This window comes from Pseudomonas gregormendelii (assembly GCF_017114825.1).
GTDB lineage: Bacteria > Pseudomonadota > Gammaproteobacteria > Pseudomonadales > Pseudomonadaceae > Aquipseudomonas > Aquipseudomonas gregormendelii.
On sequence record NZ_JADEVO010000039.1, the window covers coordinates 1 to 48,450 of the forward strand.

Consider the following 48,450-nt stretch of genomic DNA (forward strand, 5'->3'; position numbering starts at 1 on the left):
GCGTTTCTTCATGTACTACAACCGCACCAGGCTCCACAGCTACAACAACTACCTGTCGCCAATAGCTATGGAGCAAAAAGCGGCATAAGCACCGTAAACGGTGTCCGGGATTGCTTGACCAGTTCAGTGGCGTGCGCCTTCAGATCGTTTTTACTTTCAGCACCGCCATCGCGAGCAGGCTCGCTCCCACAGGGGATTGGTGGTGGACGCAGCAGTTGTGTACGGCGGACATCCCTGTGGGAGCCGGGCTTGCCCGCGATGGCGTCGGTGAGTACACCGCCAAAACCGACCATCATTCCCATCGATAACCACCATCGCCGCGAATGCCTTCCGCAAAAATTTCGTCAGCGTAGGATCAATCCCATCAAGCCATCACCCCAATCCGGAGGGGCCCATCATGTTGATTCATCTCCTGACCTGCCTGGCCCTGACGGCCGTCACGCTGAGCATTTTTTCCTGGCTCATCTTGTCCGAGGAGCAACCGTCATGATCCACTCCGTCACCCTCTCCGTGAGCTTTCCGGTGTTTGGCAATAACTACTATTCCCAGCAAGTGGCATCGCGCAAAGTGTTCGCGCTGGTGTTCGACAAACAGTTTGAAGACCTGCTGATGCCGGCCGCCGCCAATCACTTCAGTAACGAAGTGGTCGGCCTGAACGACCAGTTCCGCTTTCTCAACGACGTGCTGGCCGATCATCTGCTCAACCGCGCTACCACCGCGCAAGCGGCACGGCCTTCGCAGCAGGCGCAGCGGATAGTGGGCTGATCGTTCAGGGTCGGCCCGGTGTAGCCCGATCGACGCGCTGATGCGCGCCTGGGTGCTCAGATCGTGCTCAGATTCATCCTGCGGCCCTTTCCCGGAACCCCTTCATGCAATGCTGACTGGATCACCGAATACACTCTATTGGCCTCTGCGGTGGTGATCGACCTCGAACAATTGCGCAACACCACACGCAGCAGCACGCTCTCCTGGCCCGGCAGTATGCCCAGCCGTTCAATTGCATGAGGTGGCAACTGGGTATATTTCCAGCGATTCTTGAGCTGTACCTCCTCAATCCAGCCAGAGCACTTGCCGGCAGCCAGGCAAATGCGTTCGGTCAACACCTCCTCACTCAGCCCTGGCGTGACCCCCAGCGAAACATCCCGGGCAATCGCCGGCGAACGTGACACGGCGACCCACGGCTTGAGGTCGTGCATCTGCGCCTGCACTTGCTCGTTCTGGTCGCGCAACAGGCGAATATCCGCGATGCCCTTGCGCAACATGGTCAGGCGATCCAGGCCCATGCCTGCAGCCAATCCGCTGTGGCGCAGCGGATCGATATCCAGTCGCTGCATTAACGATTTGGCAATGAGACCGCACTCCAGAACCTCGACCGGAATGCGCTCATTCAACACGCTTACTTCGATTCCACCCTCGGTGTAATGATGCCGACTGTCGGTGAAGATCCAGGATTTTTCCGGTACCGCCGATTGCATGACATCGTCGACCAGGCGCAGCAGATGTTCTCGAGTCGACAACGACGGATCGCCCAACACCCAGATGTCCATCTGGTGCGGCTGCGCACAATGCCAGCGATCGCGACTGTCGCGCCGGAACGTGATCCCCGGTGCGGCCAGCAGGATGGTTTCCCCCGGTTGGCGCAATGCCGCCACTCGCTGCAGCGCGGTAGGAATCTGGCTGGTGGTTTGCGTGCGCAGCAGCGAGAACTCATCCACCCAGCAGGTGTGCGCACTGCCGAGCCTGACTTCTGCGGGCTCGTAACCGAGCAGACCGTAATTATCTTCGGCAGAGACAATCCTCGGACCGGTCAACTCCTGCGCCACGGGCCAGCCCTTCGCCGCCAGCCCCCCGAGGACCTCGTCGACCAGCAGTCGCACGGCGTGGTCGGGGCTACCTTTTTCGGTCAGATCGACCTGGGTCAGGGCTTGGTGGACGGCGGCATACGCCAGGAATTTCTTGGGTGCTTGCACTAGGTGATCCTCTATCGACAGTTGTCCCCGGCCTCCTCTGAACAATGAAGCCTGCGGGTTAACGTAACGACACGAGGTGACCTGTCACAACCGAAAAAAGCGCAAAAAAGCATTTTCAGAATGGCGCTACAGACGCGTCCTACCGACGAGGTCCTGCTGACCGCCCCCCCTGGAGCGGGCTTGCTCCGGGCGGCGTTCCGACGAAGAGGCCGGCACATCCAACATCAACATCGCCTGCCCCACCACTCATCACATCACCTGATTGCGCCCATTATGCTTGGCCCGGTACAGCGCATCGTCAGCACGGACCAACAGGCTGTCGAGGGTGTCGTCGGGCTGGGCCAAGGCGGTACCGAATGACGCCGTGATGGTGTCCAGCAGCTTGCCATCGCCGCGGGTCTTGATGCGCAGGGACTGGATCTTCAGCCGCAATTGCTCTGCGAAGGCCCGGGCGGTGGCGTGGTCGGGGCACTGTTCCAGCACCACGCAGAACTCTTCGCCGCCATATCGCGCGGCATGGGCATGGGCCGGCAAGGCGTTGCGCAGGGTTTGCGCGACATGCTGCAGCACCCGGTCGCCCAAGGGGTGACCATATTGGTCGTTGAACTGCTTGAAGTGGTCAATATCCAGGATTACCAACGCGAACCCTTGCGATGGCCTGGCCAACGCCTGTTCCAGAACGTGCGTGAGCGCTGCGCGGTTGAGCAGTTCGGTCAGGCCGTCGAGGGTCGCAGCCAGTTGTGCGCGCTGGAGCTTGTCGCGCAGGCTCTTGATCTCGTCCTGGGCGCTGTGCAGCTGGGACAGGAAGCGCTCCTGCTGACTCTGCATCAGCCGGGTACTTTGCTGCAGTTCGCTGAGGATATCCGGCAAGCGCTCGTCGGCGGGCGCCTCGAGCATGTCCAGGCAGTGACCCAGACTGGTCTGGAAACTGCGATTACCCTCCACACTGCGCGACACGTTTCGCGCCATGTCATCGACCAGATTGATGGCCTGCTGTTGACCCGCCCGTGCCACTTCCAGCTCGTCACGGATGATGTAGTCGCGAAACAGCTTCGAGGCAGACTCCGGCGGAAACTGCGGGAAGTCCTCCAGCACCTTGTCCAGCTGGCGGTTGAGCTCCGGCACCTGGCCTTTGCTGTAGGTGTACCAAAGCGCGTAGTGCACCGGGTTAGGCGGGATATTGTGACGAACCATCAGGGGGACGGCCTGCTTGAGCAGCGCCGCAGCTTCGCGGGAGTCTTCCGGGTACAGCGCTAGAACAGTCGCTCGCGTCTCTGATTGGCTCATAACGTCACTGTAGTTATTCATCATTGGCAAATAGAAAACCCCCGGAGCATAACCGTCCGTCCGAAGCACGCATAGCCACTGGCCATAATTCACTGCGAAAAAAAGACGGGTTTACCCTGGCGCCGTACACCCCAACAAGGGCTAGGCTTTTCCAGTGAATCGGATTGCTCAACGGCTGCGCTTTCCCAGCCGCCGCGCACATCAACCATGACAAGCGCGGGCCAGGTCTGCTAAAACGTTTCATCTGCGCATCAGCCAATCCAGACGGGGTAGCGACATGACCACTGCACATATCCTTGACCACCTGTTCCCTGAAGCCGGCAGCATCCCGGAGAAATACCGCCTTGGGGGGCAGACCGAACAACGTGAATACCTGGTCGACGGCGAACTGAAAACCTGGAACGGCCCCCTCGCCCAAGTGCGAAGCCCGGTGTACCTGAGCAGCGATCAGGGCGACCAGCAGGTGATCCTGGGCAGCACGCCGCTGCTGGATGCCGAGACCGCGTTGACCGCCCTCGACGCCGCCGTGCGCGCCTACGACCGGGGCCAGGGTTTGTGGCCGACCATGCGCGTGGCCGAGCGCATCCAGCACGTTGAGACCTTTCTGCGGCACATGCGCGAACAGCGCGAGGCGGTGGTCAAGTTGCTGATGTGGGAAATCGGCAAAAACCTCAAGGACTCGGAAAAAGAGTTCGACCGCACTTGCGACTACATCGTCGATACCATCAATGCGCTCAAGGAGCTCGATCGACGCTCCAGCCGGTTCGAGCTGGAACAGGACACCCTCGGGCAGATCCGGCGTGTACCGCTGGGCGTGGCGTTGTGCATGGGGCCTTACAACTACCCCCTGAACGAAACTTTCACCACGCTGATTCCGGCCCTGATCATGGGCAACACCGTGGTGTTCAAACCGGCCAAGCTTGGCGTGCTGTTGATCCGTCCATTGCTGGAGGCGTTCCGCGACAGCTTCCCGGCCGGGGTGATCAACGTGATCTACGGCAGCGGTCGCGAAACCGTCAGCGCGCTGATGGCCAGCGGCAAGATCGACATCTTCGCGTTTATCGGCACCAACAAGGCCGCCAGTGACCTGAAAAAACTCCACCCCAAACCGCACCGCTTGCGTGCGGCCCTGGGCCTGGATGCAAAGAACCCCGGCATCGTCCTGCCGGAAGTGGATCTGGATAACGCCGTCAACGAAGCCGTGACCGGTTCGCTGTCGTTCAACGGCCAACGCTGCACCGCGCTGAAGATTCTGTTCGTCCATGAAGACGTGGTCGATGCCTTCATCGAGAAGTTCAACGCCAAACTTGCCACCCTTAAACCCGGAATGCCGTGGGAAAACGGCGTGTCCCTCACCCCCCTGCCGGAAGCGAGCAAGGTCGATTACCTGCACGCCCTGGTGGCCGATGCGCAGAGCAAAGGTGCCAGCGTGGTCAATCCCAACGGCGGTGAAACCCGCGCGTCCTTCTTCTACCCGGCGGTGTTGTACCCGGTGACGCCGCAGATGCGTGTCTACCAGGAAGAACAGTTCGGGCCGGTGGTGCCGATCGTGCCGTACCGTCATCTGGATACGGTGATCGACTACGTGCTGGAATCGGATTTCGGCCAGCAGCTGAGCATCTTCGGCACCAACCCGGTGGCGGTGGGCCGGCTGGTCGACACCTTTGCCAACCAGGTCGGCCGGATCAACCTCAATGCCCAGTGCCAGAGGGGACCGGACACCTACCCGTTCAACGGTCGCAAGAATTCTGCAGAAGGCACGTTGTCGGTGCATGATGCCCTGCGGGTGTTTTCGATCCGCACACTGGTGGCGACCAAGTTCCAGGAAAACAACAAGGAACTCATCAGCGAGATCATCAGCGGGCGCAATTCAAGCTTCCTGACGACCGACTACATCTTCTGAGGACAGCCGATCTGACCCTATTCAGAACGCACCGACTGCCACCCCTGCTGCGCCGGTTACTGCGTCCGTTGCTGGACCCGTACCGGCGTTACCAACACGCCAGGCTGATCCATGCGGTGCGGGTTTCGCTCGGGCTGCTGGCGTCGATCCTGCTCACCACCGGCATCAACCTGCCCCATGGCGAGTGGGCGTCGGTGACCATGCTGGTGGTGATCGGGGGCTTGCAGCATCACGGCAACATCGGCAAAAAAGCCGCCGAGCGCGCCGTCGGCACACTGGTCGGTGCCACTATCGGCCTGCTATTGGTGCTGCAGCAGAGCTGGCTGGGAATGCCGTGGCTGACCTATTTCGCGATGTCGGTGGTCTGCGGTTTTTTCTCCTACCACGCCATCGGCAAAGGCGGTTACACCGCACTGCTGGCGGGCATCACTGTATTTATCGTCGCTGGCCATGGGGACAACCCGGTCAGCGATGGCTTGTGGCGCGGGGTCGACATCCTCATCGGGATTGCCCTGGCGCTGGCGTTTTCCTTCGCCCTGCCGCTGTACGCGGTGTTCTCCTGGCGCTACAACCTGGCCGACGCCCTGCGCGACTGCGCGACCCTCTACGGGCGCATCATCAACGGCCAGTCGGTCACGGACGACGAGCACCATCGACTCATGGGCCGGTTGAACAACGTGATGGTGCAACTGCGCTCGCTGATGCCCTCGGTGTCCAAGGAAGTGAAGGTTTCCATGACCGAACTCGACGCCCTGCAGCGCAACCTGCGCATGTGCGTGTCGACCCTGGAAATACTTGCCAACACCCGCCCCGAGGCCAGTGATCCAGCTGCCATGGGCCAGTTGCAAGCCCTGTTGAAAGCCGAGCACCGGCTGATTCGAGTGCAGCTGGTGGGCATGGCCCGGGCACTGAAAACCGGCACATACCAGCGTCTCAACCGGCCTGTAGAGCCGACGCCAGCCCCCAGCCTGGGCGCGCCGGTGTACAGCGCGCTGGACGGTAACCGGTTACTGATTTTGCAGCTGCTGGCCAACGTCGACCAGATGCGCCAACGCCTGGCGAAGACAGCGCCGCGGTGGAGTATCTGACCTACTGCGCCACCCGATGACGCAATACCGGGCCCCACCCCTGCTGCATACCCGCCGCCGCCAGCAGAATCGCGGCGACGCCAATCCACTGCAGCATTTGCAGTTGATGACCAAAGGCAAACCAATCGACAAAGATCGCCGCAATCGGATAGATAAAGGACAACGCCCCGGTCAACGCCGTGGGTAATTTCTGAATCGCCCCATACAGCAACACATACATCACCCCGGTATGAACAATGCCCAGCGTCACCAGGCTGGCCCAGGCACTCGGCGCTTGCGGCAGCGCGGAAAAATGCGCAAACGGCGCCAGCAGCAGAACCCCGGTACAGACCTGGATCAACGCGATCAAATGCGGCGCAGTACCGGTCAGGCGCTTGATGATCAAGGCGGCGATGGCATACAGAAACGCCGCGCCCAACGCCAGCGCGATGCCCACCAGGTAGTCATCGCCACTCTCGCCCTGAGTGCCGTGGGCACTGACAATCGCCAGCATCCCCATGAACGAAATGCCCAGCCAGAACAGTTTCTGCAGGGTAATTTTTTCGTTGAGGAACACCGCCGCCAGCCCCACCAGCATGAACGGCTGGACGTTGTACACCGCCGTACCGATGGCAATCGATGCCCGGGAATAGGACGCAAACAGCAGCACCCAGTTGCCGACAATCGCCACGCCGCTAAGCACCGCCAGCAGGAACGTGGTGCGAGTCAACAGGCCGGGACGCAGGAAACCAAAGGCCGCGCAGATCAGCAGCAAGGTGCCGGCACCAAACACACAACGCCAGAACACCACGTCCAGCACCGGCTGCCCGGACACCAGTACAAACCAGCCGATGGTGCCGGAAATAAGCATGGCGGCGGTCATCTCGAATGACCCGCGACGGATTGATTTGTCCATCATGTGACTCCTGTAATTGAAGCCAGATTATGCCCATCAGCTGCCCGGCGCCTCCATAGAAAAAAGCAGGCTAGAATCCCCATCTACCTTTTTTACAAAGGTGAATCTGGTTATCGACCTAACGGAGGGTTTGCCATGACCGACGACATCGACCAGGTGCTGATCAAGGCCCTCATGGAAGACTCGCGACGCTCGCTCAAGGCCCTGGCAGGTATCAGCGGCCTGTCCTCGCCCAGCGTGGCCGAGCGCTTGCGCCGCCTCGAAGAACGCGGCGTGCTCAAAGGTTACACCGTCGAGATCGACCCCAAGTGCTTCGGTTATCAGCTGCAGGCCATCGTGCGCATCCGTCCGCTGCCAGGGCAATTGCAGGAAGTGGAACGGCAGATCCAGGCGATCCCCGAATTCACCGAGTGCGACAAGGTCACCGGCGACGATTGTTTCATCGCCCGCCTGCATGTGCGCTCGATGGAACAGCTGGACACCCTGCTCGACCGCCTCAACACCCATGCCGAAACCAACACCGCAATCGTGAAAAAGACCCCGGTAAAACGCCGACTGCCGCCGATGGAATGAGTGATATTTTGTTGCGAAACACGTAGATTGGATGTTTTCCAGCTAAGGATTGGCAGCATGAAAATTCAGGTCATGGCATTGGCAGCGCTGATGCTCGGGGGTTGCGGTACGGTCCAGACGGTGGTGCGCGGCGACGAAGTAGCCTCCCGGGTTCTCAAGGAACAGCAGAGCTATTGCGGCGCAGTCCCGCGTATCTACAGCGGCGTGATCTTCGACTTCTGCTACCTCAATGCCCCGCTCGAAAGAGGCCGCGAAGCCAATACGCCTACCACTGCGCCGGCCATCGTCCTGGTCGATGTGTTGCTGTCCGGCGTGATGGACACCCTGGTGCTCCCTTACACGGTCTACCGGCAACAGGCCGACGGCAGCATTATGGTCGCCCGGTAACCGGGATTGCAGGCAATAAAAAACCCGCCGAGGCGGGTTTTTTATTAGAGCCTGCAATCAATCATCGCGGCTCATGATGCCGAACAGCTGCAACAAGCTGACGAACAGGTTGTAGATCGATACATACAGGCTGATGGTAGCCATGATGTAGTTACGCTCGCCGCCGTGAATGATGGCGCTGGTCTGGAACAGAATGCAGACCGAGGAGAACAGCACAAAACCGGCGCTGATCGCCAGCTGCAGGCCGCTGATCTGGAAGAAGAAGCTGGCAACCACCGCGCCCAGCAACACGAAGAAACCGGCAGTGATGAAACCACTGAGGAAACTCATGTCCTTGCGCGAGATCAGCACATAAGCCGACAGGCCGCCGAACACCAGCGCGGTCATTGCGAAGGCCGAGCTGACCACTTCCGCACCGCCCTGCATGCCCAGGTAGCGATTGAGGATCGGGCCGAGCAGGAAACCCATGAAACCGGTCAGGGCAAACGCCGACACCAGGCCCCACGCGGAATCACGGAGTTTGTTGGTCAGGAAGAAAAGGCCGTAGAAACCGATCAACACCACGAAGATGTTCGGGTAGCCGACACGCATCTGCTGGGCGACATAGGCCATCACGCCGCTGAATGCGAGAGTGAGGGCGAGTAGGCCGTAAGTGTTGCGCAGGACGCGGCTAACCTCTAGCTGCTCAGCCTGCACGCTGTTATTAACTGCGTAATCCTGTTCGCGCATGGCGACACTCCTGTTGGTTTGAAACGTTCAGTCGCAAAGATCATAACAGACGCCTTGTAACAAGCTACTCAGAGAGTTTGACAGTGTGTTTCATTCAGGTATTATGGCGCCCGCAACGCAAACGGAGGTGTGGCCGAGTGGTTTAAGGCAACGGTCTTGAAAACCGTCGACTGTAACAGGTCCATGAGTTCGAATCCCATCGCCTCCGCCATATTTGTACCGACAAAGCCCTGATTATTCAGGGCTTTGTCGTTTCTGGGGTTTGGGCTCCATCTGCTGTGCGCGCGCGAATTCTTGCACTTGTTCCCCCAACTCCTCCCCTCCTGCGCTCCCCCCAAATGCGCCCTTCAGTTCCCATCAATTCATCGACCGAAGCCATTCCGACGCATCAAAAAATTTGAACCGCTTTTGTACACGCTCGCCTAATGATCAGCTTGTGAACATTTGCACAGGCAATGTGCCAATACCGGCATACTCCGAGAGGTGGTCAACGTGGCTAAAGACGAGAAAAAAAGCAAAGGTGACGCTTCCAAAGCCAGCAAGGAATTGAAAGACAAAAAGTCATCACCGGCCAAGAAATCAGCGGCGGCTTCGGCGCTTTCGAAATCTTCCGACAAGAAAGACAAGAAAACAGAGGCCGAGCCGAAAAAATCTGCAAAAAAGGCTGATAGCAAGCCAGAGAAGGCCAAGAAAGCTGATAGCAAGCCAGAAAAGGCCAAGAAATCAGAGAAGTCAGACAAGCCGGCAAAAAAGAACAAGTGACATCTGCTGTCAGCTAGGGCGTTACGCCCTAGCCTCCTCAGGCCGCCGGTAACCCGGGGCTCAAGGAAGCCGCTTCACACGGGCTACGCGCTGACCGACACCAAATCGTTGAACGCGTCGACATCCAGCGGTCGACTCAGGTAATACCCCTGTCCTTCATCGCATGACACCGCCTTGAGCAGTTTGAGGTGCTCGGCAGTTTCAATGCCCTCCGCAGTGACCGTCAGCGACAGTGCGCGCCCCAAGCCAACGATCGCGCGGATAATGGCCTTGTCATCCTCACTTTCATCCAGCCGGTTCAAAAAGCTGCGGTCAATTTTGAGGCCGTCGAACGGGAATGCCCGCAGGTAACTCAGCGAGGAGTACCCCGTGCCGAAATCGTCCATGGAAATCCGCACGCCCAGGCGCTTGAGCGTGCGCATCACTTCCAGTGCGCCAGAAGCATCTTCAAGCATCACACTTTCGGTAATTTCCAGTTCTACCCGACCGGGGTCTATGCCGGAATCCTTGAGTGCCTTCTGAATGCGCTCGACCAGATTGCCGCGCTTGAACTCGGTAGACGACAGGTTGACTGATACGAACAAATGCTCCGGCCACAGGACCGCGCAATGGCAGGCGGTGTCGAGCACCCAGTTGCTCAAGGACAGAATCAACCCCGACTCCTCGGCAATGGGAATAAAGACATCCGGGGGTACCAGCCCACGCTCGGGATGCTGCCAGCGCACCAGCGCCTCCGCACCCACCATCTGCCCGTCGGCGATCCGATAGCGTGGTTGAAAATGCAGTTTCAGTTCGCCGTGCTTGATCGCGAACCGCAGATCGTTTTCCAGGCGCCTGCGCTCGATGATCCTGGTGTTCATTTCGCCTGCGTAAAAGCGCCAGGTATTGCGGCCTGCGGCCTTGGCCTCATACAGCGCGATATCGGCATAGCGCAGCAGTTCGGCCGCCTCGCATGCATCGTTTGGCGCCATGGCGATGCCGATGCTGGCACTGACGAACACCTCCTGATCGCCCACCAGCACCGGCCCTTCGATGGATTCGATAAGGCGCTGACAGAGCGCTTCCACTTCGTCCTGGGAACTGACATCGGTGAGAATCAGCACGAACTCGTCACCGCCGACCCGAGCCACCAGGTCCCCGTTGCGTATGCAGTCTGCCAGGCGGGTCGAGACTTCATTAAGCACAAAGTCGCCTGCCGCGTGCCCGAGCAAGTCATTCACCGGTTTGAATCGATCCAGGTCCAGGCTGAGCATCACCAGCGGTTGCTCCGCCGTCGGCACGGCCTTGAGCTTGCCGTCGAGGAACTCTTGCAGGCGTGTCCTGTTAGGTAATCCGGTCAAGGCGTCATGCTGGGAAAGGAATTCGATACGGCGGCGGGCTTCGACCTCCTCGGTGACGTCCGTGGCCGTACCGCGAAAGCCCTGGCCCGCCATATCCCGCGCAGACAGACGGGTGATGCGCTGGCGCCCTTGGCTGTCGACGAAATAGCAGAGGATGCTGATGTCCGGACGGCGATTCGGGATGCTCAGCCACTGAGTCAACGTCCCCAATTCCGTGCTGAGCAGGGCATTGATGGATTCACCGATCCAGGTGCTTCCAGAGAGGCCGGTCACTGCATCAAAGCGATCCGACAAATAGGTGAAACGCCCGCCCCTGTCGATTTCCCACACCCAATCCGAGCTGGCTTCGACCACATCGCGAAACCGTGCTTCGCTGGTGGCGAGCGCATCCTGGCTGCTTTTAAGCGTGGAGAAACTGGCATCCAGCACCCGTGCACCGGCGGTGGTGCGCCGCAGGATGGCCCAGGTCATCAGGCACACCAGCAGCGCCGAGAGGCCGATCAATGGCAACCCTACCGCCAGCAAGCGCGCGCCCGGGGTAGATGGACGCCAGTGCAGGCTGCCCGCCGAACCGTCGTCACCTAACGCAAACACCGATGTCGCTTCGTCCGGTGTGGCGACTCGTAGCTGATTGATGCCGAACTCTTCGCCCATCTTCGCCAGTTTGGCATCGGTAAAAACATCCACGAAGATCAACACCGACGGTGGCCTGCCATCAGGCACCACGGTCGGATCAGTGCCCGGCGTGATGGCTGCTGCCGCCACCAAGGCCGGCACTCCGGCGATATTGACGAATGTCGTCGTAGCTGTTTCCGTCTCCGCGCCCGCTCGGGCCTCGGCAAGAATTCCTGGCAGGGCCTGATGCAACCACTCGCCGGCGGCGACGGACTGCAGTTCACCCTCGATCACTGAATAAACAGTGTGATCCACCGCATCAACGACAAACAAACCCTGGAAACCGAAATCCGAATACAGGGTCGGCCCGACGTTTTGTCGCACGAAGGCCCAGTCCGGATCGACTTTGACATGCAGATGCCGGTAGGCATCGCCCCAGAAGGCGTAGTCCTTCACGGTTGTGCGCAGGGACTTTTCCAGCGCTTGCACAGCCTTGCGGGTGTAGAAGGCACTTTCGACTTCTTCGTTCCGATCCAGGTCACGTGCCAGGTAAATGAGCGAGCAGCTGGCCAGGACGAATACCCCCGCCAGCAAGCCGACAAACTTGAACAGCGAGCCACGGGCCAGCGCTACGCTTGAGCGGTTGGACGATGCGCAGGTGACAGCAGGTAGATTGTTGGGCATAGGTTCACGCTATTCGTTGAGGCAACCTTGCCTTAAAGCAAGTTATCGGCCGCTGTCAAAAAATAGTGAGTACCCGGGTCACTACCGCTCGTCACCGATGAGCGAGCAAGCTCGCTACAAGGGCCGGGGTGTACGCGGGGTTTACAGGCTAAAACCGAAACGCCACCCCGTTGGTCACGTTGATCGCATCCCCCGGATAGAAATTCGCCGAGTCATTGCCCCTGGCGTCATACGCCGTATTCGCCGCCGTGGCATAACGCTCATTGGTCTGGTTGCGCGCGTCGAGAAATTCGCTGGTATTGGTCCCGGTGGTGTAGTCGATTTGCGTCAAAGGTGTAGGTGGTCTTGCTGCCCAGCAGCGTCGAGCCGTCCTTGCGCCAACAGTCAGGCCAGCGCGGCATCCGCCTGCGCACTGAACTGGCGACTCCACAAGCGGAAATACTGCCCGCCCTGACTCAGCAATTCGTCGTGGCTGCCATCCTCGATCACCCGGCCCTTGTCGAACACCAGGATGCGGTCCAGGTGTGCGACGGTCGACAGCCGATGCGCCACCACCAGCACCGTCTTGTCGCCCATGATTTCGTCCAGTTTGTCCTGGATAAAGCGCTCGGTAATCGAGTCGAGGCTCGAGGTTGCTTCGTCCATCACCAGGATCGGCGCGTTCTTGAGCAGCACCCGGGCAATGGCGATGCGCTGGCGCTGGCCCCCGGACAACTTGACGCCCCGCTCGCCCACCAGCGACTCGTAACCGTCTTCCATGCTGTCGATGAATTCGCTGGCACCGGCGCGATGAATCGCCTCGGCCACCTCCTCCATCGAGGCATCCAGGCGCCCGTAATGAATGTTCTCGCGAATGCTGCGGTGGAACAGCCCCGGCTCCTGGGGAATCAGGCCGATTTGCTGGTGCAGGGAATGTTGCGTGGCGTCGCGCACATCGACGCCATCAATCAGCACCGCGCCCTGCTGAACGTCGTAAAGACGCAGCAGCAGGTTGAGCAGCGTGGATTTGCCCGAGCCCGATGAACCCACCAGCCCGACCTTCTGCCCCGCCGGAATGAAAATATTCAGGCGCTGGAAGATCGGCTGGTCAGCACCGTAATTGAAGCCGACATCGCGAAATTCGATATCCCCGCGCTTGACCTGCAACGCCGTTGCACCGGGTCGGTCGATCACTTCATGGGGACGAATCAGCGTGCGCACCCCATTGGCAATGTTGCCAGTGGCCTCGAAGAACTCGAGAAAGCGCCGGGACAGGTTGCCGACGTCGCTGATGATCAGCAGCGACAGGCTGGTGGACATGACAAACGCGGCGATGTCGATGCGCTGGTTGCGCCACAGGTACAGCGCCAGCAGCAACAACCCCAGCTTGAGCACCACGCCGCAACTGGTCTGGAACCAGCGAATCTTTTCCATGTAGCCCAGCGAGCGATAGGCCGCCGCCACTTCCTTGTCGAGAAACCGGCCCAGGTAGCTGTGCTCGAAAGCGTGGCGGGCAAACAGGCGAATGTTGGCCAGGTTGGACACCGCATCCACCACCTTGCCCGAGCTGGTGCTGCGCGCCGCGGAGTACTGTTGCGCCAGTGGATGGCTGCGCCGGGCCAGCAGGTAGCACACGGCGATAAACAGCAGCGACCAGCCGGCCATGAACAGTGCCAGCAGGGGTGAGGCTGTCCACAACAGCACCGTGGCCAGGCTCAGGGTCACCAGCAGCGGGATCAGATCGAACAGCAGGATGCTCAGGGTCTGGTTGACCCCCAGGGCGATTTCGGAAACCCGGTGCGCCAGGGCGCCGGCGAATTCGTTGCTGATGAAACGGTGCGAGTGCTTCTGCAAGTAGGCAAACACCACATGGGTGACTGTGCGCCGCTGCAACGGCAGGACGTGGATATGGCAACCGGCAGCGGCCCGAGTGAACAGCACTTCCAGCACCAGCAGTCCGCCGAACAGTGTCAGCGGCCACTGCAACACTTCGAACGCGCGCTCGGCTTCCAGGCCATTGCTGACGGTGCGGGTAATCTGTCCCAGCCCCCACGGAATCAACAGGGTGCAGATGACCGCAGCGATCTGCAGCAGCAGGATCGCCACGTACCAGCCCTTGAAATTGCCGATGAAAAATCGCACGAAAGCCCCGGGTGTCGCAGGCAAGTGCTGCACGTTCCAGTGAAGTTTTCGGTGATCGGATGGGGGCAGCGATGAAAAGGACCAAGTCATGACCAAGGGCATTCCTGAATAACGCCTGTGGCCGCGCAGCTTTCAGGCAAAAATGGGCACACGCGGTGCCCGGTTCAATGGTGCGAGTCCAGCCCCGCGCTTAAAACAGCCCCGAAGTCGGCGGTGGCGTGCCCTTCAATTGCCAGGCCCCAACGGCCGCGGCTTTCCAGTGCCGCGGGTTGTGATTGGCCACGGTGCGCGCATTGCGCCAATGGCGGTCAAGGTTGTGCGCGCGGCCGGTGGTGGACGCGCCACCAACGTCGAACACCAGTTCTGCGGCCTTGAGCGCCGACTCGGCCGCGATGTATTGCGCCTGGGCGACGGCAATGGCCGCCTGGTCCACGGCCTGGGGATCGAGGTCGCCGGCCCAGGCCCGATCGATCGCCTCGGCTGCGCGCAGCACCACCGCTTCGGCCGTGAACGCACGGGCCGAGATGTCGCCGACACTGAGCTCGACATAAGGATCATCCACCGACCGCGAGGCGCTGCTGTGCTTGATCGGGCGCGCGTGATCGTTGGCAAAGGCCACGGCATCGTTCAGCGCATTGCGCGCGATGCCTGCCTGCACGGCGGCCAGGAACAACTGCAGGAACGGCGTGACGATCGTGCGCTTGCCCTCCTCCACGGTGCGGGTGCGGATTTCATCCGAGCGCACCAGCACATCATGCAGGTGAGTGGTGCCGCTGGCCGTCAGGCGCTGGCCCATCGCGTCGAAGTCATCGAGCAGCTCCAGGCCCTTGCGGTCACGCGGCAGGATGAACGACACCGGCTGCTCGTTCTCATCGAGAGCGACGGCGCTGACCCAGTCGGCATACAACGAACCGGTGCTGTAGTACTTGCTGCCAGTGGCCCGATAGTGCTCGCCGTCGCGCACGATCCGCGCGCTGATTGAACCGTTGGCGCCACCGACTTCCCAACCGGCATTGCCCACCACGGCGCCTTGCAGATAGCGCTCGAACCAGCGTTCGCGCTCGCCCTCAGCGCCCTCGGCACCAGACGCCAGCAAGCCCTCGATAAAGCCGAAACCGGGACGCAATGCCTGGGCGACATTGGAGTCGGCCGAAGCGATGCGAATCAGCAAGCCGATCACATCCCTGACCGAGCCTGCGGCGCCGCCAAAACGGGTCGGGATGCGGGTGGTGAACAGCCCCGCCTTGGCGATCTGTGCCACAGCCTCGTAAGGCAGTTGCCGCTCACGCTCGCGCTGCGCCGCACCGGCGGCAATCAGCGGCAGCAACACGTCCGCCCGGGCATTGAGTTCTTCCACCGAGGCAACCGGGGTCTTGGGTACGGCAGTCAACGTAGTCATGGCAATTCCTTGTTCAAGTCGAGCTTAAATGGCGATTTTCCAAAGCCGGGATTCATCGAACAGCCACCCCGGGTTTTCCGGTTCCAGTGGCGGCACGACCAGGGTCACGCCAGCGCCCGGCAGACGCGGCACCGCGCCGAGCAGACGCTGGGTGTATTCATGCTGCGGGCTGTGAAAGAGCGTCTCGACCGAGGCGCTTTCGACGACCTTGCCGTGGCGCATCACCAGCACTTCATCGCTGACGTGCCGGATCACCCCAAGGTCGTGGGAGATGAACAGATACGCCAGGCCCAGGGAGGCTTGCAGATCTGCCAGCAGGTCGAGCACCTGGGCCTGGACCGACACATCAAGTGCCGAGACCGGCTCGTCGCAGATGATGACTTTAGGGTTACTCGCAATGGCCCGTGCAATGGCCACGCGCTGGCGCTGGCCGCCCGACAGCTGCAAGGGGCGACGCGCGGCCAGCTCCCTGGGTAGGCGCACCTGGGTCAGTAATTCTGCGATCCGAACGGTCTGCTGCGCGCTGGCAATGCCGGCGACATCCAGCGCATCGGCGAGGATTTGCCCGACGCTCCAGCGCGGGTCGAACGAACTCAGCGGGTCCTGGTAGATCACGCTGATGTCCCGTCGGTGCAGACGCCGCTGCCGTTCCTCGACCCGCTGCGTGCCCGCACCGGACCAGGGCTGGCCGAGAAACCGCACCTGGCCGGCATCCGGTTCCAGCAGGCCAAGGACGATGCGGGCCACGGTGGTCTTGCCGGAACCGGACTCGCCGACGATGCCCAGGGTGCGTCCGGCGCGCAGCTCGAAACTCACCCCATCGACCACCTGGCGCGACTGCTGGTCAGGCCCGACGTAACGTTTGCCCAACTGCGTGGCTTGCAACACCACAGGGGCGTCCGTGCCCGGCCGGGGTGGCGCGACCACGGCCGTGCGCTGCGGTGACAGCCGCGTGCCCCGCGCATGCTCGGCCGGCACCGCGTCGAGCAAGGTGCGGGTATAGGGATGGCGCGGGTGGCGCAGCACCTGGTCCATCGGCCCCTGCTCGACCACTTCGCCGTGGCGCAGTACCAGCACCTCATCGGCCAACTGCGCGACCACGGCCAGGTCGTGGCTGATGATCAGCAATGAGTCGCCGCGCGCCTTGATCTCCTGCAGCACTTGCAGAATCTGCGCCTGCACCGTGGCATCCAGCGCCGTGGTCGGCTCGTCGGCGATCACCAGGCCAGGGCTCAGGGCCAGCGCACTGGCGATCAGGGCGCGCTGACGCAGGCCGCCGGACAACTGATCCGGTCGCTGGCGGGCACGCAGCTGCGGTTCGGGTACACCGACTTTTTCCAGCAGTTCGATCACCCGCCCGGCGCGGCTGCGACGGTCACCCCAGTTGTGCGTCTTGAGCACCTCGAGGATTTCCTTGCCCACCGGGCGCAGCGGGTCCAGCGACACCAGCGCGTCCTGCAGGACAAAACCGATGCCTTTGCCGCGCAAGTCGCGCCAGCTGCGTTCGGACAACCCGAGCAGATCCTGCCCGCCGTAACTCAGGGTCCGCGCGCTCACTCGCGCACCGGCTCCCGCCAGGCCGATCAGGCTGCGGGCGGTGACGCTTTTGCCGGAGCCGGACTCGCCCACCAGGGCCAGGGTCTTGCCCGGGGCCAAGGTGAACGACAGATCTCGCACCACCGACTGGCCGGCAAACTCGATGGACAGGCCCTCGACGATCAGATGTTTGTCACTCATGTCAGACGGCCCTCCAGGCGTTGTTGCAGGTAACGGCCAGCGACCGTGGTCGACAGCGTGGTCAGCACGATGAACAGCCCGGGGAAGAACGTCAGCCACCAGGCATTGGCAATGAAATCGCGGCCCATCGACAGCATCGTCCCCCACTCCGGCGCCGGTGGCCGGGCGCCAAGGCCGAGGAAGCTCAAGGCGGACGCCCAGACGATGGCCTGGCCGACGCCCATGGTCAGCGTGACGATCAGCGGGCGCATGGCGTTGGGCAGCAGTTGGCGCGTGATGATCTGCAGGGGTGGATGGCCAAGGGCTTTGGCCGCCTCGATGTACCCGGCATTGCGCACCGCCAGCACCTGGCCGCGGACCATTCGCGCATAGCCCGGCGCCCCGCCCAACCCGGTGGCCACGATCAGCGGGCCAATGCCGCTGCCGAACACCGCCACGAACAGCAGCGCGAGGATCAGGCTGGGGAACGCAAAGAGAATTTCCAGCAACCAGCCGACGCCGCGATCCAGGTAAGCGCCCCCCAGGCCGCCGAACAGACCGAGGACGATGGCAATGCTCATCGCCAGGGCGGTGGCGGCCAGGCCAATGAACAACGACTGTCGGGTGCCGTGGATCACCCGGGAAAAGATGTCGCGCCCGGATTGATCGGTGCCGAACCAGTGCGCCCAACCGGGTGGATGGAAGGCATCGTGCGGCACGATCGCCAACGGATCGCTGTGGGCGAACCACTGCGGCAATAGTGCCGCGATGATCAGGAACGCGAGAAAGCTGAAAGCCAGTAACGGCCCAAGGCGCCACTTGCCTGCACTACGCTGCAGCCGAGTGCCGGGCAGCGCTGCTTCGAGGGTGAGTTCACTCATGCCGACTGCTCCTGTTGGCGCGGGTCGACCCACAGGTACAGCAGGTCGACGAGGATGTTGGCCAGGACGTATCCGGCGGCGACCACCAGGCTGATGCCGATGGTCAGCGGCAGGTCCTGAGCCTGCACTGCCTGGTACAACTGGCGACCCAGGCCCTTGCGGGAAAAGATCACCTCGATGACCACCGCGCCGCTGATCAGGGCGCCAATGGCCCAGCCCGACAACGAGATGCCGGGCAGCACCGCGTGACGCAACGCGTGCCTGAAACGCACTGCCGTGTCGCTCAGGCCGCGGGTGCGGGCGGTGAGCACGAAGGGTTGATCCAGGGTCATTTCCAGCGACTCGCGGGTGACCTGCGCGATAAATCCGGCCAGCGGAATGGCCAGCGCCACCGACGGCAACACCAGCGTGCGCCAGCCATCGCTGCCGGCTGGCGGGAACAGGCGCAGGCCGAAGGCGAACACCGCCAGCAACAGGATCCCCAGCCAGAAATGCGGCAGCGCCGCCGACAGCGTTTCGGCCAGGGAAGCCAGGCTCGACACCCAGCGCCGGCGTCCCGCCGTCAGCACGGTGAGCGCCAGCACCAACACCCAGGCCAGCAACAGCGAAGTGAGGGTCAGTTCCAGCGTCGGCCATGACTGCTCGGCGAGCACCCGGGTGACTGGCAGATGCTGGGAATAGGACACGCCCAGGTCGCCCTGGACCAACCGACCCAGGTACAGCACGTATTGCACCGCCAGGGGCTTGTCCAGGCCATATTCGCGCTTGGCCTCGGCAATGGTTTCTGCGGTTGGATTGCCGCTCGGCCCGCCCAGGATCGCCAGCACCGGGTCCCCCGGCATCAAGCGCAGGGCGAAAAACGTCAGCGTGGCGACCGCCCACAGCACCAGCACGCCTCCCAGCAGGCGCCACAGAGCACGCCGACCCAGACGAACCAGGCGCTCGCGGCGCGGGTTGGGCCGTTCAGTGGCAAGGGTTTCACTCGTCATTTGTTCACCCATGCGTCATAGAGGTAGGTCACTGCCAGGGAAGGCTCCAGGCGCACGCCCTGGGTGGTCTTGTAGATGCCCAGGCGCGAGCTCTGCGGGTAGGTCGTCAGTTGCAAGTACTGACTGGAAGCCAGCTGCTGTGCCCGGTAATACAACGCTCGGCGCTGTTCGGCGTCCTGGGTGGTCAAGGCGCCCTGCACCAGGCCTTCGAACACCGGATCGGTGTAGCCGGCGGTGTTCTGGTGATAGCCACCGACGCCGGCCGGGCTGATGAAATCGGCGCCGAAGATGATCCGTAGCACGTCGGCGGTGTTGGTGTTCCAGTAGCCCAGACGGATGTCGTAATCCCAGTCAGCCTGGCGCTTGGTGCTCTGCACGTCGCTCATCTGCTCGACGATCAGCTCGAAGCCGGCCAGGCGCGTGGTCGCCTGTACCTGCTCCCACAGGGTGTATTCCGAGGGCGGCGTGCGGTTGCCCATGATCACGCGCACCTGCAAGCGCTTGCCGTCACGGGTGCGATAGCCCTCGGCATCGCGCGTGGTCCAGCCGGCTTCGTCCAGCAGCCGTGCGGCCCTGGCCGGTTGGTAATCCTGGGCATGCTGGAAGTCCGGGCTGTAGAAACGCGTGGCCGAACTGAGCGGGCCGCCTGCCCGGGGAAACTCATTGAAGTAAACGCTCTTCAACGCCCCCTCGACATCGGCACTGCGCACAAACGCCTCGCGTACTTTCAGGTCATTGAACGGCGCGCGGGTGATGTTCAGCGTGCCGTTGGTGGGGTTGCCGGGACGCTGGTCGATGATCAGCGCCAGGTCCGGATTACGCCGGGCGGCTTCGTGGGATTCGGGCGGCAGCGCCTCGATCACATCCACCTCGCCGGCTTGCAGCGAAGCAAAACGCACCGATGGCTCCTGAATGAATTTCCACACGATACGCTCGAGCCACGCCGGGCCCTGGTGTTTGGCGGTGGGCGGCGCCCAGTTGTAATCGGCATTGCGTACAAACTCGACCTGGCTCTGGCGATCCCAGCGCACCACCTTGAACGGCCCGCTGCCCACCGGGCTTTCGCAGTTCACATCACGCGGGCGCGCCAGTGCCGTGGGCGACTGGATACCGAGAAACCCTTGGGCCAGCACCTCCAGGAATGCAGCATAGGGTGTGGCGAGGTGCACGACCGCGGTGTGCGCATCCACCACGTCGGTGCTGCGGTACTGGCGGATGTAGCCGCCGGCCGTACTGGACTGGGTCTTCGGGTTGGCCATGTGATCGAGGTTGGCCTTGACCGCTGTCGCATCGAACGGTGTGCCGTCGGTGAAGCGCACGTCATCGCGCAGGTGGAAGGTGTACGCGAGGCCATCGGCGGAAACCTCCCAGCGCTTGGCCAGCCAGGGCCCGATGCGGCCTTCTTCATCCATCGACACCAGGGAGTCGAGGTACTGCTGCGCGACGAACACTTGCGGCATGTCCCCGCCCACATGGGGATCAAGGCAGGTGGGTTCACGGTCAGTGGCGTACACCAGGGTCCCGCCGCTGACCGGCTGATCGCTGCGGACAACAGCGGATTGGTCCTGGTCGCAACCCATCAACAGGCTGCACATCGCAGCGAATCCAAGGAGGGGCAAATGCTTGAGCGACAAGCTGGATCGGCGGTCGCAAGGTCGCAAATGAGGGGCAAGTAATCGCATGGGTCCTGATGCCTATAGTCCGGGAACAGGGCTATTGCACAAGGCATGCCGGGTTTTTTCGGCAGTAAACAGGGGGTTTTCGGCGCGAATCAGGCCTATGAGCAAGGCCAGAAAGAACAATGTGCTTAGCAGGTGTTGATGGGCCAACAGTTGCAGTCAGTTTAGGCAAGCGTACATCCGGGATGATTGGGGCGTGCATCAGTGCGTATCGCAAGCCTCAAATCGCCAGTTGCAGATAGAACGCCACAGGCGCGCGTTCGGCTTCCAGGGTCGGGATCGCGTCGATCAGTGCCCGGGTGTAGGCATGTGCGGGACGGTCGAACACGGTACGCACCGAGCCGGACTCGACCACCACGCCGTCCTTCATCACCAGCACCCGCTCGCTGACGTGATTGATCACCCCCAGGTCATGGGAGATGAACAGGCAGGCCAGTCCCAGGCGCCGCTTGAGGTCGTCGAGCAGCTCGAGAATCTGCGCCTGCACCGACACGTCCAGCGCCGACACCGGTTCATCGCAGATCAGAATCTGCGGTTGCGACGCCAGCGCCCGGGCGATTGCGATGCGCTGGCGCTGTCCGCCGGACAGCTCAATCGGCCGACGTACCAACAGGCTGGCATCGAGGCGAACCAGATCGAGCAACTCCACGGCCCGCTTGCGCCAGTCATGGCGCGGCAGCCCCCCCACCGCCAGCGCCTCGAACAATACCCGCTGCACGGTGTAACGTGGATCGAAGGAGTTCAGCGGGTCCTGGAACACCACCTGCACCGCACGCCGCGCCTGGCGCTTTTGCCTGGCATCGAGTGCCGACCAGCGCTGTCCGTTGATCCAGACATCGCCCGCGTCGGCGCTTTCCAGCCCGAGGATCAGGCGGGTCAAGGTCGTCTTGCCCGAACCCGACTCCCCGACGATGCCCAGGGTCTCGCCGCGACGCAGCTGCAACGACACCTGGTCCAGCACCGTACGCCGACGCTGGTCCGGGCCAATAAAGGATTTGCTCAGGCCGCGAGCTTCAAGCAACACCTCGCCCCGGGGTTCAAGCTCGGGCTCCACCACCGCGAGCAGTCTGCGCGCTGGCTGGAAATGCACCGCCCTGGCGGCCCGCAGCAGGGACTGGGTGTACTCATGCTGCGGATCCTGCAGCACCTGCTCGGCAGTGCCCTGCTCGACGATGACTCCATGGCGCATCACCGCCACCCGATCCGCCAGGCGCGAGACCACGGACAGGTCGTGACTGACCATCAACAGCGCGTTGTCGGCGCCGCGCAGGCTTTCCAGCAGGGCGATAACCTGGGCCTGCACCGTTGCGTCCAGGGCCGTGGTGGGCTCGTCGGCAATGATCAGCCGTGGATTGCAGGCGATGGCCGAGGCAATCAACGCCCGTTGCCGCAAGCCGCCGGACAACTGCCACGGGTATTGGCGGGCGCGCAGCTCCGGCTCGGGTACGCCAACATCGCGCAGCAGCTCCAGCACTCGCAGCCGGCGCGCTTCCAGGCCCAATGCCGTGTGCAGCTGCAGCGGCTCTTCGACCTCGGCACCCACCCGACGCAACGGGTCCAGTGCACCCAGCGCGTCCTGCATGACAAAGCCGATACTCGCCCCGCGCAAGCGCTGCCAGTCGCGCTCGTGCAGCTGCCGCAGGTCGATGCCCTGGAACGCCAGTTTGGCAGCATGTACCTGCGCGCCCCGGCCGGTGAGCCCGGCCAGGGTCCGCGCGGTCACGCTTTTGCCCGAGCCCGATTCGCCCACCAACGCCAGGCATTCACCACGATGCAATTGCAGGCTCACGCCATGCAGCACTGGTTGCGCCTGGCCGAATCGTACGGTCAGGTCGCGGATATCAACCAACGGGCCGAGGGTCTGGATGTTTGCATTCATAGCGGTTTTCCTTCGCTGCGACGCAGCAGTTCGCGGCCGATGGCACTGATGGAAACGACGGTGAGGGTGATGATCAATGCCGGCCAGGCCACCAGCCACGGCGCATTCGCCAGGAAGCTGCGACCGATCGCCATCATCGCGCCCCACTCCGGCGCGGGCGGCGGCGCGCCGAAGCCTAAGAAACTCAAGGCGGCACCGGCGGTAATGGTCCCGCCAATGCCAATGGTGGCGAGGATCAGCACCGGCTTGAACGCATTCGGCAGGATATGCCGCAGCACCACCGCCAGCCGCGACTGCCCGAGGGTCACCGCCGCTTCGACATAACCGGCATGGCGCACATTGAGCGTCTGCGCGCGCACCAGCCGGGCATAACGGGGAACCCCGGCAATGCCCACCGCAAGGATCAGGTTGGCCGTGCCCTGGCCGAAAAACGTGATGATCACCAGGGCCAGCAACAGGTCCGGAAACGCCAGCAGCACATCAATGCCGCGCATCAGCGCCGCGTCCAGCCAGCGCGGCCCAAGCCCCGACGCCAGGCCCAGTACCGCGCCCCAGGCCAGGCCCAGCGCGGTGGCGGCCAGGCCCATGAACAACGACGAGCGCACCCCGTGAATCAACCGGCTGAGGACATCCCGGCCATTTTCATCGGTGCCCAGCCAATGCAGCTCGCTGGGTGGCTGAAACGCCAGCCGCGCCGACGCGTCCAGCGGATCGAACGGCGCCAGCGCCCCCGGAGTCGCGGCAGCCAGCAACAGCAGCAGCACGAACAGCCCGGCCAGCCACAGACCCGGGCGCACCTGGCCGAGCCTGGCCAGGCGCAACGGCCGATAACCGCCCTCGCCCGCTGCCGGTCCCACAATCACCGTCGCAAGTGTCTGCGCCATTCACCTTTCCTTTTGTCGAGCCCAGTCAGTCTGCGTGCGCCTCGGGTCACGGCGCGGGATTGGGAATTCGCTGGTGGATCGCCTGGACCTGCGCCCGCACCTCGTCGCTGAGCGTGACGTCCAGCGCGCCGAGGTTGTCGCGCAATTGCGCCAGGCTGGTTTGCCCGGTCAAGGCACTGGCCACGAACGGCTTGTCGATGACATAGGCCAGCGCCAGTTGCGCAGCGCTCAGGTTGTGCTGTTCGGCGATCTGCACATAACCGGCGATGGCTTCCTGCGCCGAGGCACTGTCATAACGGTTGAAGGTGCGATACACCGAAGACAGCCGCGAACCTTCGGGACGTGCGCCCCCCAGGTACTTGCCGGTGAGCGCACCAAACGCCAGGGGCGAATACGCCAGCAGGCCGACACCCTCGCGATGACTGAACTCCGACAGTCCACCCTCATACAGCCGATTGAGCAGGCTGTAGGGGTTCTGCACGCTGACAATGCGCGGCAGCCCCAGGCGCTCGCTGTGCTTGAGAAATTCGGCCACGCCCCAGGGCGTTTCGTTGGACACCCCAATGTGCCGCACCTTGCCAGCCTTGACCTGCTCGGCCAGCACCGTGAGCGTTTCCTCGATCGCGACGCTCTCAGCATCGTCCTGGTAAGGGTATTCACGCTGGCCGAAAAAGTTGGTCTTGCGATCGGGCCAGTGCAGCTGATACAGGTCCAGGTAGTCGGTGTGCAGGCGCTGGAGACTGCCGTCCAGGGCCTCGACGATGTTGCGCCGATCATGCCGGCTGAGGCCATCGCGAATATGGTTCTGCCCTGCCGGATCCCGCGCGGGACCGGCGATTTTACTCGCCAGCACCACGTCGCCGCGCCGGCCACTGTTGGCCAGCCAGCTGCCGATGTAGCGCTCGGTGGTGCGCCAGGTGTCGGCCTGGGTCGGCGTCGGGTACATCTCGGCGGTGTCGATGAAATTGATGCCTTCGGCCAGGGCCAGCTCGATCTGCTGATGGGCATCGCTTTCGCTGTTCTGGTGGCCCCAGGTCATGGTGCCCAGGCCCAGCACGCTGACTTGCAGATCACTGTTGCCTAATTGACGGTAACGCATGGTTCATCCTTTTGTTTAAACAGAGAAACGCCCAGGCTCAGGCCCGCAGCGCGTATTGATTGCCTGGAAACGGTAAGCCAAGGTGCTCGCGCAAGGTGCTGCCGGTGTATTCGTGACGAAACAGGCCGCGCTTTTGCAGCAGCGGCACCACCTCATTGACGAAGATCTCGACGCCGGAGGGGAACATGTCCGGCATGATGTTGAAGCCGTCTGCGGCGTGCGCCAGGTACCAGTGCGACAAGGTCTCGGCGACCTGCTCGGGGGTGCCCACCAGCAATCGATGGCCTACCAGGATGCGCCGCGACAATTGGCGAATGCTCAGGTTTTCCCGCCGCGCCAGGTTCAACTGTGCCTCGAGAAACCCCTGGGAGCCGCGCTCGAAATCCGCCACCGCGCCAATGCGCTCCCACGGCAGCGGCGCGTCCGGATCCAGCTCGCTGGCGGCAATGCCGACCCGCCCCGCTACCTGTTCCAGCAAGCCGTGTTCGCCGTGCCAGGCATTGAGCTCATCGAACCGCGCATGGGCCTCGGCCTCGGTACTGCCGATCACCGTCGACAGGCCCGGCATGATCTTCAGGTGCTGCGGGTTGCGTCCCCAGCCGCGGGCGCGTTCTTTCATTTCCTGATAGAAAAACTGCCCGTCTTCGAGGGTGGTCTGGGTGGTGAAAATCGCATCGGCGTAACGCGAGCCCAGGGCCTTGCCACCCTCGGACGAACCGGCCTGCACCAGCACCGGCCGGCCTTGGGGCGAGCGCGGGACGTTCAAGGGGCCCTTGACGCTGAAGTGCTTGCCCACGAAATCGATGGTGTGGACTTTTGCCGGGTCGGCAAAACGCCCGGAGCGCGCATCGCCGATGATTGCGTCGTCTTCCCAGCTGTCCCACAGCTTCACCGTGACGTCGATGAATTCGTCGGCGCGGGCGTAGCGATCTACGTGCAAGGGCGCGCCGGCGAGACCGAAGTTCTGCGCGGCGGCGTCACCGGCATTGGTCACCACATTCCACGCCGCGCGCCCACCGCTGATATGGTCCAGCGAAGCGAAGCGCCGGGCGATGTTGAACGGGTCGTTGTAGGTGCTGGACGCCGTGGCGATCACCCCGATGCGCTGGGTGGCGAGTGCCACGGCGGTCAGCAACACCGTCGGCTCCAGGCGCCCGGCGGGCTGGCTGGCGACATCGCCACCCAGCGCCGGACCGTCGGCCAGGAAGATCGCATCCAGGCACCCGCGCTCGGAGATCCGCGCGATGTTGCGGTAGTACTCCACGTCCAGATACGCCGTGGCGGGCACTTCGGCCGCACGCCAGGCGCCCGAGTGCGCGCCGAAGCCGAGGATGTTCATGCCCAGGCTCATCTGTCCTTCACGGGTATTGCTCGATACTTTGCTCATACGGCACTCGCTTCGTCACGGGCGCCGCCGGCCTGCTGCCCGGCATCGGCTGCCTGCAGCTGGCGCCAGGCGGCGTTGGGGCTGATGTGGTTGAGGTAGTAGTTACCCAGCGCACGCTCGCGCAGGATCGCCGGGTTATGCGAGGCCAGCGTGCGGGCATTGCGCCAATGCCGATCAAGACGTCGCGACTCGCTGGTGGCGGAGGCCCCGCCCACTTCAAACAGCAAGGTGGTGGCTTCCAGCACTTGTTCGAGCACGATCTGCTGCGCCTGATAAGCGCGAATTTCCGCCTCGGTGTAATGCTGCTCGCTGGCATACCCGCCCTGCTCGGCGTCATGCACCTCCTGCAGCACCTGCGCCACCGCCAGCACCTGGGTACGGGCGGCATAGGCCAGGCTGGACAAACGTCCGATCACCCGCTGCACCAGCGGATCGTCCTTGGGGCTGGACTGCCCCGGGATGCCAAAGGCGCGGGTCCGGCCCTGGACGAACCCGGTGGCGTCGCGCAGCACCGCATTGGCGATGCCGGCCAGCGTGGCGAGGTGGAACAGCTGATAGAAAGCGGTCAGGTACGATTCGGCGCGTAATTCGTCTTTCTTGAAACGACGGACGATGTGCGCGGCAGGCACCTTCACCCCGTGGAAGCGCGTGGTGCCACTGCCCGTCAGGCGCTGGCCGAAACCGTCCCAGTCGTCCTCGACCGTCACTCCCGGCGCATCGGTGGGCACCGCCACGCTGACAAAATCATCGCCGTCCAGGGCCACCGCCGCAATCCAGTTCGCGTACAGCGTGCCGGTGCAATAGTACTTCTCGCCATCGAGCAGCCAGCCCGCCTGGTCGTTGCCCGGCTCCACGGCGCTCAGAGTCACCGAGTTGCGCGTGGTGTCGCTGCGCTCGGCCATGGCCGCGCCCCACAGTTGCCCATTGACCACCTTGGCGAACCAGTAGTCCTGGGAATCGCGATCGCGGCTGGACAACCGGCCCTCCACGAACCCGAAATGCGCCCGCACGATTTGCGGCAGGTTCGAGTCGGCTTCACCCAGGTCAATCAACAGGCCAAACAACTGCGGCAGGCTGGCCCCCACGCCGCCCTGCGCCACCGGCACGCGCAATGCGCCAAACCCCGCTGCGCGCAGCCAGCCTACCGCCTCATGGGCCAGTTCGCGCTGCTGTTCGCGCACAACGGCAGTCTCGGCAATGCGCGCAAACACGTCGGCAAAACGCTGGCGCAACAGGGCGTCGGTTACTTCAGGAGAAATCGGGGCATTCATGGTTTTTCCTTTTTCGTAGGTACTCACGCTTGATCCGCCCGAGGGTCGATCCAGCGGTTAATCAAATCCACGGCGAGGTTGACCAGCACATACACCGCAGCGGCGAGCAGGGTCACCCCCAGCACCATGGGCACGTCCTTGTTGCTGGTGGCGTCGAGCATCAGGCGACCGATACCCTGGCGGGCAAACAGCAACTCGATCACCACGGCACCGCCCAGCAGGCTGGCAAACACAAAACCGGCCAAGGTCACCAGGGGCACCAGCGCATGCCGCAAGGCATGGCGCAGGCGTACGGCGGTCTCGGACAGCCCACGGGCGCGGGCCATCGCAATAAAGGGTTGTTCGAGAGTGTCTTCCAGAGACTGGCGCAACAGCTGCGTCAGCACCGCCGCCACCGGCAAGGCCAGGGCCACCGATGGCAAGACCAGCGAGCGCCAGCCCACTGAACCGGACGGCGGCAACCAGTGCCAGTGAAACGAGAACACCAGCAACAGCACGATGCCGATCACAAATGAGGGCGCAGACGAAATCACCAGTTCGCTGCCCGACGCAAACGAGCGAACCCTGGGCGCACGGTTGGCGGTGAGGATCGCGCAGACCAGCGCCAGCACCACTGCCATTACCGCAGCGCTGACTGACAGTTGCAGGGTTGCGCCGACCTGCTCGCCAATCGCCTGGGCCACCGGGATGCGCAGGCGATAGGACTCACCCAGGTCGCCGTGAGCCAGGCGCTGCAGGTAATGGCCGTACTGCACGATCAGCGGCTGATCCAGCCCGTACTCGGCCCGCACCCGCGCTAGCAACTCAGGGGTGGGCAAGGCATCCGGACCACCCAGAATCGCCAACGCCGTGTCGCCGCCACTGAAGTTCACCGCCAGAAACGTCAGCGTCGCCGCGCCCCACAGCACGCCGATGCCGGCCAGCAGGCGCAAGGCAACACGCTTGAGCAGGTTCATGGTTGCCCCCGGTCCAGCCAGATGCTGGTGAAAAACGGAACGTTGTGGGACGTGTCGAAAATCACGCCCTTGACCTGCTGCCCGTACGCGGTCAGCACCTGGCTTTCCACCGAAGGCACCGCCGGCACCGTCTCCACCAGGCGTTGCTGCGCATGGCGATACAGCTTCTGCAGCTCCACCGGGTCCCGGGAGCGCCGCGCCGCGCTGAGCAGCCGATCCAGCTCGGCATCACGGAAGCGTCCGGCGTTCTGGCCAATCAGTTTGGCGGTGCTGATCGACTGGCTGTGATACAGCACGAACAAACCGTCGGGCGTGTTGGTGTGCCAGTAACCGGAGGCGATGGCCTGGAATTTCCCGGCATAACGCTTCTCCGTGACGCGGGTCAGCGGGAGCATCTCAATCGGCATGTCGAAGCCGACTTTTTTCAGGTCCGCCTGGATCGCCACCGACACACTGGCCGGAAAGGCCGGGTTGTCGTAGGTCAGCAAAGTGGCCTGCAGGCGCTGCCCGTTTTTGCTGCGATAGCCCTGGGCATCGCGCCCGGTCCAGCCCGCTTCGTCCAGCAGTGCATTGGCAGCGGCGACGTCATAGGCCAGGGCGCTGTTCTCGGGTTGATAGAAGCGGGTATTCGCAGCCAGCAGGTCGGCCTTGCTCAGGAACTCGCCAAACCCGGAGATCCACGCCAAGCCCTCACGATCGATCGCCTTGGCCACCGCGCGCCGAACCCGTACGTCATCAAAGGGCGCCTGCTCGACGTTGAAGGTCATGCTGCGGCTCGGATTGCCCTTGCGAATCCGGCTGCGCATCACCAGCCCGGGATTGGCCCGAATCGCCGCCGCATTCTGCGCGGGCGCATCCAGGGCGAAATCCGATTGGCCAGACTCCAGCGAAGTGAAGCGGATCATCGCTTCGGGCACATAACTGAGTTCGATGCGATCCAGATACGCCGCACCCACATGCCGCGTGACCGCCGGCGCCCAGTGATAACCGGAACGTTTAACAAAAACCGCGCCCTGATCCCGGGTATAGCTTTGCAGCAGGAACGGGCCGCTGCCGACCGGTTGCGTGGCAATGGTCTTCGGCGCTTCGCGAATCTGCCTGGGCGAAATCATCCCCAGCCAGGACTGGGCCAGCACGTCGAGGAAAGGCGTATAGGGTTCACGCAGACGGGCCTCGAAGGTGTATTCATCGACCACCTTGCCGTCCAGATACGGCGCAATATAAGCCGCCGCCAATGGCGACTTGGTCGCCGGATCGCGCATGTGTTCCAGGTTGGTTTGCAGCGCCGCGGCGTTGAATTTCTCGCGATCGCTGAAGGTCACGTCGTCGCGCAGGTGAAAGGTGTAGGTCTTGCCGTCCGGGGAAATCTCCCAGGACCGCGCCAGCCACGGGCTGATATTGCCCTCTTCATCCTGATACACCAGGCAATCAAACAAAATGCGCCCCAGCCACTGGATGTTGCCGTTAGACAAGGCATGGATATCAAAACTGCCGGCATCGGACGCGGCGGACACCTTCAGGGTGCCACCGTTGCGCCCTGGAGCAGGCTCATGAAAGTCCGCCGCCGCATAGGTCACCACCCCATTGCTCATGTTCCCGTCAGCACGCTGCGCGCCGGGCTGGGGGGGCGATGGGGGTGAGCAGGCAGTCAGCACACTATATAGAGCGAAAGTGCCGCAAAGTTTGAAGGCCGTTCTCAATGACGCATCCTTGGAGTGGTGACCCGGGAATGTAATCTTTGAGTGGGTGTATGCACTGAGCATGCCAGTGATTAGGGGATGGTGATCGGATTTAAGTTGGTAACCAGAGATGCCCGTTAATACTGGGCCGCCGCTAATAACGAATGAACAGTATTTAGCATTTACAGACTTATAAGCCCACAAAATTATTATATCGATATGCATTTATCTGCAGATTGATTTGTCGTTAAACTTGCAGTTTGTGCAACTGCTGTTGCGCTGCAAACACTTTACATAACACTCGCCAACCATGAGCGCCTGGCAACACCCCCCCCAAAATCCCTGTAGGAGCCAGCTTGCTGGCGATGGATTCCGAAGGCGCCGCGATCATCCACAAGCCCGCGTTATCGTTGACGTCCATCGCCGGCAAGCCGGCTCCCACAGGGGTTGTGTGTATTCAATAAATGGGCATTATCGTTCACCGCCGCCAGCAGCAGCGCCAGCCTGAAGATGCACACGAACAACCAAGCGCAGCGCGCCGGCTTGGCGCCCTGGTCGGCCCGAAGGCCGCCACGGCGAGCTGTAGATTGCAGGCGCCCCGTTAACCACGCTGGCCGAACGCAGGCATTGCGCAGCGGGGAAACCGGCAAGGATGCCGGTTTAGCCGCGCTGGGCCAGGGATGGCCCATCGCGGCGACCCGCGGAGCAATGCCGGAGTGAGGGCACACCGAGCCTAGGCGAGGTGCCGAGTGGTGGGGCAAGAGCGTTTTGGTTACTTTTGCGCTCTATCAAAAGTGACCCGCCGTAAGGGCGGAACCATAAGCCGCCGTTACCGCAGCAATGGATATGTACACAAAAGCAAGATCAAAAGATCGCAGCCTCGTTTCACTCGACAGCTCCTACAGGAGAAACGGTATGGCCCGCTGTCACGGCAAAAACGGATATGTACACTCAAGTGTTGCCCCACAAACACCAATCCAAATAAAAGAACCCCCAACAGCAAACTTCACAATCAAACACCCACCCAAAGAGCGAAAAGAAGCACTGGCACACTTACTGCTTAGACCCAACCCAAGCATGACTATACGAATAGAAAGCCCAGACAACTCTATCTATTCATTGGGGATTAACTTTGATGCAATCAGTATTCCGGGGAGAGCTACACACGTTAGCGCACGCCATCCGCCAGGCCACCTGGTTAACAACAGTAGGACTAAGCTCCGCCCTGTTGCTCTCAGGCGCCGCCCAGGCAAATGAACAAACCACCACTGGCTCAACCGAACCACAACTGCAAACCGTCACCGTAAAAGGCCAGCAAGCCACACCCGCCGAAACCGCAAAAACCCAGCTCGACCAAGTACCCGGCGGCACCAGCATCGTCGACAGCGAACAAGTGTCCAAAGGCCGCACCGCCACCCTGCAAGACACCCTCGCCTACCAACCCGGCGTATTCGTGCAATCCACCGGCGGCAACGACGCCGCCAAAATTTCCATCCGCGGCTCGGGCGCCAACACCTCGCCCGGCTACTTCCGCGAAGGCATCAAATTCCTCTTCAACGGCCTGCCCATTACCGGCCCCGGCGGCACACCCTACGAATTCCTCAACGGCTCCGGGGTCAACTACACCGAAATCCTGCGCGGCGCCAACGCCTTCCAGTACGGCGCCTTGAGCCTGGGCGGCGCGATCAACTTCGTCAACCAGACCGGCTACACCGCCCCCGGCCTGCGTCTGCGGGCAGAGGCCGGCAGCTATGGCTACAACAAACAAAGCGCCAGCTTCGGCGGAGTCGAGGGCGACTTCGATTACTACATCAACGCCGACAACTATCGCAGCGACGGCTTTCGCGACTACAGCCTGTCAAAAAGCCAGGGCGTGGTCGCCAACTTCGGCTACACATTCAGCCCCAAGCTCGAAACCCAGCTGATGCTGCGCTACCGCGACGAGTACCACAACGACCCGAGCGCCACTACCCTGGACCAGGTCAAGCACCACAGCGACCGCGCCAGCGCCACCGCTGCCTCCAGCGGCGCCGGCAGCCGTCGCCCGGGCAGCGTCTGGGCCGGCAGCAAGACCACCTACACCTTCGACGACGACGCCACCTTGTCCGTGGGCCTGGCCTACTACGAGTACGCCCACAACAACAGCCCCAACAGCCCGAGCAACCCAAGCTTCTGGACCTGGCACGACCTCAGCGCCGTGATCAACTACGACCGCACTGATCAATGGTTCGGCCACGAAAGCCGCTCCAGCATCGCCTTCACCTCCACCGAACACCTCAAGGGCGAAGTCGACTCCGCCTTCGCCAACAAGCAGACGCGCAAGCGGGTGGACTACGGCTCGTCCTTCGACCACGTGTTCTCGCTGGGTAACGACCTGGAACTGGTCGACGACCTGTGGCTCACCACCGGCGTGTCCGCCATCAACGTGCGTCGCCACGCCAACGTCAAGGAGTCGCTGGTGGCCAACACCACCGCCTTCCCCACCGACGTGACCTACGACAACTGGAGCCTGGCGCCGCGGATCGGTGTGCGCTACCAGTTCAATCCAGACCTGCAGGTGTTCGCCAACGTCAGCCGCTCGGTCGACCCTCCGGCGTCCTGGGAATATTCGGGCTCCGGCCCCACCGCGCCTTATGTGCGGCCGCTGGTGGAACAGAAAGCCAACACCGTGGAGGTCGGCATCAAGGGTTCCGCGGGGATTTTCGACGGCAGCCTGGCGCTGTATCGCTCGTGGGTGAAGGACGAGTTGCTCAACGTCCAGTTGATCGGCGCCACCCCTACCGCTGCCGCCGTCACCGGCGCGTTTAACGCCACGCCGACGATTCACCAGGGCGTTGAAGCCGGTTTAAACACTCGCCTGTGGGACAACGACAGCGGCGAGCAGGTCTCCCTGCGTCAGGTGTACACCTACAACGACTTCTACTATCGCGATGACCCAACCTTCGGCGACAACCAACTGCCGGGCATTCCCAAACACGTGTACCAGGGCGAAGTGCAGTACGAACATCCGAGCGGCTTCTACACCGGGGTCAACGTGCAGTCGGCCTCGCGCACGGCGGTGGATTACGCCAACAGTTTTTATGCGCCCTCCTACACCATTTTCGGCGCGAACGTGGGCTACGAAACGCCGAACAAGGACTGGAAAGTCTCGCTGGACCTGAAAAACCTGGCGAACAAAAAATACGTCACGGCGGTGCAGCCGCTCTACGACGCCAAGGGGCAGGACACCGCATCCCTGTACCCGGGTGACGGGATCGGCGCCTATGTGGCGGTGGAAATGCGCTACTGATGTCGGGACCGGGGCTTGGATCCAACTCGCCCCACTCTGCCTGGTTCGCTGCTAACCTCAGGTCAGGGACGAACTGGACAGAGGAAGACGTATGGGCAATACACCCAAGCACGGCTGGACCTGGGCCTACCAAAAACTTCGCGGGCTGCACTGCTCGCGCTTCACTGCGCTGTATCGGGCGACCCTGTACGCCGTACGCGGCGATACGGGGACGCTCACCAGCGACGATAACTGGCAGAAGATTCGTCTGCGCCGTTAAACACCACCGATAAACACGCTGAGCCGCCTCACGCACCCGCGCAGGCGGCGCCAGCTGCCACGAAAAATCGCACCCTACCGTTCGTCCACTGGCCAGCACCTATGGCCGGGGCATCCTTCCAATGCTGTGTTAACCACTCGCAAGGAAGATTCAACATGATGAACAGAAAAATTGCGGTGCTCACGCTTGCAGGCGTCATGTCTGCCTTCTCGCTCAACGCTTTCGCGGCCGGCGAATCCACCAGTGGCACGCCGTCGGCGGATGGCACCAGCCAGACCCGCGACCCGGCGCCTAAAGCCACCAACGCCGATCCGGATGCTGCCTCGCTGCCTCAAGGCTCGGACGGCAACACCACCGACAACGGCCCAACGCCCAGCGGTTCCAAGGCGGGCGGTGCGGACAAGGCCGGTGGCGGCAGCAGCAGCGGTGGCAGCGGCGGTAGCTGATCGCAGCTCAGTTTGCTGCGAACACTATCAGTCACTGCACAAACAACTGTGGGAACCAGCAGTCACTGCGCAAGCAACTGTGGGAGCCAGCAGTCACTGCAAAAACAACTGTGGGAGCCAGCCTGCTGGCGATGAACTCAACAACGACGCGTACGTCCAGAATGCACGCGTCATCGTTGAAGTCCATCGCCAGCAGGCTGGCTCCCACAGGTATTACTCAAGCATTCAACAAATCAACAACACTTCGGCCCGGCCTTGCTCCCGTACCGCGCCTCCTGCCGCTCCCTGAAGAACATCTCATAATCCATCATCGGCTGGTCCGGGTGCCGGGTCTGCATGTGCTCGACGTAGTTGTCATAGTCAGGCATCCCCACCATCAACCGCGCCGCCTGCCCCAGGTACTTGCCCAGCCGACTCAAGTCATTAAACATGCTGCCCTCCTCAGGCCTCTGGCAGCGCCTGATACGGTGCTTCCTTATCCGTGCGCTCCTTGCTACCCCAGGCGGCAATACCGACCTTCAGGGCAAAGAACAGGATGCTGAACACCACCAGCAGGAACAGCGCCGTCAGCGTTGCGTTGGTGTAGGCGTTGTAGATCACGTGCTGCATCTGGTTGATGTCCTTGGCCGGCGCCAGAATCTGCCCGTTGGCCAGCGCATCGCTGTACTTCTTCGCCAGCGCGAGGAAACCGATCGCCGGGTTGGCATCGAACAGCTTGATGAAACCGGCAGTCGTGGTGCAGATCAACAACCACACCGCAGGCAGCATGGTCACCCACACATAACGCTGACGTTTCATCTTGATCAGCACCACCGTCGCCAGCATCAGCGCGATACCCGCCAGCATCTGGTTGGAGATACCAAACAGCGGCCACAAGGTGTTAATGCCACCCAGCGGATCAATCACGCCCTGGTAAAGCAGATACCCCCACATCGCCACACAGCCAGCGGTGGCAATCAGGTTGGCGGCCCAGGACTCGGTGCGTTTCAGCGCCGGCACAAACGAGCCGAGCAAGTCCTGCAGCATGAAGCGCCCGGCACGGGTACCGGCGTCCACCGCCGTCAGGATAAACAACGCTTCAAACAGAATCGCGAAGTGGTACCAGAACGCCATGGTGTTTTCACCCGGCAGCAACTGGTGCAGGATTTGCGCGATACCCACCGCGAGGGTCGGCGCACCACCGGCACGGGCCAGGATGGTGGTCTCGCCGATATCCCGGGCCACCGCTTCCAGCGCGTCCGGCGTGATCGCAAAGCCCCAGCTGCTGACCGTCTGCGCAACCGTCACCGCGTCGGAACCGACGATCGCCGCCGGGCTGTTCATGGCGAAGTACACACCCGGTTCGATCACCGAAGCGGCGACCATGGCCATGATCGCCACGAAGGATTCCATCAGCATGCCGCCGTAACCGATGTAACGGGCATGCCCCTCGCTGGCCAGCAACTTCGGCGTCGTGCCGGAAGCGATCAGCGCATGGAAACCTGACACCGCACCACAGGCGATGGTGATAAACAGGAACGGAAACAGACCGCCTTTCCACACCGGGCCAGTGCCGTCGATGAACTGGGTCAGGGCTGGCATTTTCAGGTCTGGCATGGTCACCAGAATGCCGATCGCCAGGGCCACGATGGTGCCGATTTTAAGGAAGGTCGACAGGTAGTCGCGGGGTGCCAGGATCAGCCACACCGGCAGCACCGCAGCGACAAACCCGTAACCAATCAGCATCCAGGTGATCTGGATCCCGGTGAAGGTAAACGCCTTGGCCCACACCGGATCAGCAGCAATCTGCCCACCCAGCCAGATCGAGCCCAGCAGCAGCAACACGCCCACCACCGAGATCTCGCCAATGCGGCCCGGGCGGATGTAGCGCATGTAGATGCCCATGAACATCGCGATCGGTACGGTGGCCATCACGGTGAACATGCCCCACGGACTTTCGGCCAGGGCTTTGACCACGATCAGCGCCAGCACCGCGAGGATGATGATCATGATCAGGAAGCAGCCGAACAAGGCGATGGTGCCAGGGATGCGGCCCATTTCCTCACGCACCATATCGCCCAGGGAGCGGCCGTTGCGGCGGGTGGACAGGAACAGCACCATGAAGTCCTGCACCGCACCGGCCAGCACCACACCGGCGATCAGCCACAGGGTACCGGGCAGATAACCCATCTGCGCCGCCAGTACCGGACCCACCAAAGGCCCCGCGCCGGCGATGGCCGCGAAGTGGTGACCGAACAGCACGTGTTTATTGGTGGGAACGTAGTCCAGACCATCGTTGTTGAGCACGGCAGGCGTGGCTCGGTTGGGGTCCAGCTGCATCACCTTGTTGGCGATGAACAGGCTGTAGTAGCGATAAGCGACGAGGTAGATGGCGACTGCTGCGACTACGATCCACAGGGCGTTGATGGCTTCGCCGCGGCGCAGGGCCACGACACTCAGCGCGAACGCTCCCAGGACAGCCACGGCAAACCAGGCAAGGTGTTTAGCCAGACGGGGCATATGCGTCTCCTGCCGACAGCGCATGGCTGCGGCGGTAATTTTTATAATTGTGTCCGCTGTGCGGAGCGGGCCCAATATCCGCGCATGCCGTCCACAAATAAATCCGCAGAACTACGTACAACCGGACTACGTAGTTCTACGTAGACGCCCCATCGTTTAGATGCCCAAGCCCACTCCTGTGGGAGCGAGCCTGCTCGCGATAGGGTGTGTCATTCAACAATGATGCTGGCTGATCCACCGCTATCGCGAGCAGGCTCGCTCTCAAAAGGGGTTTGGCATTTCAATTGATCGAAATCCCCGCTACAGGCCATTCCGTCCAGCAGCGCTACAGAACCCGCGTATCTTTGGCATATGATGCCGGGCCCTCGCTTTCCCCTCGGCCCGGACAGGAGCCCAGATGCAGCTCAAACACAAAATCGTTGCCCTCGGGATCCTGCCGCTGGTCCTGGCCATCGCCGTCATCTGCGCCCTGGTGATCTCCCTCAACCGCCAACTCGGCGACCAGCAGGCCCAGCTCATCGAAGACAGCATCCTGGCCAGCAAGCGCGCCGAACTGAAAAACTACGTCGAAATGGCGCAAAGCCTCATCGCCCCCCTCTACGACGACGGCCACGGCGACGCCCAGGCCCAGCAAAAAGTCCTGGAAGAACTGCGCAAACTCAGCTTCGGCATCAACGGCTACTTCTTCGTCTACGACCGCGAAGGCCGCAGCCTGATGCACGCGCGCCAGTCCGAACTGGTGGGCAAATACCTCTGGGACATGCAAGACCCCCACGGCCTGCCGGTCATCCAGGCCCTGCTGAAAAGCGCCCAATCCGGCGAAGGCTTCCAGCGCTACGCCTGGAACAAACCCTCCTCCGGCCAGGTCACCGACAAACTCGCCTACGTGATCATGCTCGACCGCTGGGGCTGGATGCTCGGCACCGGCATCTATCTCGAAGACGTCGAACGCGCCACCCAGCAAGCCCGTGACGAAGTTGCCCAAGGCATCCGCAAAACCATGCTCGCCATCGCCGCCGTGGCCCTGGTCGCGGTACTGCTGGTCTTCGCCAGCGGCATGACCCTCAACGTCAGCGAACACCGCCTCGCCGACAAAAAACTCCAGCGCCTGACCCAACGCATCGTCAGCCTGCAGGAAGAAGAACGCTCCCGGGTCTCCCGCGAGCTGCACGACGGCATCAGCCAGGTGCTGGTGTCGATCAAATTCCAGTTCGAACTGGCCAGCCTGGTGCTGGAAAACGGCCAGGACCGCGGCCTGGGCATCCTGCGCGAAGCCACCGAACGCCTGGGCGAAGCCATCGGCGAAGTGCGCAGCCTGTCCCATGACCTGCGCTCATCCCTGCTCGACACCCTCGGCCTGCCCGCCGCAATCGGCCAGCTCGCCGCCGAATTCGAACAACGCAGCGGCCTCAAAGTGAACTACAACGACAACGAATTCGCCTGCGACCTCGTCGACGGCGCCGCCGTCTCGCTGTTTCGCATCGTCCAGGAAGGCCTGACCAATATCGAACGCCACGCCCAGGCCAGCAACGTCGACATCACCCTGCACGGCTGCCCACAGGGCGTGCGCCTGACCCTGGTCGACGACGGCATCGGCTTCAACGTCGCCCAGGTCGAACGTCGCCACACCGGCATCGGCCTGCGTAATATCCGCGAGCGAGTCGACCACTTCGGCGGCCAGTTCACCCTGACATCGACACCGGGCCGCAGCGAACTCGACGTACTGCTGCCCCTCAAACCCACCGGCGCTCCCCGCTGATCACCACCACAACAAGAGTGAATAGCCGCGATGAACCTGCCCTCCCCGATCCGCGTCGCCCTGGTCGACGACCACTCCCTGGTCCGCGACGGCATCAAGGCCCTGCTGTCCGTCATGGCCAACCTGGAAGTCGTCGGTGAAGCCGAAAACGGCGCAGACGCCATCGACATGATCGGGCGTTGCCAACCCGACCTGGTACTGGTCGACATCGGCCTCAAGGACATGAACGGCCTGGAACTCACCCGGCTGCTGCGCAACCGCTACCCGGCGCTCAAAGTGCTGGTGCTGAGCATGTACGACAATCACGAATACGTCAGCGAATCCGTGCGCGCCGGCGCCAGCGGCTACGTCCTGAAAAACTCACCCTCCCGGGAAATCATCGCCGCCATCGACGCCATCACCAACGGCGGCTCCTTCTACAGCGCCGAAATCGCCCAGCGCCTGATCGCCGACAAAAACACTGACACTGAGTTGACACCACGGGAGAGTCAGGTGCTGTACAAAATGGCTCAGGGGTTGAACAACAAGGAAATGGCAAGGGAACTGGATATCAGCGTGCGGACTGTTGAGACGCATCGATTGAGCATTCGTCGCAAGTTGAATATCGATAAGCCGGCGGCGTTGGTGAAGTACGCGATTGATCATGGGATTATTTCGCGGTAGGCGTTCCGACGGACGAGGGCGTCGCCCACGGCTCATAGCTTTATTGGATCGTTAAAATAATTAAGTCTCTGCTTTGACGGAAGAAACGCAAGCTCCAAACAGTCAGCCACTCTTTTATATTTAACCAGATAAAATCCGGAACTGAGATTTATTATGTCACCCTGAATAGCTTCAGAAAAATCTGGCTCCAAGCCTCCACCTGTCGTATCTTCTCCTGCACCAATGAACACTTGACCAGAAGGAAAGTCAATAAACAATAACCCGAAGTCAAAGCCTATGTCACTCACTATATTAATAGTGAAATCACCATCCTGCCCCATGCCACAAAACGCTATATTACCAGCATTCATTTCAAATATTTCATCTTCCAAGATACTCCACCAATCCGGCGCATCTGTAATTCTATGCTTGATAGCGGCAAGGTCGAATATCACGATGGTGGCAGTGTCTGTGCTGACGGAGATTTTTTTATTCATATGAAATTGCTGACCCTCTTTTAAAACTTAGCGCGAATCCTGCAAACTTAATGACGGATTCATGAAATGCGGCAAAGCCTTCAGAAAAAAAACAGTTCCGAGAACTGCATATATCTAGTTTGTAGCGCTCAGAGCTCACTTACAACCTTGTTAGCGCAAAGTAGTAATTGGCACTACTAAACCAAACTGAAGTAATTGCAAAAAACAATCTCAAAGAAAATTCAAAACCCACTGACTTCTAGGTCTCGGCACCAGGCCTCAGACTAGAGCGCGCTTACAAACTCTTGTAAGCTTGTTCTGCATCAATAATCAGTAGCCCCAGCTCAAGATTCTCAGTCCACTGATCTACAATAACCCGCGCCAATCCAAGCTCACGATTACTGTTGTGGGGGATATTGCCCGAAGCAATTATATTCAAAACATGCAGTAAGCTGTGCTTAAATATGACAAGTTGATTGACAGCTGTGCTTGAGGAAACATCTTTACGGTGACGTAGTAGTGCCTCATCAATACCTGCTATAGCTCGACCAACCAGTTCAACAGTTTTTTTAGAATCTTTCATGCCATCAGCCCTCCAAGGTCGCCAAGTAATCCCATACTGAGCTCATCACCTTCCTCCGATTTTCATCTACTGTCGCACCCTCCGGTAAATGTCGGCAAAGCTTAGCCAGCACATCAATTGCCACTTCACTTTCGAGTACCAGCCACAATGAAAAAATTTAATTGTCGCTGCGCATAATCCATTTTCTGAAGCAAGGGATGATCATAGTCGCTATAGATTTCTAAATATACTCGAGGTGAATTTTTGATAGGATTTTCAGTAAACTCATCCTTCTCCAAATTCCGCACCGCTTCTTCGTAACTACTAATCACCGAGTAAAGAGGGTTTTCCCCACGTCCTCCCTTAATAAGTCGCAACTCATCTAGCACATCCAGTAACAAACCCAGCATCTTATGTTTATTCATTGGCCACTCCTTGAATTGCAAAAACTCTCAGTCAACGCTGACGCCCATATATAGAGTGTGACACATGGCAAGCAATAATATCGCTGAAGACAAGGTTACTCCCCCCGAATACAAAACACCAAGGCAAAAAAAACGAAATACAAAATCAGGAAACTACTACAATCAGATGATTACGCGATGAATTCAATATGAAGGAGTTAACACACCGACTGCTCCAGAAACAACATCAAACGAAAATCTGTAATCCAAGCCATTAATATTTACAAAAAAAACACAGCGACCCGGATACATAACGCACATCAGAAAAGACACCTTGGCCAATTATAGCTTTTGCAGCAGCACGGACATCCCACATTAGGTCTCCGTCAGGCTTGACAATCAGGGCCTCATTTTCATGTATATCAAAAGGAGCAATTACGACCGCTATGCCAATACCGTCCAGTAATAATTTAGGAATCAGTTTGTGGGGATTTTTGATCTTGTACGAACATTCAAGAAACGACCATGAGACTCCCGTAGGCAAAAGCTCCCAGACGCTTAAACCGTGAGGGTTGGCAGCGCGATCATACGATCCAAGATTGTCTATGACAGAAAGATTTCAATAACGCTCATTTAACCTCCACAACCACTAGAATGTAGCGCTCTTGGTTTTTCCTACCGGCTTCATCTTAGCCCTGTCCTGATAATTAAAAATCTGAATTTGACTTCCTCCGCCTGGGTACAGACGTCCGCCAAATATGTGCGGACCGACAGGGCCAACTTGAACATGAACACCTCAGGTTCTGCTCAACCTCGTTCACCGCCAGCGTTTCGATGGCCCCCCACGCCTTATACGTCGCCTGCCAAACAATCTGCCCCTCACGGTCAGTCATCTCCGGCGGCGTACCAATCTGGTCGGTATGGAAGTAGTAAAGCGCCTGCTCTCCATCCTCGACCTGATCTACCCGAGCCAACGGCGCATAGCTCCCCGGCTCATAGACATAAAGGCTGCTCTTACCCGGCGTTTCCTCACGCAACAAGCGCAAGCCCTGCCACAGAAAATGCTTCTGTTCAGTGACCCCGTTGACCTCCGACACCTTGGCAACGCGACGTCCCAAGCTGTCATAACGATAAACTCCGGCATTTTCCAGCTTGCCGCCCACTAAGGTCTCAGCTCTAACCAACCGATTCTCACAGTCATAACTGAACGTCTACAGCCGACTCATCCCGCTGCATTTTTCAATCAGGTTGCCCCAGGCATCGTAGGTATATTCCTGATCCCGCCACTGCTTGATCCGGTTGTCTTTCACGTGATCAAACTGACTGGTGTTGAAGTTCAGCCGGTTCGCCGCCGCGTCGTATCGGAACTCCTCACTGTCCACCAACTTGCCGGTATCACGGCTGTGCAGTTGGCCGTTGGCTTCGTACCCGTACTTGATCTCGCCGCGCAGTTTGTCGAGGGTGCGGATGAGTTCGCCGGCCGGGTCGTATTGATGACGGCGATGGATTGGGTTGTAGGCGTGTTCTACCAACAGCTCAGGCTGAATACCGGGATTGAGAATCTACGATAGTTTCTCTGCCGGCAACGTCGAGGCGAATTGCCAGGCTTTGCGGCCCATGGCGTCGTAGCCGAAACAACTGGTGAGTTTGCCCTGGGTGCGCAGCACCTCGCGGTGCAGGTCATCGCGTTCCATGTCGCTGATGAGCTGGCCGTCGAGGTTGAGTTGGTGCAGGTGGCCGCTGCCGTAGTACAGGTGGTTCAAGTGCTGGCCGGTAGGCAAAGTCAGGGTGGTCAGTGGATCGTAGTCGTAGGACAAGGCGCCTTGGGGGGTGGTCTCTTTGATCAGGCGACCCAGCAAGTCGTAGGAGAATTCGAGCTTTTCTTCAGAAATGCCGAGTTTCTTGCCGTTAGCGGTCGGCAGGCGCTCGATGGTGAGCAAGCGGTCTGCGTCGTCGTAGGTGTAGTCCTGGCGCGCGTCCGCGTTGAGTTTGGCCAGCAGGCGGCCGATGGCATCGCGTTCGAATTCGGTGCTGCGCTGCGGACGTTCGGCGCGCTCACCGTAGCCGATTTCGTTGACTCGCGTCAGGTGCCCGCCGAGGTTGTAGCTGAACTGGCGAGTCAGGTTGTCGATGCGTTTTTCTTCGATCAAACGATCGGACGCGTCGTAGGCGAACTTGTACGCCGCGTTGTTTTCGTTGACCAGCGCGGTCAGGCGAATGGCCTGGTCGTACTCGTAACGGATGCGCTGGCCCTTGGCGTCCTGGCGGCTGCTTGGCAGACCTCGAGCAGTGCGCAATAGACGCGTGGTCTGGCCTTTACCGTCGGTATGCGTCAGGACCTGGCCGAGGGCGTTGTAGGTGAAGGACTCGGCGCTGCCGTCCGGGTGCTGGATGCGCAGCACTTCGCCGTCGGGTTTGCGTTCCAGCGTGGTGGTCTGGTTCAGGGCATCGGTGACGGCGACGAGGTGATGGCGTTCGTCGAAGCGGTACCGGGTGTTTTTGCCCGAGCAATCCTGGAAGCGTTCGACCTGGGCCAGGGTGTTCCACCACAGGTATTTGGACTTGCTTGTGGCGTCGATGATGGTGTGTGGCAGGCCGTCGTCGCTGTTGAGGTATTCGGTCTTGTTGCCCAGCGCATCGACTTCGGCGATGAGGTTGCCCTTGGCGTCGTAGCGGGCTTTCCAGGTGCTGCCGTCTGGGTAATCAACCTGCGTGACCAGGGTGGTCAGGTGGTGGTACTGGTATTTGATCTTGCGACCGAGCGGATCAGTTTCTTCGACCAGCCGAGCGTACTCGTCGTACTTGAGCTTGACGGTATTGCCATCGGGCAATGTGAGGCCGGTCATGTTGCCGGTGTCGTCAATTTCTATAACGTAGTGTTCGCCACCGAAGTCGCGGCTCGAGGTGACGCGGTTATCGCTGTTGTAATGAAGTTCAGCTTCGCGCCCGAGTACATCGGTGATCCACGTGGTGCGGGCAGCTATGTCGTAGCGAAAATGGAAGTGCTCGCCATCGCTGGTCCAGTGTTCCACCACTCGAGGTTGCTCTGCGATGGTTTCCCAACGGTAGTTGCAGGTCAGGCCCAAGGCATTGCTGTGACGCCGTCGGCGTAACTGAAGCGGCGGACCGAATCGTTGTTGCGATTGATCACCTCGACGAGTTGGCCATTGTCGTCGTAGCGATACTGCACCAGGGTTTCGACGGCCTGATTGTCGACGACGCGTTTGACATCGGTCAGGCGACCCAGCGGGTTGTCGTAATGCAGGTGCACACGAACGCCGCCGGTGGCGCTGATGTCGGTCAGCGTGCCGTCGACCGTGCGGGTGAAATGCAGGAAATATCACACTCACACAGCTCGTTCTGACCGCAACAAAAACTACAGTCAGCCGTATATATTATTATCTTGAGCCTTCTCAATAAAGAGATCCATGAGATCGCCTTGAATTTCATCGCCGTCACATGTAACGATGAAATCACCATCTAAATCATCGGGAAAATGCACTCCATCCAGAGTACCCAATATCACCGAAGCACTGTCCGCCATGACCACTTTGAAGAAGGCAAATACATCAGCCTTTTCATCACTACTGAGCGAAGCCAATGCGTTTCTTGCTTTGGCATATGGGTCAGTGCCGGTATTAAATGGCTTACTTAGAGATTCCGTATATTGCGAAAAATTTTTTTCATACAATTCATTAAATATCGCAACTGCAAACTTTTTATCTAAATTCATAAATCGGCCTCTCATCGCATTTCTGGATACATAAATTTATTTAGAGATATTAACTCTTGAAGCTTGGTATTGGGCACGTCGGGATAAACACGCCTAAGCTCTTTGATGTCTCGCGCAACGACATCGCGCGCACTAGTAAACGGTAGTCCTGTCTTCGCATTTAAACCGCTCCTGGATACGATACCTACCCCTTCTTTAGAAACGGTATGCCCAACGCGGGGAACAAGCATTGCAGGAGCAGTTGCCGGATCATAGCCCTCTACCAAATCTTTCATGAGATTTTTTTGGCCAACGTGGTGAGAGTCTAGGCCCAGATTTTTTCCTTTCACAGCGTTCTTGTTACCCTGATGAGAATTAACGTCCCATTTTTCGCACGCCAGCCCTAAAGCGTCGATCCAAGCATTTGGATTAAGTACATATCGGTAAAGATTATCACCCCCAAACAACCCAATCGGATCCTGCGTTATAAACCGCCCCACCTCCGGATCATAATACCGAAACGTGTTGTAGTGCAGCCCCGTCTCATCATCAAAATACTGCCCCTGAAACCGCAGATTCTGTTCGACTGCGTTGACGTCCAGACGCTCCACCGCACCCCACGCCTTGTACGTTGCCTGCCAGACAATCTGCCCCTCACGGTCAGTCATCTCCAGCGGCGTACCAATCTGGTCCGTATGGAAGTAGTAAAGCGTCTGCTCCCCACCCTCTTCCTGGTCCACCCGAGCAAGTGGCGCATAACTCCCCGGCTCATACACATAAAGGCTACTCTGCCCCGGCGTTTCCTCACGCAACAAGCGCAAGCCCTGCCACAGAAAATGCTTCTGCTCGGTGACCCCGTTGACCTCCGACACCTTGGCAACACGACGCCCCAAGCTGTCATAACGATAGACGCCGGTACTTTCCAGCTTGCCGCCCACCAACGTCTCAGCCTTAACCAACCGATTTTCACAGTCGTAACTGAACGTCTGCAGCCGGCTCATCCCGCTGCGCTTTTCAATCAGGTTGCCCCAGGCATCGTAGGTATATTCCTGATCCCGCCACTGCTTGATCCGGTTGTCTTTCACGTGATCAAACTGGCTGGTATTAAAGTTCAGCCGGTTCGCCGCTGCGTCGTACCTGAACTCTTCACTGTCCACCAGCTTGCCGGTATCACGGCTGTGCAGTTGGCCGTTGGCTTCGTACTCGTACTTGATCTCGCCGCGCAGTTTGTCGAGGGTGCGGATGAGTTCGCCGGCCGGGTCGTATTGGTGACGGCGGTGAATCGGGTTGTAGGCGTGCTCCACCAACAGCTCGGGTTGAACACCCGGATTGTGGATTTGCGAGAGTTTCTCAGCCGACAAGGTCGAGGCGAATTGCCAGGCTTTACGGCCCATGGCGTCATAGCCAAAACAACTGGTGAGCGTGCCCTGAGTGCGTAACACCTCGCGGTGCAGGTCATCGCGTTCCATGTCGCTGATGAGCTGGCCGTCAAGGTTGAGCTGGTGCAGGTGGCCGCTGCCGTAGTACAGGTGATTCAGGTGCTGGCCCGTGGGTAGGGTCAGCGTGGTCGGGTTGATGGTTACACTTTTCGCAATCGCTAGCGCGGCCTATCTTTAAAATTGGTTGATTAAAAATCCTCCCATGGTGCATATCGGTAATCATCGTCAATTTTTTTGAAGGTCAGTCCATGGATTTTTCTATTAACACACTCAGTCAAAAAGCGCCCGGAGCAAACAACTTCATGAATCTCTTCAAAATAAAACAAATCAGCATCAACATTTGTCGAAATCACGAGCTTATCAATGCATTCATAATTTGGATTTTGTATGTCAGCGTTTTCTATTTTCGCATTACTATCGATCACGAAAGACGACTTCTCGAGATCCATGGCTCTAATTCTTTCGGTAACAGCAAAAAAATAATATTCTCTGCTAGGTTCTCTCCCCTCCTCAATAGTAAGCTCAACAGCTCTACTGACATATTCACATTCGCACGAATCACAGACTGCCAAAAACTTTTTGGATGCCAAGAAGTGATCGGGTAACCAATCTGCACTCAGCTCCAAAACGTTTGCCTTAGCTTGGTAATGCGGACTTAATGCCCCCGTTTCCGGGTTTTCAGTAGGATAATGAAAGGTCGGCAAATCGGGAACCCAGCTTAATTCAAAAAAATATGGAGCCCCTTCACCATCTGGCTCGTAACTAATGATATATAGATCTTTCATTTTTCCCCTCACAGTAGCCGACCGGTTATGGAATCAAGCTTGAACAACCCGCCTTCAAGCCCCTGCGCAGCCCATGTCTGAACGTTTTTCACGCCAAGCGCAAGATCCATATCAGTAAGGCTGCTTAAATTATTGTTTAGCTTACTAAGTTTGTTTTTGACAGCCTCAGTATACTGACCATGACTCGACCAATGCCCAGGCATTCCCGTTGTTTTGGCTAGCTCTTTGGAACCCGGCAGAAAAATCCCGTTTGATGCTCCATCTGGATCCCAACCAATTTTTTTCAGCCTTCCAAACATACTTTTGAATTGAGTGCTTTTTATCAGTTCTTCAGGTACCAAATGGTGATTCGCCATTCCATCGCCGGATCTTGCACCCATATTGTTACCTAACTTCGTAGAGCACCACCCGAACGGATCGATCCAGTTATTAGGGCTTGGTGCATACGAGTAAAAATTCATTCCTCCTGATAGACCAATCGGATCCTGCGTAATAAACCGCCCCACCTCCGGATCATAATACCGAAACGTATTGTAATGCAGCCCTGTCTCATCATCGAAATACTGCCCCTGAAACCGCAGATTCTGCTCGACTACATTGACGTCCAGACGCTCCACCGCCCCCCACGCCTTGTACGTCGCCTGCCAGACAATCTGCCCCTCACGGTCAGTCATCTCCAGCGGCGTACCAATCTGGTCCGTATGGAAGTAGTAAAGCGTCTGCTCCCCACCCTCTTCCTGGTCCACCCGAGCAAGTGGCGCATAACTCCCCGGCTCATACACATAAAGGCTACTCTGCCCCAGCGTCTCCTCACGCAACATGCGCAAGCCCTGCCACAGAAAATGCTTCTGTTCAGTGACCCCGTTGACCTCCGACACCTTGGCAACACGTCGTCCGAGGCTGTCGTAGCGATAAGCCCCGGTGCTTTCCAACTTGCCGCCCACCAACGTCTCAGCTTTAACCAACCGATTCTCACAGTCGTAACTGAACGTCTGCAGCCTGTTCATCCCACTACGCTTTTCAATCAGGTTGCCCCACGCATCGTAGGTATATTCCTGATCCCGCCACCGCTTGATCCGGTTGTCTTTCACGTGATCAAACTGACTGGTGTTGAAGTTCAGCGGGTTCGCCGCCGCGTCGTATCGGAACTCTTCACTGTCCACCAGCTTGCCCGTGTCACGGCTGTGCAGTTGGCCGTTGGCTTCGTACTCGTACTTGATCTCGCCGCGCAGTTTGTCGAGGGTGCGAATGAGTTCGCCGGCTGGGTCGTATTGATGACGGCGGTGAATCGGGTTGTAGGCGTGTTCTACCAACAGCTCAGGCTGAATGCCGGGATTGAGAATCTGTGAGAGTTTCTCTGCCGGCAATGTTGAGGCGAATTGCCAGGCTTTGCGGCCCATCGCGTCGTAGCCGAAACAACTGGTGAGTTTGCCCTGGGTGCGCAGCACCTCGCGGTGCAGGTCATCGCGTTCCATGTCGCTGATGAGCTGGCCGTCAAGGTTGAGTTGGTGCAGGTGGCCGCTACCATAGTACAGGTGATTCAGGTGCTGGCCGGTGGGCAAAGTCAGGGTGGTCAGGTTACTCAGTGGGTCGTAGTCGTAGGACAAGGCGCCTTGGGGGGTGGTCTCTTTGATCAGGCGGCCCAGCAAGTCGTAGGAAAATTCGAGCTTTTCTTCAGAAATGCCGAGTTTCTTGCCGTTGGCGGTAGGCAGGCGCTCGATGGTGAGCAAGCGGTCTGCGTCGTCGTAGGTGTAGTCCTGGCGCGCGTCCGCGTTGAGTTTGGCCAGCAGTCGGCCGATGGAATCGCGTTCGAATTCGGTCTGCCGTTGTGGGCGTTCGGCGCGTTCGCCGTAGCCGATTTCGTTGACCCGTGTCAGGTGCCCGCCCAGGTTGTAGCTGAACTGGCGGGTCAGGTTGTCGATGCGTTTTTCTTCGATCAGGCGATCGGAGGCGTCGTAGGCAAACTGGTAAGCGGCATTGTTTTCATTGACCAATGCCGTCAGGC

General features: G+C 60.2%; 39 protein-coding genes, 1 tRNA gene and 1 pseudogene. 12 read left to right on the forward strand and 29 right to left on the reverse strand.

Going from position 1 to position 48,450, the window contains the following annotated elements; genetic code table 11:
- Window positions 1-486: 486 nt before the first annotated feature.
- On the forward strand, window positions 487-765 hold the full coding sequence (locus IMW75_RS22080) for a hypothetical protein (protein ID WP_205893764.1): 279 nt from the start codon (window positions 487-489) through the stop codon (window positions 763-765).
- 56 nt (window positions 766-821) lie between these two features.
- Here IMW75_RS22080 and srmL read toward each other — a convergent pair whose 3' ends face one another.
- Together srmL and IMW75_RS22090 are read right to left on the reverse strand one after the other, a co-directional pair.
- A complete protein-coding gene (gene srmL / locus IMW75_RS22085; RefSeq protein ID WP_205893765.1) occupies window positions 822-1,970 on the reverse strand; it encodes a PheS-related mystery ligase SrmL in 1,149 nt (382 codons plus the stop codon).
- Window positions 1,971-2,219: 249 nt separating this feature from the next.
- Window positions 2,220-3,257, reverse strand: a complete 1,038-nt coding sequence (locus IMW75_RS22090) for a GGDEF domain-containing protein (protein WP_082069110.1) — start codon at window positions 3,255-3,257, stop codon at window positions 2,220-2,222.
- A 277-nt stretch (window positions 3,258-3,534) separates the two neighbouring features.
- Here IMW75_RS22090 and IMW75_RS22095 point away from each other — a divergent pair, with 277 nt between their 5' ends.
- A complete protein-coding gene (locus tag IMW75_RS22095; RefSeq protein ID WP_205893766.1) occupies window positions 3,535-5,160 on the forward strand; it encodes an NADP-dependent glyceraldehyde-3-phosphate dehydrogenase in 1,626 nt (541 codons plus the stop codon).
- Between the two features lie 44 nt (window positions 5,161-5,204).
- A complete protein-coding gene (locus IMW75_RS22100) occupies window positions 5,205-6,248 on the forward strand; it encodes an FUSC family protein (protein ID WP_205893789.1) in 1,044 nt (347 codons plus the stop codon).
- A gap of 1 nt (window position 6,249) precedes the next feature.
- Here the strand turns inward: IMW75_RS22100 and IMW75_RS22105 are convergent, their stop codons facing one another.
- The gene (locus tag IMW75_RS22105) at window positions 6,250-7,143 is read right to left on the reverse strand and encodes a DMT family transporter (RefSeq protein WP_205893767.1); all 894 of its coding nucleotides are present in this window, start codon (window positions 7,141-7,143) and stop codon (window positions 6,250-6,252) included.
- Between the two features lie 135 nt (window positions 7,144-7,278).
- Here IMW75_RS22105 and IMW75_RS22110 point away from each other — a divergent pair, with 135 nt between their 5' ends.
- The gene (locus tag IMW75_RS22110) at window positions 7,279-7,716 is read left to right on the forward strand and encodes an Lrp/AsnC family transcriptional regulator (protein ID WP_045057639.1); all 438 of its coding nucleotides are present in this window, start codon (window positions 7,279-7,281) and stop codon (window positions 7,714-7,716) included.
- 57 nt (window positions 7,717-7,773) lie between these two features.
- Window positions 7,774-8,103 (forward strand): YceK/YidQ family lipoprotein, encoded by a 330-nt coding sequence (locus IMW75_RS22115; RefSeq protein WP_045057638.1) that lies wholly within the window; start codon window positions 7,774-7,776, stop codon window positions 8,101-8,103.
- Between the two features lie 57 nt (window positions 8,104-8,160).
- Here the strand turns inward: IMW75_RS22115 and IMW75_RS22120 are convergent, their stop codons facing one another.
- Window positions 8,161-8,832 (reverse strand): Bax inhibitor-1/YccA family protein, encoded by a 672-nt coding sequence (locus IMW75_RS22120; protein ID WP_045057637.1) that lies wholly within the window; start codon window positions 8,830-8,832, stop codon window positions 8,161-8,163.
- A 123-nt stretch (window positions 8,833-8,955) separates the two neighbouring features.
- On the opposite strand from IMW75_RS22120, the gene IMW75_RS22125 reads away from it, so the two are divergent.
- Both IMW75_RS22125 and IMW75_RS22130 read left to right on the forward strand, forming a co-directional pair.
- A tRNA-Ser gene (locus IMW75_RS22125) sits at window positions 8,956-9,043 on the forward strand.
- Between the two features lie 272 nt (window positions 9,044-9,315).
- On the forward strand, window positions 9,316-9,594 hold the full coding sequence (locus IMW75_RS22130) for a hypothetical protein (protein WP_045057849.1): 279 nt from the start codon (window positions 9,316-9,318) through the stop codon (window positions 9,592-9,594).
- A gap of 83 nt (window positions 9,595-9,677) precedes the next feature.
- Here the strand turns inward: IMW75_RS22130 and IMW75_RS22135 are convergent, their stop codons facing one another.
- The 15 genes from IMW75_RS22135 to IMW75_RS22205 form a co-directional block, all read right to left on the reverse strand.
- Complete coding sequence (locus tag IMW75_RS22135) at window positions 9,678-12,233, reverse strand: bifunctional diguanylate cyclase/phosphodiesterase (protein WP_205893768.1); 2,556 nt, start codon at window positions 12,231-12,233, stop codon at window positions 9,678-9,680.
- Window positions 12,234-12,381: 148 nt separating this feature from the next.
- Complete coding sequence (locus tag IMW75_RS22140; RefSeq protein WP_045057847.1) at window positions 12,382-12,564, reverse strand: hypothetical protein; 183 nt, start codon at window positions 12,562-12,564, stop codon at window positions 12,382-12,384.
- A 53-nt stretch (window positions 12,565-12,617) separates the two neighbouring features.
- Entirely contained in the window at window positions 12,618-14,444 is a 1,827-nt protein-coding gene (locus tag IMW75_RS22145; protein WP_205893769.1) for an ABC transporter ATP-binding protein, read from the reverse strand.
- A 100-nt stretch (window positions 14,445-14,544) separates the two neighbouring features.
- Window positions 14,545-15,753, reverse strand: a complete 1,209-nt coding sequence (locus IMW75_RS22150) for an acyl-CoA dehydrogenase family protein (protein ID WP_205893770.1) — start codon at window positions 15,751-15,753, stop codon at window positions 14,545-14,547.
- A 24-nt stretch (window positions 15,754-15,777) separates the two neighbouring features.
- Window positions 15,778-17,490 (reverse strand): dipeptide ABC transporter ATP-binding protein, encoded by a 1,713-nt coding sequence (locus IMW75_RS22155; RefSeq protein ID WP_205893771.1) that lies wholly within the window; start codon window positions 17,488-17,490, stop codon window positions 15,778-15,780.
- A complete protein-coding gene (locus IMW75_RS22160) occupies window positions 17,487-18,350 on the reverse strand; it encodes an ABC transporter permease (RefSeq protein ID WP_045057843.1) in 864 nt (287 codons plus the stop codon). The genes IMW75_RS22155 and IMW75_RS22160 overlap by 4 nt, the downstream gene beginning before the upstream one ends.
- Window positions 18,347-19,339: an ABC transporter permease gene (locus IMW75_RS22165; RefSeq protein ID WP_045057850.1), complete on the reverse strand. Its 993-nt coding sequence runs from the start codon at window positions 19,337-19,339 to the stop codon at window positions 18,347-18,349. Before IMW75_RS22165 ends, IMW75_RS22160 begins: the two co-directional genes overlap by 4 nt.
- On the reverse strand, window positions 19,336-20,934 hold the full coding sequence (locus tag IMW75_RS22170) for an ABC transporter substrate-binding protein (RefSeq protein ID WP_237142312.1): 1,599 nt from the start codon (window positions 20,932-20,934) through the stop codon (window positions 19,336-19,338). Before IMW75_RS22170 ends, IMW75_RS22165 begins: the two co-directional genes overlap by 4 nt.
- A 304-nt stretch (window positions 20,935-21,238) precedes the next feature.
- Window positions 21,239-22,897: a dipeptide ABC transporter ATP-binding protein gene (locus tag IMW75_RS22175; RefSeq protein ID WP_045057841.1), complete on the reverse strand. Its 1,659-nt coding sequence runs from the start codon at window positions 22,895-22,897 to the stop codon at window positions 21,239-21,241.
- The gene (locus IMW75_RS22180) at window positions 22,894-23,781 is read right to left on the reverse strand and encodes an ABC transporter permease (protein WP_045057840.1); all 888 of its coding nucleotides are present in this window, start codon (window positions 23,779-23,781) and stop codon (window positions 22,894-22,896) included. Before IMW75_RS22180 ends, IMW75_RS22175 begins: the two co-directional genes overlap by 4 nt.
- 46 nt (window positions 23,782-23,827) lie before the next feature.
- Complete coding sequence (locus tag IMW75_RS22185) at window positions 23,828-24,880, reverse strand: NADP(H)-dependent aldo-keto reductase (protein WP_205893773.1); 1,053 nt, start codon at window positions 24,878-24,880, stop codon at window positions 23,828-23,830.
- Window positions 24,881-24,917: 37 nt separating this feature from the next.
- Window positions 24,918-26,267: an LLM class flavin-dependent oxidoreductase gene (locus tag IMW75_RS22190; RefSeq protein ID WP_205893774.1), complete on the reverse strand. Its 1,350-nt coding sequence runs from the start codon at window positions 26,265-26,267 to the stop codon at window positions 24,918-24,920.
- Window positions 26,264-27,538 (reverse strand): acyl-CoA dehydrogenase family protein, encoded by a 1,275-nt coding sequence (locus IMW75_RS22195; RefSeq protein ID WP_205893775.1) that lies wholly within the window; start codon window positions 27,536-27,538, stop codon window positions 26,264-26,266. Before IMW75_RS22195 ends, IMW75_RS22190 begins: the two co-directional genes overlap by 4 nt.
- A 23-nt stretch (window positions 27,539-27,561) precedes the next feature.
- Window positions 27,562-28,494 carry an ABC transporter permease gene (locus IMW75_RS22200; RefSeq protein ID WP_205893776.1) on the reverse strand — a complete coding sequence of 311 codons (933 nt, stop codon included), beginning with the start codon at window positions 28,492-28,494 and terminating at the stop codon, window positions 27,562-27,564.
- Window positions 28,491-30,086, reverse strand: a complete 1,596-nt coding sequence (locus IMW75_RS22205; protein ID WP_205893777.1) for an ABC transporter substrate-binding protein — start codon at window positions 30,084-30,086, stop codon at window positions 28,491-28,493. Before IMW75_RS22205 ends, IMW75_RS22200 begins: the two co-directional genes overlap by 4 nt.
- A gap of 1,222 nt (window positions 30,087-31,308) precedes the next feature.
- On the opposite strand from IMW75_RS22205, the gene IMW75_RS22210 reads away from it, so the two are divergent.
- The 3 genes from IMW75_RS22210 (at window position 31,309) to IMW75_RS22220 (ending at window position 34,167) form a co-directional block, all read left to right on the forward strand.
- Window positions 31,309-33,462 (forward strand): TonB-dependent receptor family protein, encoded by a 2,154-nt coding sequence (locus IMW75_RS22210; RefSeq protein WP_205893778.1) that lies wholly within the window; start codon window positions 31,309-31,311, stop codon window positions 33,460-33,462.
- Between the two features lie 91 nt (window positions 33,463-33,553).
- A complete protein-coding gene (locus tag IMW75_RS22215; protein WP_205893779.1) occupies window positions 33,554-33,721 on the forward strand; it encodes a hypothetical protein in 168 nt (55 codons plus the stop codon).
- Window positions 33,722-33,876: 155 nt separating this feature from the next.
- Complete coding sequence (locus IMW75_RS22220; RefSeq protein ID WP_205893780.1) at window positions 33,877-34,167, forward strand: hypothetical protein; 291 nt, start codon at window positions 33,877-33,879, stop codon at window positions 34,165-34,167.
- 233 nt (window positions 34,168-34,400) lie between these two features.
- Here IMW75_RS22220 and IMW75_RS22225 read toward each other — a convergent pair whose 3' ends face one another.
- Both IMW75_RS22225 and IMW75_RS22230 read right to left on the reverse strand, forming a co-directional pair.
- A complete protein-coding gene (locus IMW75_RS22225) occupies window positions 34,401-34,598 on the reverse strand; it encodes a YbdD/YjiX family protein (protein ID WP_122839522.1) in 198 nt (65 codons plus the stop codon).
- A gap of 10 nt (window positions 34,599-34,608) precedes the next feature.
- Window positions 34,609-36,666: a carbon starvation CstA family protein gene (locus tag IMW75_RS22230; protein WP_122839521.1), complete on the reverse strand. Its 2,058-nt coding sequence runs from the start codon at window positions 36,664-36,666 to the stop codon at window positions 34,609-34,611.
- A 397-nt stretch (window positions 36,667-37,063) separates the two neighbouring features.
- On the opposite strand from IMW75_RS22230, the gene IMW75_RS22235 reads away from it, so the two are divergent.
- Both IMW75_RS22235 and IMW75_RS22240 read left to right on the forward strand, forming a co-directional pair.
- Window positions 37,064-38,425, forward strand: a complete 1,362-nt coding sequence (locus IMW75_RS22235; RefSeq protein ID WP_205893781.1) for a cache domain-containing protein — start codon at window positions 37,064-37,066, stop codon at window positions 38,423-38,425.
- Between the two features lie 30 nt (window positions 38,426-38,455).
- Window positions 38,456-39,088, forward strand: coding sequence for a response regulator (locus tag IMW75_RS22240; RefSeq protein ID WP_045062784.1), 633 nt, complete (start codon window positions 38,456-38,458; stop codon window positions 39,086-39,088).
- 32 nt (window positions 39,089-39,120) lie between these two features.
- Here IMW75_RS22240 and IMW75_RS22245 read toward each other — a convergent pair whose 3' ends face one another.
- From IMW75_RS22245 to IMW75_RS22280, 8 genes and pseudogenes are all read right to left on the reverse strand, one after another.
- Window positions 39,121-39,564: a DUF6386 family protein gene (locus tag IMW75_RS22245; RefSeq protein ID WP_205893782.1), complete on the reverse strand. Its 444-nt coding sequence runs from the start codon at window positions 39,562-39,564 to the stop codon at window positions 39,121-39,123.
- A gap of 274 nt (window positions 39,565-39,838) precedes the next feature.
- Complete coding sequence (locus IMW75_RS22250) at window positions 39,839-40,126, reverse strand: hypothetical protein (RefSeq protein ID WP_205893783.1); 288 nt, start codon at window positions 40,124-40,126, stop codon at window positions 39,839-39,841.
- 125 nt (window positions 40,127-40,251) lie between these two features.
- Window positions 40,252-40,530: a hypothetical protein gene (locus IMW75_RS22255; protein WP_205893784.1), complete on the reverse strand. Its 279-nt coding sequence runs from the start codon at window positions 40,528-40,530 to the stop codon at window positions 40,252-40,254.
- A gap of 686 nt (window positions 40,531-41,216) precedes the next feature.
- Window positions 41,217-43,849, reverse strand: a pseudogene (locus IMW75_RS22260) (RHS domain-containing protein); the annotation flags it as partial.
- A gap of 42 nt (window positions 43,850-43,891) precedes the next feature.
- The gene (locus IMW75_RS22265; protein WP_205893785.1) at window positions 43,892-44,242 is read right to left on the reverse strand and encodes a hypothetical protein; all 351 of its coding nucleotides are present in this window, start codon (window positions 44,240-44,242) and stop codon (window positions 43,892-43,894) included.
- Between the two features lie 11 nt (window positions 44,243-44,253).
- Window positions 44,254-45,690: an RHS repeat domain-containing protein gene (locus tag IMW75_RS22270; protein ID WP_205893786.1), complete on the reverse strand. Its 1,437-nt coding sequence runs from the start codon at window positions 45,688-45,690 to the stop codon at window positions 44,254-44,256.
- Window positions 45,691-45,848: 158 nt separating this feature from the next.
- Window positions 45,849-46,445, reverse strand: coding sequence for an imm11 family protein (locus IMW75_RS22275; protein WP_205893787.1), 597 nt, complete (start codon window positions 46,443-46,445; stop codon window positions 45,849-45,851).
- Window positions 46,446-46,453: 8 nt separating this feature from the next.
- A partial coding sequence (locus IMW75_RS22280) for an RHS repeat-associated core domain-containing protein (RefSeq protein WP_205893788.1) occupies window positions 46,454-48,450 on the reverse strand: 1,997 nt, incomplete at its 5' end.

Excerpts from the sequence above, each read along its gene's own strand:
- IMW75_RS22080 (WP_205893764.1), top strand. The coding sequence starts at position 487 with ATGATCCACTCCGTCACCCTCTCCGTGAGCTTTCCGGTGTTTGGCAAT.
- IMW75_RS22105 (WP_205893767.1), bottom strand. The coding sequence starts at position 7,143 with ATGGACAAATCAATCCGTCGCGGGTCATTCGAGATGACCGCCGCCATG.
- IMW75_RS22220 (WP_205893780.1), top strand. The coding sequence starts at position 33,877 with ATGATGAACAGAAAAATTGCGGTGCTCACGCTTGCAGGCGTCATGTCT.
- IMW75_RS22245 (WP_205893782.1), bottom strand. The coding sequence starts at position 39,564 with ATGAATAAAAAAATCTCCGTCAGCACAGACACTGCCACCATCGTGATA.
- IMW75_RS22215 (WP_205893779.1), top strand. The coding sequence starts at position 33,554 with ATGGGCAATACACCCAAGCACGGCTGGACCTGGGCCTACCAAAAACTT.
- IMW75_RS22250 (WP_205893783.1), bottom strand. The coding sequence starts at position 40,126 with ATGAAAGATTCTAAAAAAACTGTTGAACTGGTTGGTCGAGCTATAGCA.
- IMW75_RS22180 (WP_045057840.1), bottom strand. The coding sequence starts at position 23,781 with ATGGCGCAGACACTTGCGACGGTGATTGTGGGACCGGCAGCGGGCGAG.
- IMW75_RS22170 (WP_237142312.1), bottom strand. The coding sequence starts at position 20,934 with ATGTGCAGCCTGTTGATGGGTTGCGACCAGGACCAATCCGCTGTTGTC.
- IMW75_RS22200 (WP_205893776.1), bottom strand. The coding sequence starts at position 28,494 with ATGAACCTGCTCAAGCGTGTTGCCTTGCGCCTGCTGGCCGGCATCGGC.
- IMW75_RS22115 (WP_045057638.1), top strand. The coding sequence starts at position 7,774 with ATGAAAATTCAGGTCATGGCATTGGCAGCGCTGATGCTCGGGGGTTGC.
- IMW75_RS22270 (WP_205893786.1), bottom strand. The coding sequence starts at position 45,690 with ATGGAACGCGATGACCTGCACCGCGAGGTGTTACGCACTCAGGGCACG.
- IMW75_RS22265 (WP_205893785.1), bottom strand. The coding sequence starts at position 44,242 with ATGAATTTAGATAAAAAGTTTGCAGTTGCGATATTTAATGAATTGTAT.
- IMW75_RS22185 (WP_205893773.1), bottom strand. The coding sequence starts at position 24,880 with ATGCGTTACCGTCAATTAGGCAACAGTGATCTGCAAGTCAGCGTGCTG.
- IMW75_RS22275 (WP_205893787.1), bottom strand. The coding sequence starts at position 46,445 with ATGAAAGATCTATATATCATTAGTTACGAGCCAGATGGTGAAGGGGCT.
- IMW75_RS22145 (WP_205893769.1), bottom strand. The coding sequence starts at position 14,444 with ATGACTTGGTCCTTTTCATCGCTGCCCCCATCCGATCACCGAAAACTT.
- IMW75_RS22190 (WP_205893774.1), bottom strand. The coding sequence starts at position 26,267 with ATGAGCAAAGTATCGAGCAATACCCGTGAAGGACAGATGAGCCTGGGC.
- IMW75_RS22225 (WP_122839522.1), bottom strand. The coding sequence starts at position 34,598 with ATGTTTAATGACTTGAGTCGGCTGGGCAAGTACCTGGGGCAGGCGGCG.
- IMW75_RS22150 (WP_205893770.1), bottom strand. The coding sequence starts at position 15,753 with ATGACTACGTTGACTGCCGTACCCAAGACCCCGGTTGCCTCGGTGGAA.
- IMW75_RS22210 (WP_205893778.1), top strand. The coding sequence starts at position 31,309 with ATGCAATCAGTATTCCGGGGAGAGCTACACACGTTAGCGCACGCCATC.
- IMW75_RS22135 (WP_205893768.1), bottom strand. The coding sequence starts at position 12,233 with ATGCCCAACAATCTACCTGCTGTCACCTGCGCATCGTCCAACCGCTCA.
- IMW75_RS22110 (WP_045057639.1), top strand. The coding sequence starts at position 7,279 with ATGACCGACGACATCGACCAGGTGCTGATCAAGGCCCTCATGGAAGAC.
- IMW75_RS22255 (WP_205893784.1), bottom strand. The coding sequence starts at position 40,530 with ATGAATAAACATAAGATGCTGGGTTTGTTACTGGATGTGCTAGATGAG.
- IMW75_RS22195 (WP_205893775.1), bottom strand. The coding sequence starts at position 27,538 with ATGAATGCCCCGATTTCTCCTGAAGTAACCGACGCCCTGTTGCGCCAG.
- IMW75_RS22090 (WP_082069110.1), bottom strand. The coding sequence starts at position 3,257 with ATGAGCCAATCAGAGACGCGAGCGACTGTTCTAGCGCTGTACCCGGAA.
- IMW75_RS22240 (WP_045062784.1), top strand. The coding sequence starts at position 38,456 with ATGAACCTGCCCTCCCCGATCCGCGTCGCCCTGGTCGACGACCACTCC.
- IMW75_RS22175 (WP_045057841.1), bottom strand. The coding sequence starts at position 22,897 with ATGAATGCAAACATCCAGACCCTCGGCCCGTTGGTTGATATCCGCGAC.
- IMW75_RS22095 (WP_205893766.1), top strand. The coding sequence starts at position 3,535 with ATGACCACTGCACATATCCTTGACCACCTGTTCCCTGAAGCCGGCAGC.
- IMW75_RS22235 (WP_205893781.1), top strand. The coding sequence starts at position 37,064 with ATGCAGCTCAAACACAAAATCGTTGCCCTCGGGATCCTGCCGCTGGTC.
- IMW75_RS22120 (WP_045057637.1), bottom strand. The coding sequence starts at position 8,832 with ATGCGCGAACAGGATTACGCAGTTAATAACAGCGTGCAGGCTGAGCAG.
- IMW75_RS22205 (WP_205893777.1), bottom strand. The coding sequence starts at position 30,086 with ATGAGCAATGGGGTGGTGACCTATGCGGCGGCGGACTTTCATGAGCCT.
- IMW75_RS22165 (WP_045057850.1), bottom strand. The coding sequence starts at position 19,339 with ATGACGAGTGAAACCCTTGCCACTGAACGGCCCAACCCGCGCCGCGAG.
- IMW75_RS22160 (WP_045057843.1), bottom strand. The coding sequence starts at position 18,350 with ATGAGTGAACTCACCCTCGAAGCAGCGCTGCCCGGCACTCGGCTGCAG.
- IMW75_RS22230 (WP_122839521.1), bottom strand. The coding sequence starts at position 36,666 with ATGCCCCGTCTGGCTAAACACCTTGCCTGGTTTGCCGTGGCTGTCCTG.
- IMW75_RS22155 (WP_205893771.1), bottom strand. The coding sequence starts at position 17,490 with ATGAGTGACAAACATCTGATCGTCGAGGGCCTGTCCATCGAGTTTGCC.